The organism is Mesorhizobium sp. C120A (genome assembly GCF_030323105.1).
In the GTDB taxonomy this organism is placed as follows: domain Bacteria; phylum Pseudomonadota; class Alphaproteobacteria; order Rhizobiales; family Rhizobiaceae; genus Mesorhizobium.
The window spans coordinates 5,543,085-5,600,755 of sequence record NZ_CP100476.1; the positions used below are offsets into that span (position 1 = coordinate 5,543,085).

The window sequence follows — 57,671 nt, forward strand, 5'->3', positions numbered from 1 at the left end:
CTATGCCGGCGACGACGTCTTCCTGGCGGTGTCGCGCCCAGTCAACAGTCAGGCCAACCGGCCGCTCAAGCGCGTCGATATCATGGCGCTTTGCACCAATCGCGACCTGGCCATCCTCGACGACACGCCGACCCTGACGCTGGAAGCCGGCGACCCTGTGGAGACGGTCCGGCTGCTCGGCGCATTGCGTTCGCCGCAGCCGGCGATCCCGGCAGCGCTGCCGACCGGCGCCGACGGCGAGTCGCGCGCCGACGACTTGGCCTGGCGGCTGGTGTCACAGCTGGCGCTCAACTTCCTCAGCCTGGCCAAGGAAGGCCGCGGCGTCGATCCGCTGCACGCGCTGCTCGATCTCTATGCCGAGCGCGGCGACCCCGGGCTCGCCCGCAATGTGCGCTCGATCGTGCGCATCGACTCGCGCGCGGTGATCGAAAGGCTGGCGATCGAAGGGCCGATGTGCTTCGGCCGCGGCACGGAAGTGACGCTGCATGTCGACCAGTCGGTGCTGGCGGGACAGAGCACTCTGCTGCTGTCGGGCCTGCTGTCGCGGCTGTTTGCCCGCCATGCCGGCATTAACGGGTTCGTGCGCACGCGCACGCGGTTGCTCCAGAAACAGGAGGATGTGCCATGGCCGATGACGCCCGGCAATCGCTACCTGATCTAGAGCGAGCCGCAACCCTGTCCGAGAGTTTCGACTTTTTCGAACTGCTGCGCCGGCTCGAACGGCAAGGCGGCCTGTTCGGCCATTCCGGCCGGCCGGACCGCGAGCCGGCAAGGCTCGGCCAGAATGTGCGGCTGTCCTTCGCAGTGCAGGACGTGGTGGATTTCCGCGAGCCGACGGACAAGTCGCCGGCACGCGTCACGGTCAACAATCTCGGCCTGCTCGGACCCGAAGGGCCGATGCCACTGCATCTGACGCGCTGGGTGCTCGATCGCCTGTCGCAACGCTGGTATGCCGGCGCCGAGGCGCGGCAGACGAGCGACACGACCTTCGTCGATTTTGTCAATATCCTGCAGCACAGGATGATCGCGCTCTACTATCGGGCCTGGGCGGATGCGCATCCGGCTGTGCAGGTCGAACGCGGTGTCGGCGGCCGCGTCCGTTCCATGCTGGAAGCGATGGCCGGCATCGGGCTGCCGGGCACGCAGGATGCCGAACTCGATACAGTAAAACTTCGCCAGGCCGCCTCGCTCGCTGCCCAAGTCGACGGCCCCGAGCGACTGACGCTGTTCCTGGCCGAAGCCTTCAAAGTGCCGGTGGTGCTGAAGGAGTTCGTCGCGGCCTGGATGACCATCCCCAAGGCGCTGCAGACGCGGCTTGCCGGCAGCTATGCCACGCTCGGCCGCAGCGCCACCATCGGCCCGCGCAGCTTCAGCCGGCAGAGCCGCATCGAGCTGCGCATCGGCGCGCTCAGCTATATCGATTACAAGGCCTTCCTGCCGGGCGGTGAGCGGCTGAAGCTGTTGAAGCAGGCGGTGCGCGACCTGATCGGCGAGACCATCGATGTCGATCTCAGGATCGTGCTTGCGGCAAAGGCAGTGCCGCCGGCGAAGCTCGGCACCGTCCAGCTTGCCCGCACCACCTGGCTGGCGCGCAACCCTGCGCGAGGCGATGCCGAAGACATGCGGCTGCGCACCATCGTCGGCTGGCGCGAAGAGGTGGCGGCATGAGCCTGCTGCTGACGCTCGAACAGGGACCCCGCGCGCAAGTCACGCGGCAGGCGCGGCTGGACGAGGGTGAGCTGGTGATCGGCCGCAGCGCCGACGCCGACTGGCAGATCAACGATCCCGACATGTTCGTCTCGCGCGCCCACTGCAAGATCACCAGCAAGCAGGGCGGCTATTTCGTCACCGATACTTCCAGCAGCGGGCTGTTCATCGACGATGCCAGCAGCCCACTCGGCGCGGGAAATACCGAGCGCCTGCAAAGCGGCATGCGGCTGCGGTTGGGCGACTATGTGGTGTGCGTCGATTTGCAGACGGCGAAGACCGAGGCGCCGGCCTTGAGGCCTTCGATGCCCGCCAGCAAGCCGGTGGCGTCGCGGGCGCCGGTCAGTCTCGGTGGCGACGATTTCTTTTCGTCCACGACCCAAGAAGAGCCGGGACGGCCACGCCCTGCCGACCTGCCCGATCCGTTCGAAAAGCCGGTGCCCGGCGCGTTCGCGCGTGCGGATGAACGCAGCTCGCAGGCGTTCGACGATCCATTCAGCCTCGACCCGGTGGCGACGCCGGCGCCAGAGGCCGTCACCGACAAAAGCGGCGGCAAGCCGCTGTTCGACGACCCCTTCGGCCTCGACTCCGCGCCGCTGTCGAGAGAGCCTAGCAGATCCAATTCCGAGCAGCCGCCGGCCTACGATGACGGGTTTGGTTTTGGCCCGGCCGAGTCCACCAGCCTCGACGTTGGCGCGACGGATGGCGGCGCAATCGATGCGGCCTCGCCTGCTCCCTCCGCGGCGCCGTGGGAGCTGCCGGCTCGCGCGGCCGAGCCATCGCCAAAGCCAACCCCGCAACCACCGCCCCGCCCTCCTGTCCGGCAAGCTGCAGCACGGCCATCGACCGGACAGCCGGACGCGGGCCTTCGCGCTGCTTTCCTGCGCGGCATGGGTATGGACGAGGCCGGCTTTCCCGGCCGCAATCCGGTTGCCGACATGGAGAAATTCGGCCGCGAGTACCGGCTGATGATGGATGGGCTGATGCAGCTTTTGCGCAAGCGCGCCGAAGAGAAGGGCAACGCTCGCGTCGCGCAGACCGTGGTTGGCGCGTCCGAGGTCAACCCGCTCAAATTCCTGCCCTCGGTCGACGATGCTCTGGTGACCATGCTGGCCGAGCGCAGCCCCGGTTTCCTCGGCGCCGAGGCGGCGATCAAGGACGCGGTGCGCGATCTGGCGCAGCATCACGTTCGCGCCTGGCGCGGCGTGCAGGGCGCGCTCAAGCGCATGATCGACCGCTTCGATCCGGCGGCGATCGAGCAGGAACTGAAGTCGAGTTCGGCGATCGGCAATCTGCTGACCGGCGGGCGCGGCGCAAAACTCTGGGAACTGTACCAGAAACGCCACCGTGAAATCGCTCACAGCGCCGAGACGCGCTTTCTGGGCGAGATCGGCGCTGATTTTAGGGACGCATATGAGGAGGACTGAGACATGATCGACAGACGCGAATTCATTCTGGCCATCGGGGCTACGGGACTGCTGACGGCTTGCCAGAGCGGCCCGCCTAAACCCTCCGTCATAACGGTCAATTTGGCCGGTGGGGCCGGCATGAACCCGGGACCGGGCGGCGGCGACAGGCCGGTAACGGTAATGGTCTTACGGCTGAAGAGCACCGGCGCCTTCAATTCGGCCGATTATTTTGCCCTGCAGGGCGGTGCCGGCGCGGCACTTGGCGGCGATCTCATCGGCTCCGACACGGTTTCCGTCGGACCCGGCAAGACCGCATCGAAGACCATCACGGTCGAGCCAGAAGTGGCAGCACTCGGCTTCGTCGCGCTGATCAGGGAACCCGGCGGACGCAACTGGCGCACGACCAAATCGGTTTCGCCGGGATCGAAGTTCACGGTCAATGTGAAGCTCGGCAGCGGCGGGATTTCCGCCTAAAGCGCGTCGCGCTTGAACGGATTCAGGCGACGCGCTTTAGGTCTTTGTTTTTATGCATGTCGTTCTCTCAAAACCGTGACCACTTTTGAGCGACATGCATGGGCGGCAAAAGTCCGCAAGCCGCGCAACATGATGAGCAGGAAGCAGAGAGTGGCGGCATGAGCGATGCAAACAGGGTGCTGTGGTCGGAGGGGCTGTTCCTCCGCACCCAGCATTTCCAGCAACAGGACCGCTTCTTCGAAGCGACGGTGCGCGGCGCCTTGCAGGCGGGGCATCTGCATACGTTCGGCTTTCGAACGCTGACGCTCGATCAGGCACAGCTCGATGCCGGCCAGATCTCGGTGCTCTCGGCACGCGGCATCTTTCCAGACGGGACGCCGTTCGCGATCCCCGAGACGATGGATGCGCCGCGGCCGCTGGCGGTGACACCGGAAATGGGCGCTGGACCGGTGCTGATAGCGCTGCCGCTCGAACCGCCAGGCGGCGTCGGCTTCGACCCCGCTCACGCCGAGCCGTCTGGCGCGCGCTATCGCGGCCGGATCGTGTCGGTGCGCGACGCCGTGCATGGCGGCTCCGATCCCGAGGAAATCGAGATCGCACGGCCGCAGGCGCTGTTGCTGGCGCCGGGCACGGCCGTCGGCGGCTACACCGCGCTGCCGGTGGCCGAACTCAAGGGCGTGCGCGCCGATGGCGGCGTGGCCCTGGACGACACCTTCCTGCCGCCGACCTTGGTCATCGGCGCGGCGTCCTGGTACAGCCGGCTGCTGCAGGAAGTGGTCACCGGCCTCGACCAGATCGCCGAGGCGCATGGCAAGATGGTGCTGGGCGGCCCCGGGCGCAGCGTCGAGGATCTTCTGATCCTCAATTTAGTCAACGCCGCGCGGCCGCGGCTGGCGCACATGCTGGCGCAGGACGTGTTCCATCCGGCCGAGGTCTATATGGAGCTGGCCGGCCTTGCCGGCTCGATGGCGACCTATGGCTCGAGCGCAAGGCGGCTCGGCGAACTGCCTGTTTACGACCATATGGCGCCCGGCCCCGCCTATTCGGCGCTGGCCGATGCGCTGCGTTCGCTGATCCTCAGCCTGCGCTACATCGAGCCAAAATCGCGCGCCCTGCCGGTCATGCGCCATGCCACCAATGTGTGGAAGATCCGCATCGACAACCCGAAACTTCTGGTGGCGAGCCGCATCGTGGTGCGGATCGGCTCTGAACTGTCGGAGGATGCCTTGCGCAAGATTTTCGTCAACCAGGCGACGGTCGGCTCGGCCAGCGAATTCGAAGGGCTGTGGAAGTCACGCCTGCCCGGCATTCCGCTAAAGCCACTGCATTCGCAGCCGCGCGAAATTCCCTATGACGGCGACCGGCTGTGCCTCGAACTCGACCAGAAAAGCGAGCACTGGGCTTCGCTTCTCGAAGCGCCCGGTTTTGTGATCGGCGTTTCGGGCGTGCTGCCCAGCGAACCGCAGGTCGACTGCTACTCGGTCAACAGGTGAGATGATGAGCAGGGACGATCCATTCGGACTGTCCGAGGATCGGGAGCGGACGCGCATTCGGCTGAGCGGAGCGCCGACGCCGCGCGCCATGCCACTGCCGGCGTCGGGCGTCACCGCGAAGCGCTCCGCGCGCGCGCATCCGAACGTGCTCGTCAATGCGTTCTCGCCGCTGCTGGAATTTGCACCCGAACTGGAAAACGCGCAGCCGCCGGAGAACCCGGAAGCCCTTCGCACCAGGCTGCTGGAAGAACTCGTGCGCTGCCGCGACGCCACGATGGCGCAAGGGTCGTCGCTCGAACGAGCCGACCAGGCGGCGTGGCTGGTGGCTGCGTTGCTCGATGATCTGGCGCTGAATACGCCGTGGGGCGGCGCCAGCGCATGGCCGCGCCAGCCGCTGGTGGTGATGCTGCGCGGCGACGTCGATGCCGGCGCGCAGTTCTTCGCCCGTCTCGAAGAGCTTGAGCGCCATCCCAACCGCGACCGCGAAATGCTGGAGTTGCAATATCACTGCATGGCACTCGGCTTCCGCGGCAAATATCGCGTACCTGGCCGCTCCGGCGACCGTTCGCTCAATGCCGTGCGTGTGGCGGCCGCGCGTTTCCTGCGCGACAGCGACGCCGAAGGCGCACCGCTGTCGCCCAACTGGAAGGGCGTGATCGCCTCCGACGAACCGCAGCGCTTCATCGTGCCGATCTGGGTGATGGTTGCGGCAGCGGCGGTGATGGCGACAGCCATCCATATCGGCCTGTCGATGAGCCTGAGCAGCCAGGCGGTCGAGCTTTCGGCGCTGGTTCGCGCCTTGCCGCCGCCGACGCGTACGGATGTCACCCGCGCTTCGCCGAAGGTCGACGCGCCGCCGCCGGTGGCCGTGGATTTCGCGCTGCTGCCGGAATTCCAGGCGGCGGCGCCGGATGAGCTCAAGAGGGCGCTGAGCGGCACGGAGAGCGTGTCGCTGGCGCGGCTGGTCATCCAGGCCTCCAATCCCGAACTCTTCCAGTCGTCGCGCGCGCAGCTGACAGACGGCTTCGATCCGCTCATCGCCTCGGTCGCCAAGGTGATCCTCGAGAACCAGGAGCTGATCGGCGATATCACGGTGGTCGGCCACACCGACGGCGTTCCCTTGCAAAAGACCAACCCACTGTCGACCAACCAGCGGCTGTCGGAAGCCCGCGCCGCGGAAATTGCCGATATTCTGATTCAGAACGGCGTGCCGAAGGAGCGCGTGCGCTCCGAAGGCCGGGCCGCCACCGATCCGGTGGCCGACGACGGCACACGCGAAGGCCGGGCCTTGAACCGCCGCGTCGAAGTGCTGGTCGAAAAGAGGCTGTGACATGTTCATCCTGCGCTTCCTCTGGGCGGTCCTGACTTCGCGTTTCCTGTGGACGCTGATCGGCCTGGCGCTGCTGTCGCTGATCATCTGGGTGTTCGGCCCGATCGTACGGGTCGGCGACTATGTGCCGATGGCGTCGGAGACGGTGCGCATCGTCATCATCGCTCTTTTGGTGATCTTCTGGCTGATCTGGCTGATCGTCGCGCAGCGCCGGGCAATCCGCGCCAACCGCATGTTCGTCGCCGAGATTTCCGCCCCGGTCGAGGAAAAGCGGCTCAGTCCGGGCGAGGAAAACGTCGCCGCGGTCGGCTCCAAGTTCCAGGACGTCATGGTCGAGTTGAAGCGCCGCAAGCTCGGCGGCCGCAAGTTCCTGCGCGAGATGCCGTGGTATGTGATCGTCGGCCCGCCGGCGACCGGCAAGACGACGGCCTTGCGCCAGTCCGGCCTCAACCTTCCGATCGACCTGACCGACGATCTGCAGGGCATCGGCGGTACCCGTAACTGCGACTGGTTCTTCTCCGAAAACGCAGTGATGATCGACACCGCTGGCCGCTATGTCCAGCAGGAAAGCCAGCCCGATGTCGACGCCGTGGAATGGCTGGGCTTCCTCGATCTGTTGAAGAAGCATCGTGGCCGTCGTGCGCTCAACGGCGTCATCGTTGCGCTTGGGATCGACGCGCTGTCCGAGGGCGACGAAGCCGTCAAGGCGCATGGCCGCAAGATCCGCAGGCGCCTGGCCGAGCTCGAAGAGCGGCTGGAAATCCGCCTGCCGGTCTATCTCATGCTGACCAAGGCCGATCTGATCAGAGGCTTCGAGGCCTTCTTCAGCGGCCTGTCGACGGCGGCGCGCGAACAGGTATGGGGGACGACCTTCCCGCTCGATGCACGCGTCGACGCCAAGACGATCGCGGGCGAAATCACGACGCTGTCGAGGGAGCTGGAAAAGCGGTTGGTGCCGCGGCTGGAAGACGAGGACAAGCTGGCCGAACGGGCCGAGATCTTCCGCTTTCCCGCACAGCTGCAAAGCCTGTCCGAGCCGATCCAGGTGCTGGTCGAGGCGATGTTCGGCGAGAGCCGCTACGAGGAGGCGGCCTGGCTGCGCGGCCTCTATCTGACCTCGGCCACCCAGGAAGGCGCGCCGATCGACCGGCTGACCGCGGCGCTCGCCTCCTCCTTCGGCCTGCCGGCACGACGCACGATGCCGGCGCAGCGCTTCGAGAAGCGCAGCTTCTTCCTCAAGAACCTTTTGACCGAGGTGATCTTCAAGGAGGCCGGGCTCGGCACCTTCGACCCGCTGGCGCAGCGCCGCCGCAGCTGGATCTGGCGCGGTGCCGCCGCTGCCAGCGCGGCTGCGGCCATACTCGCCGGTGGCCTGTTCACCTGGTCCTACTACGACAATCGCAACGCCATCGCCGCGCAAGCCGGTCAGTTCGAAGCGCTGCAGGCGCCGCTGACGTCGACCGCCGCGACGCCCGCCTCGGTGCTGCAGCCGGCTATGGACGTTGCCCTGACCGCCATGGACGAAGTCGTCAATGCCAGGACGGCGCCGCCCGCCAAGACACAGGACCTGCTCGGACCATCGGCTTCGGCCGAGATGATGCGGGCGCAGACCGACACCTATGACCACGCTCTGCGCAACGTGCTGGAGCCGCGGATGGTGGCGCTGCTCGAAGCGACCATGTGGCGGCAGATCCGCGATCCGGACTTCATGCTGGGCGCACTCAAGACCTACCGCATGATGACCGGCCTGTCTCAGATGGACTCCGACTTCGTCGAGAATTGGTGGGTGAACGACCTGCCCGAATTCGCGCCGGCCGCGCCCTTCCCGACCGCCGATGCGGAAGAACACCAGTTGGCCGCGATCCGCCGCATGGCGGTCGACGACAGCTACATCGCGCCCGACCAGGCGCTGGTCGCCGAAGCGCTGAAAACGGTCTGCACGATCTCGCTGCCGGCGCGCGCCTACAAGCAATTGCTGGCCGATCCGGCGGTGGCCGGATTGAAGGAATGGATCCCCGCCAATTTCGCCGGGCCGAACGGCGCCAAGGTGTTTTCGCGACGCTCCGACAAGACGCTGCGCGTCGGCATATCAGGCGCCTTCACCTATGACGGCTTCCACGATGCGATCCTCGACCGGGTCGAGGATGTCGCCGCCCAGGCGGCACTCGACCGCGCCGTGTTTGCCGGCGGTTGCTCGGAAAATTCCGAGACCTCGGTGTCGGCGCTGTCGGAAGATATCCTGAAGCTCTACTATGACGATTACATCGCGCAGTGGGACAGTTTTTTGCGCGACATGCGGCTGGCGCCGCTCAGCGACCTCAACATTGCCAGCGAGAATCTGAAAGACCTTTCCAGCGCCGATTCCGCGCTGAAGCGGCTGCTGACGGCGGTGGTCCAGGAGGTCGACCTCACCCGCTCGGACGAGGCGCCGACCGACGACAAGGCGGCGGCGAAGGGCGGCTCGAAACTGCTGGGCAAACTCGGCAAACTGGGCAAGATCGTCAAGACTGGCGCCAAGCTGCTGCCGCGCGCAGGATCGGCCAGCGAAGTCGACCTGACCGGCACGCTGGTGGCCGAACACTTCAAGCCGCTCAAGAGCACGATTGCCGAGGTCGACGGCCAGCCGCCGGCGCTCGATGCCGCGGTCGTTGCGCTGACGGCGCTGTCCAATGTGCTGCAAACGGTGACCGCCAATCCCGACCCGCAGGACGCGATCAAGAAACAGGGCGGGCTGGCCGAACTGACCGGCGCCGTCGCCCGCCAGGCACAGATCCTGCCCGACCCGGTCAACACCTGGCTGAGCGGCATTGCCGGCGACACCAGCGGGTTGACGCAGAAGGCCGTGGCCTCCGAGCTCAACGCCATCTGGCGCGCCGACATCCTGCCCTTCTGCCAGGCCGCGCTCAACGACCGCTATCCGTTCAGCCCGGACAGTGCCGTCGACGTCAACGTGCGCGACTTCGCCCGCCTGTTCGGACCGGCAGGGATGATCGACGGCTTCATCAACGACCATCTGATCGGCTATGTCGACACCTCGGCGCAGCCTTGGAAATGGCGTGCCGATTTCGGCCTCGACCCATCGGCGCTCGCCGCCTTCGAGCAGGCGCGGCGCATCCGCGACGATCTCTTTCCCGGCGGTCAGGGCCCGGTGATGGCCTTCACGCTCGAGCCGACCGACCTGTCGCCCAACGTGACCCGCGTCACGCTCAACCTCGATGGCCAGAACCTGGTCTATTTCAACAATGCGACGCGACCGCAACCGATGACCTGGCCCGGCAAGGACGGCACCGGCGTCATCTCGCTCGCCTTCCAGCCGATCGACGGCTCGCCCGAAATCATGCTCAACGAGACGGGAAGCTGGGCGTGGCTGAGGATGCTGCGCGGCGGCCGCTTCACCGGGACGTCGCTGTCCGATGTCTACAGCCTGCGGCTGGGGACGAAAGGCATGTACGCCGATTTCAAGCTCAAGGCGGCAAGTGTCGAGAACCCCTACAACCTCCAGATGTTCAAGAAATTCTCATGTCCTCCGCAGATATGATCCTGCCCGGCTTCTACGGCAAGATTCCGGCGACCGGAGATTTCGTTGCCGTAAACCTGCCGCGGACCTTCATCGACCGCTGGGACCGCTGGATGTCGATGGAGTTGCGCGAGAGGCCAGACGAGGGGGAATTGGATTCGCGTGTTTGGCGCTTCATCGTCAAGAGCGGCATTTTCGGCGACCGGCCCTGTGCCGGCGCATGGCGCATGAGCGAGGACCGCGTGGGACGCCGCTATCCGTTCGCGATCATCGGGATTGGGGCTACACCGGCACCTGACGATGCATGGTTCGACGGCGTTGCGTCAATCGTTGATGAAGCGGTCGAATTGCAGAGGACGCAGTCCTGGATAGCCGAAGGCTTGGCCAACCTTGCCGCGCCCAGCAACAGCCATGGCGATCCGAACCGGATTGGCTTCTGGCTCGACGACTGGTCGGTGCATGAGTTCGCGTTCTCGGATATTCACGACCTGGCGGCCAACGCCCTGCCGAAAATGCGCGCCCCGCGCCCTGAGACGGAATAGCTCTGATGGGCAGCACAGTCTTTGCTGAAGGCATGGGCTTCTTCCACAAAGGAAGCGGCGGCAAGGGCGTGGCGCCGGGAGATGTGTGCTTGAGCCCGCCTTCCCCGCCGGCAGGCCCGGTTCCGGTTCCATACGTCAACATGCTGTCTTCCAGCGATCTCACCAAAGGCAGTAAGAGCGTCAAGATCGAAGGCAATCCGACCGCGCTCGAAAGCTCGTCGGAGGTTGCGACCAGCACCGGCAACGAGCCGGCCACCCAAGGCCTCGGCGCGGGGGTCATAACGCACAAGATCAAGGGCAAGGGAGTGTTCAAGCTCTGGTCGTTCGTCGTCAAGGTGGAGGGTAAGGGTGTCTGCCGCCATGGCGACACCATGGAGCAGAACACGGCAAGTCCACTCCCGAACACCATCGATACCGCCGCCTTGGTCAACTTCCGCAATGCTCTTCTGGTGAAAGAGAAGAAGAAATGCACGACCGATTATTGCTACGACGATCATTACACCCAGCCAACAGGCCCGCAGAAAGCCAAGGTTCAGAACCGGCCATGCTGGGAATGCAAACGTAACCTTGACAGGTTGAAGAAACGCACGACCGGCAAGAACAAGACCGCGATCAAGCGACTGGAGGCCAAGGTCAACCGGCAAATTTCGGGGAAGGAAGCCCCGCTGATCGCCGATCACCAGCCGACGCAGAAGGCAGCGTGGTACGCGGGTGGATGCAATATAGAGATCGTCCCACAAGGCTTCAAGGATGCGATGAAAGCGCTTTACGTCAGGCCGCATTGCTCCAGCCACAGCAACAGCCAGCCGGGCCGGCAGTCGAAGGTGGACAACAAGGCGATTAGGAAGTTCATGAACGCTCGGGGGATCTAGGCTATGAGTGCAACGGGTTTTGCCGATCTCGACGCTGACTATACGGCGATAATCGATGCGTGGACCGCAGAGCTCCAGGCCGTCATGCCGGCGATCGAGGAATGGTGGGGCGCACTGCAGCAGCGCCTGAACGCCTCCGGTGAGAACATAGCCAATCTGCATTGGCCCGCCGGGCTGGTGGCCCATCCACGGATTCTGGCGATCTACCGCAAGCACTACTTCAAGGTTCATGGCCTGAACCTTGAACGGTACGCCCGACAGACCGATGATGACGACGAGGACGATGAATCGAACTGGGGTGAGGATGGCGACGAAGCGGACGCCAGCGGTCCCGTGCCGCCCAATCTGCTGCTGGTCGAAATGATGTCCGAATACGACACGGAACTATTCAAGTACTTCAAGTACTTCGTCTATGTCCCGATCGGCGAGGATCCATCTCTCGAAATGTGCTGAGGCTAGAAGAAGATGGCAATGCGGATTGATCATAGTGTCGAACTCGGCCTGAACCGGCTTCTCAACGCACCCCAGGACGTTGTCGGTCCCGATCATGGAATTCGCCTTTCGCGCCGCGAGGCCTCTGCTGCCTATAGGTCCCTGTTCAAGGCCTACCTCGCTGACTTGCAGGAGACGTTCGAGGTGGCTTCCGAGATCTGGGAAGCTGGCCTCGACGAACTGGTCGATGGCGGCCTGACCGTCAATCAAGCGATCACGGCCCAGCTGGATGATGCAGCGGCCGGCCCGGCGAATCATCCGGCGGTGGTGTGGCTCGTGCGGGAATACTGGCTGCGATGCGTTGCGGTGGGGGAAACGCTGCCCGCGGCCGACCGCCTCGCGCCTGAGGTGTTCCTGCTGCAATGGGTCGTCGATGAAGGCAACAAGGAATATGTAGAACTGCTGACGGCCATGCCCTATTGGCCGATCGGGCTTGATGAAAACGGCCGGTGGTGCTGAACGATGGCCTTCGATGTCTGGCTGGAAAACAGGACACCCTTCGCCGCCGCGACGCACGTCCAATTGAATGCTGACGGCCAAGAAACTCTGATTGTCATGCTATCGGCAAGTTTCACGGCGACGGATGAAGGAAAGGAATTCCAGCCAGCGGCCGAACAGGTGCCGGTGATCTTTGGCGATGAGCCTTTTGGCGATCCGGCCCTTTCATCGACCCGCTACGAAGCGGACATCGCGCCCGTCAAGCCTGGCGCCGAGGTGATCGTGAATGGCGTCGCGCACGCGCCGGATGGAAGGCCGGTACGCGAGATGCAGGTTGGCCTGCGTGTTGGTAACTCGATCCGCAAGGTATTGCAGGTCGTCGGGGACCGGATCTACGACTCCGGCGGCTACAGCGCACCGGCGCCTTTCCGGACCATGCCGATCGTCTATGAACGCACCTATGGCGGCACTTTGGAAGACTTGCGCACGGACCAGCGCAACCCAGTCGGCGTGGGGTACCATAACGCCCGGTCTGCAGATCCTGCGGTCAGAACCGAGGCGCCCAACGTCATGTATCCGGGCGAAGCGCAAGCCCGACCTGGGGAATCCCTGAGGCCGGCGGGATTCGGGACGATTGGCCGGGGCTGGCAACCGCGCCTGGCTTTCGCCGGAACCTATGACAAGGCTTGGCTCGAATCCCAATGGCCGCTCGCTCCCAAAGACTTCGACACGCGGCATTATATGTGCGCCCCAGCCGATCAGCAGATGGCCGGCATCGGCAACGGCGAGGATATCACGGTGATCGGCATGACGGCTTCGGGCAGATGGGATTTCCGCCTGCCGCGCATCACGGCCCCGCTTCGGCTCATTTATGACGATCGTGTAGAAGAAAACGCGTTCAAGCCTGACACCGTGCTCATCGAGCCTGACTTGAAGCGCGTGACCCTTAAGGCTCGTTTGGCAGTGGTAATCCGGCGCAACGTGCCGGCGCTGCGGGAAATCGCCTTCGGCCACATTTCTCCTGTTTGGATCAATGCGCGCCGCAAGCGAAAACTCTATCTCAATCTTCTCGGCGGCGACGGGGCCCTGCGCGATCGCTCGGCGTGGCAGCCGTGAAGCGGCCGCTCTACATCTCGGTTGGTGGCGCCGTCACGCCTGCTGGATTGAACGCGCGCCAGACCATCTCAGCCATTCGCGCCAACCTGTCAGCATTTCAGGAGGTGCCTCTTTCAGAGCCGTTTCCCACCACACAGATCGTGGCACGCATTCCAGCCAAGGCGGGCCTGCGACGCAATGACGGGGTATGGCTCGCCAGCATGGGCGCCCGCGCTCTCAAGGAGGCGATGCTCGACAACAAGGCAACGCCGGACCAGACCGCTGTTCTGCTCGCGCTGCCGGAGAGTTTCCGCGACCATCCGGCGTATGAAGAGGTCGAGCGGGGGCGCCTTTTGAATGCCATTTTCGAGCGATGCGGCCTGCGCTTCAATGCCGGCTCGCGCGTATTTGACGGCGGTGCCGCAGCCAGCGCCGGACTGCTCGACTATGCCGGCGACATGCTAGAATCCGGGACCGTCGCGCAGGTGCTGCTGGGTGGTGTGGACAGCCTCGTCAACGGGACCGACATTGCGCGCTTGATGCGAGCCAATCGTCTGAAATCCGAAAACAATGCTCAAGGGGCAGTCCCTGGCGAGGGCGCTGTCTTCGTGCGCCTGACGCGAGCGCCGGGGAGCGGGCCGGCCGCAATGATTTGCGGGGCGGGCCTGGCTCAAGAGATCGACAGCGTTCTTTCCGAACGCCAGAGTCAAGGCCGTGCGATGGTGGCTTCGCTGCTTGCTGCCTTCAGCGGGTCCGGACCCAAGGAACCCGATATCGAGTTCCTTGTCAGCAATGGAAACGGGGAACGGTACAGCGGACTCGAACAACTGGTCGGTCGCTCGCGCTTCTACCGCACGCACCGCGAGATATTCCCGACAGCCTACCCTGCGATGACGGTCGGCGACATTGGAGCCGCTAGTGCGGCACTTGTTCTGATGCTGGCGGCCGACAGTTTTATAAGCGGTTACGCGCCGGGCCGCGTCGCAGCCTGCGAGCTTGCATCCGAGGGTGGCAACCGGTCGGCGATCGCGCTTACCGACCTCCGCCAACGCTGAACGGAGGGACAAGCCTTCCCTCGGCGAAAGCGATCACATCCACGCCGGGAACTTGCGTGTCCTGCGCCAGTCTGCCAGCGGCGCCTCGGGCGTGGCGATTGCCGCGCGCAACGCATCCACCCTGAGCCTGCGCATCGAACGGAACAGACGATGGTTGCGCCCGCCGCGCCCTTCGTCCCACCATGCTTCGACGCGATCGGCGGCCGGCAGCGAGCTGTCGTCGAGTTGGGCAAAGCCCTCGCCAAGAACAGCTGGATCGGCAACGAAAAGGTCGGTGTCGCCGAAGTCCACCTCGAACAGATCGCGAAGTGCTGCACCCGCTGCGGATGCCAGTTCCGGCTCGCGCATCTTCTCGATCAGCCACGGCACCACCGCTTGGTCGCCGAGCAGCCCGATCGATGCCGTGGCCGCGATGCGCAAGACAGGCTGTCCGAGACGTGATTGCAGCCAGGCCTTGCCGGCCTTCGGCGGCGTCGTCAGCAGGCGCAACTCGATCGCCGCCTGCGCATGGTCCGTCTCCGTCAGCACGATCTTGTCGATCACCGAGTGCGCGGACCGAGCCTCGCCAAGCAGGCAAGCAGCGAAGGCGGCCGCAAGACGTTCTTTCGTTGTCTCGCCGTCAAGCCCAGCCAGGACTTCCGGAAGCAGGTCGCGCCGCCTGAGCACGCCGGCGAGCCGGACGGCGCGCCAACGCACGTTCGCATTGGAATGGCTGGCCAGATCACGCAGGCGCTGTCCCGGATCGACGCGATGATGCCAGAGCGCAGATAGCCCAAGACAGCGCAGCCGCGCGTCGCGCGTGTCCAGCCACTGCGCCACGAACGGGCGCAGGTTTTCGCCCGGCGTGCGCGCGATCGCGGCAGACAGGCTCGATATGCCGGCGTCACCTAGGCTTGCGCCCGCGTCGATTGCAGAGGTCACCAATTTGGCATCGCTCCAACGCATTGCCAGAGTGCCAAGCACGAAAATCTCGCCCGGTTCGGCGTAGTCGGCGAAGCGCGCTTGAGCAGCTTCCCAACCGGCGTTGCCGGCTGCCATGAGCCCTTCGAGATTGGCTTCGAGACGCTGGTCGATGCGGCCGATATCGGTCTCGTCGAGGATTGGACCGTCGATCTCCAGACGACGTCGAAGCCACAGGAACGCCGCGTCCTCGGCGTGTTGGTCCACGATCGCCGCAATGGTCGCGATGCTGTGCATCGGCAATGCCTCAGTTAAGATGCACGGCCCCGCCGCGGATGCGGTTGGTGCCACTGGCCTGGCTGGTCAACTGGGTGCCACGAATGGTCACGCGTCCATTCTTCTCCAGAATGATCGATGCCAGGCCGCAGCGCAGTTCAATGCGCTCATCGCCGTTGATGACGACACGTTCGCCGTCGCGGACGACTTCGAGGCTCCTGCCGCGGGGCGCAGGATCGACGATGCGCCCGACCACCAGCGGCCGCGCCGGGTCGCCGCCCTCGAAGAGCAAAGCCAGTTCGGATCCGACGGCCGAAACGTCCAGCTCCGTCAGGCTGCGCGCCGCTATCGCGGTCTCGCGCGGATTGCCGACGAAGACAACCAGCGGCGCCCCGCCTTGGAAGCCGATCAGCAGGCCGATCACGACGCCGTCGATACGCTCCAGCACTTCCATGATGATGCCCTCAATTGTTGTTGATCGTGCTGCCCTTGACGATCACCTCGCCGTCGGCCTTGACGGTGATCTTGCCGCTGCCCTTGAGGGTAATATCCTTCCCATCAGCGACAATGGTGCCATCCTTTTTCATCGTGATCGAGGCCGAACCGCATTTGAGCGTGATCGAGTCGGCCGCCTCGATCATCAGATTCTTGCCGACCTTGATCACACTGTCTTCGGCTATCTGGATTCCGCTGCCTTTGCCGACCTTGAGCGCGTGCCCGCCGCCGACATCGGTTGCGTCGTCCGCAGCGATTTTTGCCGACCTGCCCTTGCCGATCTGCGACGACTGTGCCCCGCCGATGGTGAAACTCTGATCGGCGCCAACATTGACGCTTTGCGCCGCCGCGATGTTCCAGCTATCAGCCGCGCCGATATCGTGGCTCTGCGCAGCACCTACGGTGACCGACCGCGTCGCACCGATCGTGTTCGTCTGCGGACCGCCCACAGTTCGGGTCTCGGATGCTCCGACCGAATCGACCCGGGCCGCGCCAACGGTCACTGTCTGGACGATTGCAACCGTCTGGGTGTGGTTGGCACCTATGGTCTCCGTGGAGTTCGAGCCGATGTTGATCGTCTCATCGACCCCCACCGTCAGTGAGCGGTTCTTGCCCACCGTCTCGGTGTCGTTCGACCCGATATTGGTCGTCTGGTCGACGCCGACCTTGACCGTCTTGTTGTTGCCGACGTCCTCGTCGAGGTTGTGGCCGACGGAGTGCTTGGCGTCGTGGTCGATGCGGTCGGACTGGTCGTGCTGGACCAGCTTCTGGCGATCATTCTTGATCAGAAGGTGGTGGTCCTTCTGCGCCTGGAAGTTGACCAGCTCCGAGCCGGCCTTGTCCTCGAACATCAGCTCGTTGTAGCCGCCACCGCCCTTCGACGAGTTGGACTTCCAGCCCGACTGCGTGGCGTTGCCGGGCAGTCCGTAGGGCGGCATCTGCGAGGCGTTGTAGACCCTGCCGGTGATGATCGGCAGGTCGGGATTGCCTTCGATGAAATCGACGATGACTTCCTGCCCGATGCGCGGGATCTGGATGAAGCCCCAGCCGCTGCCGGCCCAGGTCTGCGACACCCGCACGAAGCAGGAGCTCTTCTGGTCCTTCTTGCCGAGGCGGTCCCAGTGGAACTGCACCTTCACCCTGGCATATTTGTCGGTGAAGATCTCCTCGCCGGACGGACCGACCACGGTCGCCGTCTGCGGGCCGCGCATGATCGGCCTTGGTGTGATGCGCGGCGGCCGATAAGCAACTGAGGTCGGCGCCACACCGAGCACCACCTTGAAATTCTCGCCATCGGTGTCGACGCCGGCGCGATAGCCCGGATCGAACAGCCGGTACTCGGCGCTGAGCACCAGATAGTCCTTGTTCTGGTCGTCGCGCGGAAAGCCGTCGAGCTTGAAGGTGCAGCCGGAAAACAGGCCGCGCACCGTGCCGACGGCGGCAATGCGCAGGTGTGGCGCCTGGATTTCTTCGCGCCTGATCGCCGCCAGGCTGTCGCCGCGCCCGACTTCCAGATGCGCGCCGGGGTGGCGATAGTTCTCGCCCGCGGCCTGCTTGTGGCCGAAGGGCTGCGCCGACTTCGCCATCAAATCGGCGGCGGGTTTTTCGAAGTCATAATCGGTGTGGGCATAGGCGCCGGGGCGCACCGCGCTGCCTGGAATCCAGTCGGTGATGTATTCGACGTCGCGGCGCGAGCCCTGCCCTTCGAACTGATATAGCACCGTCTCATAGCCCGGCGCCGGCTTCAGCTTGCTCATGGCGTCGGCCAGGATCAGTGTGTGCTCACCCTCGGCATGCTCGAAGAAGTACATTATGCCTTCATGCTCGAGCAGCCGCTGCACGAAATCGAGGTCGCTCTCGTCGTACTGCACGCAATATTCGCGCGGCGGATAGGAGCCTTGCAAGCGCTTCTCGAACTTGGCGATGCCGCCATATTTGGAGAAGATCTCCTCCACGATCTCGACGGCAGTCTTGTCCTGGAAAATGCGGCAGTCGGTGGTATTGCCGAGGAACCACAGCCACGGCCTGACGACCGCCTCGTAGTGAGCCAGCCGATCTTCGATGCGGGTAAGGCGAAACTCGGCGATGAGGCCGCTGAACCAGCGCTTGGGGTCGGCCTCGCCTTCGATCGAAACGGCGCCGCCCAGCATCTTCAGCGGGTCGATATCGGCATTGGTCGAAACAAATCCAACGGTGTAGGCAAGGCAGCGGCTGATCTCGTCGCGGCCGACGAGATGCGTAAAGGTCAACAGCTCGGCGCCGACCGGCGTCTGCACAAGCGCGGCGCGTTGTTCACTCGGCATGGGTCGTGCCCCTCCTGAGCGCTAGTGTGGCAGGTTCGAAGCCCTTCTTGTGTTAACGACCTCACGTTCAGGGATATTTCGCAACTTGCCACCCAAGCCATGTTGAGCCTACCACATGTTCTATGGCAGACCAAAGAGGACAAGCGGCAGGCCGTTGCTGTTTGCGCCGCTTTCGCCAGTGTGAAACGCCGCTCTCCCGCTGTGCCCGCAAGCTGCTAGACTGTGGCACATCGGATCAATGGAAACGGCAGCGGTCGACGGTCCATAGCGCATGTTCATCAGTCTGCAGATCAGCAATGTCGATGTCCTGCCTGCCGGGCTGCCGCCCGGCTACGCATCGCGCGACCGCGGCTTCGAGATCGGGCGGGAGAACTGCGCCTGGACCTTGCCCGATCCGGACAAGTTCATCTCCGGCCGACATTGCGAAATCCGCTACGAAGGCGGCGCCTTTTTTCTCCACGACGTCTCGCGCAACGGCACATTCGTCAACGGGTCGAGCCAGCGCCTGACCGGCCCGCATCGGTTGGCGCAAGGGGACCGGCTCCGGATCGGCCGCTATATCGTCTCGGTGTCGATCGATGACGGGAACCCAGCCTTCGGCGGCCATGGTTCGACGCAACGGCAGATGCCCGTTGCCGGATCCTTTCCAGACCATGTCGCATCGCCACGGTCACCGACCGCGCCACCCGCTTCGGTCTCCAGCCGGCCGCAGCAAGCCGACGAGATCCTGCGCGCGATTGCCGCCGGCGCCGGCATTCCGCCAGAGGTGCTTTTGCTGCGCCAACCGCAGGAGGTAGCCGGCGAGATCGGCGCGGTGCTGCGCATCGTCGTTGACGAGCTGGTGTTGCTGTTGAAGGCGCGCGCCGCCGCGAAAGTCCTGGCCAAGACCAGCGACCGCACCATGATCAATTCCGCCGACAACAATCCGCTGAAGTTCGTGCCCGGGACCGACGAAATCCTCGACATCATGTTCGCGCGGCGTAGATCCGGCTATCTCGATGCCCGGCACAGCATCGAAGACGCTTTCCACGACCTCAAGACGCATGAATTCGCAACCTTCGCCGCCATGCAGGCGGCGCTGTCGCGGTTGCTTGACGATCTGTCGCCCGAGGCGATTGCGAAAAAACTGCCGCCATCCTCCTTTGCCTCGAAGAAGACGCGCGCCTGGGACGCACTGGTCGCGACCTGGCGGGCCAAGGAGGAAGCGCACGAGAACGGCATGCTGGACATATTCCTCACCTATTTCAGCGAAGCCTATGCCAAGGCCGCCAAGCAGAAGACCGGCAAGGGCTAAGCCCGCGCACTTCTGAAGACACCGTGAAGGCCGACCCGGGCACCGGCCGGCGACCAAAATTGCGCCGGGTTTCCATCGCAACCTTCTGAGACTACGATCACATACGACGATTGAGCACGCGGGTACGGTTGGTCGACCTCGGGGGTCTGCGGCACATGTCATGTCACGGCGAGATAGCGTCCTGCGGTCCGCGTTTGCGCGGACATGGCGCTGTGCGTCGCGGCGCGCGGGCGTAGAGGCAGGGATCGGCGATGAGCTCGAAGGATGATCCTTTCGATCCGACCGGCAAAACCGTCATCCGCCCCAGCCGCCCCAATCCCGGCCGCAAGCAAAAGACGGTTCTCGCCCGCGATGCGCCGGCCCCCGGCAGTACGGTGATCGCCCCTGCCAGCGTCCCCGAACCCACGGTTTTCGATCCCAACGCCGGCCGCCAGCCGCCGTCCGACGTCACGGGGACGGTGATCTATCAGGGAACGCCCTTCGCCAACGCGCCGGCCGATCCGCCCGTTCACGGCTCAGCCGGGACGGCGGGGAAAACGCCATGGGATGCGCTGCTCGGCGCCAGCGATGCCGTCGATTATGGCGCGGCCAACCCGATCGTCGCTGCCGCGGCGCCCTTGCTGATGCTGCTTGGGCATCTGCGGCTGATGGCTGTCGAAAGACCGGCCGAGAAGCTGGCGCAGCATGTCGCCGGCCTGATCGAGGATTTCGACCGCAAGATCGCCAGGACCGATACCTCGGAAGAGGATGCGCGAATCGCCAGCTATGTGCTTTGCGAAACCGCCGACGATATCGTCGCCAATCTGCCCGGTTCCAGCCGGGATGCTTGGGCGCAGCAGGCCATGCTGCAGCGCTTCTTCCAGGTCAAACCCACCGGCGCCGGTTTTTTCCAGGCGCTGAACACGGTGCTGGCGACGCCGGAACCACATCGCAATCTCATCGAGCTGATGCATGTCTGCCTGTCGCTTGGCTTCGAAGGCCAGTATCGCGGCCAGCCGCGCGAGAGCCTCGAACGGGTCCGCCGCGACGTCTACGAGACATCAGCCTATTTCCGCGTCCTCGGTGACGACGACATCTCGCCGCGCTGGCAAGGCTTGTCGGTCACATCGGCGCAAGGCTCCAGGCGGGTTCCGCTCTGGGCCATAGCCGCTGCAACCGCAGCAGGCCTGACCGCAGCCTTTTTCACGCTGCGGGTCCTCATCACCAATGATGGCGAGGCTATTGCCGGCGAGTTGCTGGCGCTCAATCCGGCGACGCCGGTCACCATCGAGCGCACCGGCTTCGTCCCGCTGACCGAGGAGGTGAAGGTCGTCGCAGCGCCAACGACGATTGCGCAGGTCGATCGCATCCGCACTGCCTTGGCCAAGGAGATCGAAGCCGGCGGCGTCAGCGTCGGCACCAAGGGTGATTTCATCATCGTGGAAATCAGCAACGCCCTGCTGTTCCAGTCGGGACGAGCCGAGGTCAAACCGGAGTTCGAGCCGGTGGCCGCCAGCATCGCGGCGGCTCTCGATGCGGAGCGCGGGCCGATCCGGATCGTCGGCCACACCGACAACGTCAAACCGAAGAAGACCAGCGCCTTCAAATCGAATTTCGACCTCTCCGTCGCACGTGCCCAGTCGGTGGAAAAGATGATCGCAGCGCATTTCAGCGATCCGTCGCGGACAAAGGTCGAGGGCAAGGGCGAGGACGAGCCCATCGCCGACAATGCAACGCCGGAGGGCCGCGCCAAAAACCGCCGTGTCGATGTAATGATCCCGCGGGAGGAGATGCTGTGACCGGCTGGCTGCTGCGCATCTTCAGCGCGCTCGCGCTCGCCGGCTTTGCAGCCGCGGTCTGGTACGCCGGCCCGTTAATCCGCTTTGCCGGCGCCCGGCCGTTGGATCCCATCTGGCTGCGGGCAGCGATCATCGGCATCGTCGTCGGAACGGTGGCGATCATCTATGCAATCCGGTTCTGGCGCAGGCGCAAGGCGCAGAAGGCGCTGGAGGCCGCCATGGCCAGCGCCGAGGATGACGGCAGCGATGCAAAGGTGCTGGAAGCTCGCATGAACGAAGCGGTCGCGACGCTCAGGCAATCGAGCGGCAAGCGCAACTTCCTCTACGACGTGCCCTGGTACATCGTCATCGGCCCGCCGGGCGCCGGCAAGACAACCGCGCTGGTCAATTCCGGCCTGAACTTTCCGCTTGCCGGGTCGGGCCAGGCGCAGCCGGTGGCGGGTGTCGGCGGTACGCGCAATTGCGACTGGTGGTTCACCGACGAGGCGGTGCTGATCGACACGGCCGGGCGCTACACGACGCAGGATTCCCATGCACGGACCGACAGCAAAAGCTGGCTGGCGTTCCTGTCGCTGCTCAAGCGGCACCGGAGGCGTCAGCCGATCAATGGCGTCATCCTGGCGATCAGCCTTGCCGATCTGATGGCGGACGGAGAGCAGGCGGCCCGTGTCGCCGAGATCCGCAGCCGCCTGCAGGAAATCCACGAGGTCCTGAAGGTCCGCTTTCCCGTCTACGTGCTGTTCACCAAGGCCGACCTGGTCTCCGGATTCATGGAATATTTCGGCGGTTTCGACGAAGCACGCCGGCGCAAGGTGTGGGGCGCGACCTTCCAGACCGCCGAGCGCGGCCTGAACATGGTCGCAGAAGCGCCAGCCGAATTCGACGCGCTGGTGAAGCGCCTGACCGAAGAGATGAGCGAGCGGCTGCAGGCGGAGACCGATCCGGTCGCGCGCATCGCCATTTTCGGCTTCGCCGCGCAGCTCGGTGCGCTGAAAGGCCGGATCGTGAATTTCCTCGAGGGCGTTTTCGAGCCGACGCGCAAGCAGCTGAACGCCCCCCTGCGCGGCCTGTATTTTTCTTCCGGCACGCAGGAAGGCACGCCGATCGACCAGTTGCTGGGCAGCATAGGCCGCAGTTTCGGCAGGAATGCCCAGGCGCATCTTTCCGGCACCGGCAAAAGCTTCTTCCTGCACGATCTGTTGAGCCGCGTCATTTTCGCCGAGTCCGGCTGGGTGTCCTATGACAGGGCGGCCGACAGGCGCGTTGCGATCGCCCGCTACGCCGGCCTGACAGCGATCACGGCCATAGCGATCGCCGCGCTTGGCGTTCTCGGCCTGAGCTTTACGACCAACAAATCGCTGGTCGCCGCGACCGGCCAGGCGGCAGGCCAATACCGCGCGACAGCCGCGCCGCTGCTGGCCAGCACGACGGTGTTGGATGCCGACCTCGAAACCGTCATCGGCGCGCTCGATGCGCTGCGCGGCCTGCCGGCCGGCTACGATACGAGAGACCAGCCCACCCCGGCCACGGCGACGTTCGGCCTCAGCCAGCGTGAGCGTATCCTTTCGGCTTCCGAGACTGCCTACCGGCAAGGGCTGGAGCGGATGTTCCGCTCGCGCCTGCTGTTCCAGCTCGAACGCACGATCGAGGCCAGGATGGCCGATCCGATGGCGCTGTACGAGCCGTTGAAGATTTACCTGATGCTGGGCGGCAAGGCGCCGAAAGTGGATGACGAGCTGGTCGTCACCTGGCTGAAGCGGGACTGGGAACAGAACCGCTATCCCGGCGCCCACAATCGCGACGGCCGGGCGCAACTGGAGAAGCATTTGCGCGCCATGCTGGCGCTCGACGATGACCAGGATCCCTCGTTCGAACTCAACCGCGCGCTGGTCGAATCCGCCCAGCGCTCGCTCGGCCGCATGAGCCTTGCCGATCGCGCCACCGCGCTCATCCAGTCGGCCACCTATGCGGCGGCGCTGGACGATTTTTCGGTGTCATCGCAAGCCGGCGCGGAGGCGCCGATGCTGTTCGAGCGCAATGACGGAAACGATCTCGCCGGCCTTCGCGTCCCCGGTCTCTACACCCATGCCGGCTTCGACTTCTATCTGGCGCAACTTGCCAGGAGCGCGCAGGCGCTGGTCGACGATCAATGGGTGATCGGCTCGAGCGGCGAGCAAGGCGGTTTCGACCAGGAATTGCTCAAGCTCGGCCCGGAGCTGCTCGATCGCTATGGCAAGGGCTTTGCGGCGGCGTGGAACGAGGTGCTCGACAGGTTGAAGTTCAAGGCAATGGCCGCCGACAAACCGCAATATCTGGCGCTGTCCGCAGCGGGATCACCGAGTTCGCCGCTGATGCAGCTGTTCGAGGCGATCGCGCGCGAAACAGCTTTGACGCAAGAGCGCAATCCGGCTGCGCCGTCTCAAGACAGCGGCCAGGAAATCGCGGCACGCGCCAAGGGCCTCGCCCGCATCGGCATCGAGCTTGCAGCGCGCAAATCGCAGAGCAGGGCCGGGGCCGCCTTTGTCAGTACGCAGAACCAGGATCCCGGCGCCAACATCGAAGCCCAGTTCCGGTCTTTCCAGGCTTTGGTGGCCGGGGCGCCGGGGCAGCGGCCGCTCGACGCTCTCACCCAGAATTTCCGCGAAATCTATCAGAGCGTGCGGCTGGCCGCCGATGTCCCCGCCCAGACGGACCAGGCCAACGCCAATCTGCAGCTGCAGATCTCGACGTTGCGCGCCAATGCTTCGCGGCTGCCGAAGGCGCTGGCCAGGATGGTGAGCGCGGCGGCGGACGATTTCGAGGGCACCGTCGCCGAAACATCGACCACACGTCTCAACGAGATGCTGGAGGAGACCGTCGGCCGTCCGTGCGAAGAGGTGATTGCCGGGCGCTTTCCATTCGCCCCCGCCGGCACCGACGATGTCGCCATGGCGGATTTTGCCAGATTGTTTTCTCCGGGCGGGGTTCTCGACCGGTTTTTCGCGCAGAACCTGGCGTCGCTGGTCGACATGAGCGGCCAGGACTGGGACTGGAAACAGGACACCAGGTTCGGCCGCAATCTGGCGAAATCGACGCTGAAGAACTTTCAGCTCGCGGCACAAATCCGCGCGGCTTTCTTTCCGCTCGGCGGGCCGGTGCCGTCGATCAACATCACCTTCACGCCGCTGTCGCTGCATGGCGATGCCGACATGGCGCTGCTCAATATCGACGGCCAGGTGCTGCAGGCCACCCAAGCCGGCAACACGCCGGGCCTGATTCCGTGGCCGGGCAAGACCGGTTCGGCCAGTCTCAGCCTGACGCCGGAGCTGCCCGGCCGCGAGTCCGCAATCAAGTTCGACGGTCCCTGGGCGTTGAAACGATTGCTGGACAAGGGGCAGGTCACCGCCAATGGCGACAGTCTCGAAGCGCATTTCCTCATCGGCGGGCGCGATGTCGCCTACACGATCAAGACCGGGGAGGACGGTAATCCGTTCACGCTGCCGGCGCTCTCCGCGTTCAGCTGTCCGAAGGCTTTCTGATGGGGAATTGCATGGCAGGACCAGCGATTGCAGGACGCAGAGACAGCGGCGGCACCACACGGTCCGTCATCAGCGGCTTAGATTTCGATACTCTAATGAATGGGGCTGTGGCAGACTGGCCAGGCACGTCAGCCAAGGCGTTGCGGAGCGTAGGCAAGTGAACGATGCCGCCTTTGAGAGCTACGGCGTGAGCCACAAGGGCTGCGTGCGCGACCACAATGAGGACAGCTTTCTGGTCGAGCCGCGGATCGGCCTCTGGGTGGTGGCCGACGGCATGGGCGGGCACGAGGCCGGAGAAGTCGCTTCGGCAAGCATTGTCGAGCATCTGGCGACGATCGGCATCGCCAGTTCGGCGCCGGATCTGCGCGCCCGCTTTGAGGATCGGCTGAACCGGGCGCATGCCGAGATCCGCCGGATTTCGCGCTCACGCGGCGTGACCATCGGCTCCACCGTTGCCGCACTGCTGGCCATGGACGGCAGGTTCGCCTGCCTGTGGTCGGGCGACAGCCGCGTCTATCTCGTGCGCAACGCCGCGATCTCGCAGATTTCGCGCGACCACACCGAGGTCCAGGAACTGCTCGACAGCGGCGCGATCAGCGCGGCCGAAGCGGAGAACTGGCCGCGCCGCAACGTCATCACCCGCGCCATCGGCGTCAACGACGAAATCGCCATCGACTTCCAGCAGGGAGAGACCCTTGCCGGCGACATTTTCATCCTCAGCACGGACGGCCTGACGGCGCATGTCAGTGACGCGGAGATTGCGGCTGCAGTGCTCTCGGCAGCGCCGCAGGCTGCCTGCGAAAAGCTGCTTTCCATGGTGCTTGAGCGCGGCGGCACGGACAACGTCACCATCGTTCTGGTCAAGATCAGAGACAAAGGCAATGGCCTGTCCCGAGCAGAAGGCCGCGACCGATGAGCTCCGACGACAAGACCCGGCTATTGCCCAACATGGCGGATACCAGCGTCGGCACGCAGCTCAGCGGCATCTACGAGCTCGACGAACGCATCGCGTCGGGCGGCATGGGCGAAGTCTATCGCGGCCACAACATCCAGACCGGCGATCATGTCGCGATCAAGATCGTGCTGCCGGAATTCGCCCGCGATCAGACGATCCTGTCGCTGTTTCGCAAGGAAGCCTCGATCCTCAACCATCTGTCGCATGACGCGGTCGTGCGCTACCACGTCTTCACCATAGATCCCGGCATCGGGCGGCCCTATCTGGCGATGGAATTCGTCGACGGCCAGTCGCTGTACGACGTCATGCGCGGCGGGGCGATGGCGACTCCGGATGTGCGCAAACTGTGCCACCGGCTAGCCTCGGGCCTGAGCGCCGTGCACCAGGCCGGCGCCATCCACCGCGATCTGTCGCCCGACAACATCATCCTGCCGGGCGGCCGGGTCGAGCGGGCAAAGATCATCGATTTCGGCATTGCGCGATCGGCCGCGGTCGGTGGCGAGACGCTGATCGGCGGCAAGTTTGCCGGAAAATACAATTACGTCTCCCCCGAGCAACTCGGGCTCTATGGCGGCGAGGTCAGCGAACAGTCCGACATCTACAGCCTGGGGCTGGTGCTGGCGGCGGCGCTGCGCGGCAAGCCGATCGATATGGGCGGCTCGCAATACGAGATCGTCGAAAAACGGCGGACCGTCCCTGATCTCTCCGGCATCGATGCCGATTTCAGGGACATTGTCGAAGCGATGCTGCAGCCTGACCCGGATGATCGACCGGCCAGCATGGCCGAAATCGCCCGGTTGACGCGCGACGACAGCGACGCGACCTTGCCGCCGGCCTCGCTCGCGCCCCGGCCCGGTCTGCCGCGAACCGGGCAGACCGCAGGGCCTGTCTCGAAGGTCGGGGACTCGCCGGCCCAAGGCTTCGGTTCGGCCCCGCCAAGCGGCACGGCGGAGCCGTCTTTCGTGCCGCACGTGCGCCCGGCGCACCTGTCGCACCCGAAACCGGCTGCTGAAACTCCCAAGCGAGCAAGCACACCACCGAAGCGTGCTACTACAGGCAGAAATCTGACGATCGCGGTGCTGTCGGCGGTGGCCGTGGTATCGCTTGGAGGGCTCTATGCATCGGGTATCGTGGGATTCGGAGACCGGCCTCGCGTCACCGACACCGGCAAGCCGCTCCAACCCGAACTGACAAAGCCGATCGTCGCTGACAAGCCCGTTTCGGACACTGCGCCGGTCGAGAAGACGGTGCCAAAGCCGCAACCAGCGGAGACTCCGGCTGAAGATCAGGCCAAAGCGCCGGTCGAGCCGCAGCCGACGCCGCCAGTCGCGTCGAGCGCCACGGCCCCGCTGCCGGCCGCACCAACCGACAAGACCGTCGCGCTGCAACCGCCATCCGGCCCGTCACAGTCCGATGCCGCGAAGAACCCCGAGCCTGTCAGTCCGCCGGTAGAGCCCAAGGCGACAGCGCCAGCCACGCAAACACCTGAACCGACGGCCGAGGCCCCCAAACCCACAGCACCGACGCCGGAACCCACCGCTCAAGCGCCCGAGCCCAAGGCGCAGGCGCCTGAACCGACCGCGCAGGCGCCCAAGCCGGACACGCAGGCGCCTGAACCGACCGCGGAGCCTAAGCCGAGCCAGCCCGATATCGCCAGCGGTGAGCAGGCCGACAAGCCGGCAGAGCCCGACATTGCCATGAACGTGCCCAAGCCGGAGGTGCCGCCACCGGCCGATGCGGCCGCGGAGCGGGTCACCTGGGTACGCGCCTTCAATGGTGGTGATTGTTTTTTTGCGACGGTGACGTCGGTCGCCGACAAGGGTGTCGCGATCGAGGGCTTCGGCACGTCGGTGCCACCCTTCGAACAGTTGCTTGGGGAATTCCAGGCGAAGTTCCATGTCGAGCCGGATATCAGCGTCCGCCTTATCCAGCCCCCGCAATGCGGGATCACCGGCTTCCTGCGTTTCATGGGCGCGAGCACGGCCGACAGGCCGCAGCTTGTCCTCGACCAGACATCGGTGCCGGACGGCTCGCCGATCGACGGCACGCTGATGACGCATGGCGGGCTGGTGTCGAGCGTGTTCCTGATCGACCACAGGGGCATCGCGTTCAACCTCGACGATCATGTTGTCGTACAAGCCGACAAGGCGACCTTCTCGATCCCGATCGGGCTCGGCGCCGCCGACAAGGCGGCAGGCAAGGCGTTGCCGCAGATCATCATGGTGATCACCGGGCCGCAGGACATAAAGGCGGCGGACTTCACAACGCCGACGCCGGCCTCGGTGCTGTTGCCCAGGATCCTCGACGAGATCGGCGCCAGGAGTTCGGCATTTTCGGCGACCGCCAAATACTTCCGCCTCGGCGGCTAGCACCGACGCCGATGCAACGCCGTCGCCGAGATCCCGTCCTGCTTGCCCGGAACGTGCGCGTGAAGCTCGCCGCGAGCGCGGTCGCGACGCTGTTGCTGGCGCTTCTTTCCACCGGGCATGCGCGCGCCGAATTCACCGTCTGCAACCAGACGCTCGACGTCGTCAATCTTGCCGTCGGTCAGAAGGTCGACGATGCCGACCAGACCGATGGCTGGTGGACCATCGGCGCCAATCAATGCGTCAACGTCATTCGCGAGGAGCTGACCAACCGCTACATCTACATCTACGCGACGGATGTCTTCGGCCACGCCATTCTGGCAGGCTCCACCGACATGTGCATCGAGCGGCGGCGGTTCTCGATCCGCGGCATCGATGAATGCTGGCAGCGCGGCCATATCGCGGCGAAGTTTCTCGAAGTCGACACGCAGGAACAGGTGCGCTGGACCTTCTTCCTGACCGGAAGCGCACCGTGACGCACAGCATCGACACCAGCTTCAAGGCAAAGAAGCAGGCGCGCGCCGCGCTACGCAGGCGCAGGATCTGGCTCGGGCTGGCGGCTGGCCTGGCGACAATCGTCCTCGCCGCGATTGCCACCGGCTTCTATCTTACCGCCGACTACTGGTCGTTCCGCGACGAGGACGAGGAACTGCATGCCGTCGAAGGCTCGGACGACGTGCCGGCCGACGCATCGGTCTACGTGCCGGCCATCATCGACCTTGCCGGCGACCCGATGTGGATCACACTGGCGCCGGAGGCGGGCGCCGCCAAGAGCCGCGGGATGCCGCGCCCGACGGAGCTCGACCAGGCCGGCATCTCCCCTCAGATCATGGTTCTCTCCGACGTGATGCTGAGCGCCAGCGAAAAATTCATGACGACGATCCCCTCGACGCAGGAGGATTTCGCCTTCTTCCAGGCGCAGCGGAAGACCGCGGTCGCGCCACCCGCCGAACCCAACGATCCGCAGAATGACCTGCAGAACGATCTTCAACCATCGCCCGGCGCGGACGGGGCTCCGGCGGCCTCCGGCCCAGCTCCTGACCCGCAGGCTGCTCCGGGTGCATCGGCGGCGGCCGATGACCCCGAGGCCGGCTGGGGCGAGACCATCGATGAGGGCGAAGCAGCACTCCCCGCCTTTCAGAAGACAGCGGTCGAAAACAACACCAGCGTTGCCAACGTCAGCTCGGAATATCAGCGCTTCGAGGCGACCGAGGACATTTTCGTGAAAATCCTCAACGACCGCAGCCTGGACAGCGTGGCGCTCGATGCGCATTTTTCCGCCGACGACGCAAAGCTTGCCGGCGAGGCGCTGAAGGCGCTGTTCGACAAGGACGGCCTGCAGCCTGGTTATGTCGTGGCGATGCGCGGCTTTAGGCCGACGCGCGAGACCACGACGATGTCGCTGATGCAGGTCTCGATCTACGCCAGGAACGTCTTTGTCGGCACGCTGACACGCAACGCGGCCGGTGCCTTCGTGTCGGGCGTCGACCCGTGGGTGCGCGAGGACCTGTTCAATTATTCGGGCGCCGAGACCGAAGGCACGCAGAAACGGCAATACCGCCTGCTCGACGCGATCTATTCGACGGCGGCCCGCAACAATGTGCCGAGCGGCATCATTGGCGAAGCCATCATGTATCTGTCGCGGGGACAGGATCTGGATGCTTTCGCCAGCGAGGACCAGCGTCTTGTGCTGATCTATTCGCAGACGCCGCGCGGCAAGAACGAGACCGACGGACGGGTGCTCTATGTCGGTATCCAAGGCACGCAAAAGAGCTTGGATTGTTTCGTTTTCCAGCAGAGCGACGGCCAGTTTTCCTGCGTCTCGGGCGATGACCAGGTGCGCTCGCTGACGGTGGCCAACGGCATGGTGACGCCGGTCAACGGTGTCATGACGTCGACCTTCGGGCCGCGCAAGCATCCGATCCTGGGCGTTGTTCGCATCCACAAGGGCGTCGACTGGGCAGCACCCGTGGGGACGCCGATCGCCGCAGCCTTCGACGGCGAGATCATCTTCCAGGGCGACGGCGGCGGCTACGGCAATGTGGTCAAGATCGCCCATGGCGGCGGCCGCGAGACGCGCTACGCGCATATGTCGAAATTCGCCATTGCCAGCGGTGTCGGCACCAAGGTGAAGGCCGGCGACATCATCGGCTATATCGGCACCACCGGCCTGTCGACCGGGCCACATTTGCATTTCGAACTCTACCAGAGCGGTCAGGCGATCGATCCGCTCGGAACAGTGACCGCTGCAATCGCCGTCACTTCCAGCGATCCCGCCGTCGAAACGCTGACCGACCGTATCGTCCACGTCGAATCGGGCGGTAGCGCGCGGGCCAAGAACCCGCTGTCTTCGGCGACAGGCGCCGGCCAGTTCATATCCAAGACCTGGATCCGGATGATGAACACCTATCGTCCCGAACTCGCGCGATCGCTGTCGACCGCAGACCTGCTCGCTTTGCGCTACGACGCCACCATCTCGCGTGAGATGGTGCGCAATCTGGCGCGCGAGGGCGAAGCCTATCTCAAGGCGCGCGGCCATCAGATTACCGCCGGCCGGCTCTATCTCTGCCATTTCCTCGGCATGGAAGGCGCACATCAGGTGCTGGCGTCGCCGGGATCGGCGCAGTTGAGCGCCGTGCTCGGCTCGTCCGTTATCCAGGCCAACCCGTTTCTTGCCGGCAAGACCGCCAGCTACGTCGTCGACTGGGCGGAACGGAAGATGGGCCGCAAATTGCCGACGCCCGCCACCACCGATGCGGGCCAGCAGACGACGACGGAAGTCCGCCAGACATCGCCGGAGTTCGAAAAATACAAGCAGGCGATAACGGCACTGGTCGGCTCGATCCAAAATACTCTTGAGCCGGGCTAGAGCTGGCAGTTCGCCCCGGCTTTCGCCAAGCCGATTGGTTCTGAGGCCGGCGAATGGTATGTTTGCGGATATTTGGGAAGGTTTTGGGTCCTTGTGAACCAAAACTGTGGCTGGGATCACATACGCCCAACAGCCATTTTGGCAGAAGCGATACAGTCGCTGGTGAAATTTAGCATGCGCAGCCATCAATAACGCGCCCCATTGGGGCGGAGGGCCGATCCCATGAAAGCGTTTGCCGTCCTTTTGAGCGGATTTTTTCTGTTAATGCTGACCGCGCTTGGCACCGTCCAGGCGGCGGCGCCGGATGCCGGTGGCGTCAAACGCGTCGCGCTGGTCATCGGCAACAGCAAATACGTCCATGCCGTCGAATTGCCCAATCCGGCCAATGACGCGCATCTCATCGCATCGACGCTGCGCAATGCCGGCTTCGAGGTGATCGAGGGCGTCGACCAGGACAATGCCGGCATGCACAGCCTGATCAGCAAATTCACCGAGCAGTCCTACGATGCCGACCTCGCCGTCATTTTCTATGCCGGCCACGGCATGCAGGTCGACGGCAAGAACTTTTTGATCCCGGTCGACGCCGAACTGACGTCACCTGCCTATCTCAAGACCCGCACCGTCCAGATCGACGACTTCATGGCCGCATTGCCACCCGACCCGGCGGTCGGCGTCATCATCCTCGATGCCTGCCGCGACAATCCGCTGGCACGCACACTGGCGGCCGCGATGCCGAAGACCCGCTCCACCGCGCTGGGCACCGGCCTGGCGCCGATCGACCCTAAATCAGAGGGCGTCGGCACCGGCGGCATCCTGATTGCTTATGCCACCGACCCGGGCGCCATCGCCTTTGACGGCAACGGCGTCGACAGCCCCTACTCGACCGCGCTCGCCAGGCACCTGACCGAACCCGGCATCGAGATCCAGAGCGCGCTGACGCGGGTGCGCGGCGAAGTGGCCGAGACCACGCAAGGCCGCCAGCGGCCATGGCACAACGCATCGCTGGGCCGCGAGGTTTTCCTTGGCAAACCGGCCGCCGAAGCCGTGCCGGTGGCAAAACCGGCCGCCGACGACGCGAACGCCGCGACAGCGCCCGCCCCTGCCCCCGTCACCAGCGAACCGCCTTCGTGGGAAGTCGAGCAGCGGCTTTGGGACGAGGCCTCGAAGCGCAACACCGCGCCATTCTACGAAGCCTATCTCGAACAGTTCCCGAATGGCCGCTTCGCCACGGTGGCGCGGCTCAACATCGATGCGCTGAACGATCCGAAAGCCCAGGAACGGCAGGTGGCAGCGCTCGATGCCGACGAAGCGAACTCGGGTTCTGCCGTGCGCACCTCGGTCGGCATTTCGGACGACATGAAGAAGGTGCTGGGCACCGAGGCGACGGAGAACGCGATCGGTCTCGATCGCCAGGGCCGCATCGACCTGCAATTGCGCGTCGAGGCGCTGGGCAACGAGCTTGGCCGCGTTGACGGCAATATCGGCGCCAAGACCCGGCAAGCGATCGGCGACTGGCAAGAGGGGAACGGGCTGCCTCCGACCACCTTCCTGACGCGCGAGCAACTGGCATTCCTGGTTATCCAGACGGATCCGATGATGGAGGCCGTGCGTGCCAAGCATGAGGCCGACCAGGCCGGCGTGGACAAGCCGAAAAAACAGATGGTGCAGAAGGCCCGCACGCTGAAGCCGGTGGCGGAAAAGCCACGCAAGAAGCAGTACGCCCAGAAGCCGCGCCGACAGCAGCAGTTCGTGCAGAAAAGGCGCAACCGGGAGGTCGTGCGCGAGGATGAGCCGCCGCCGCGGGACAACAATGATTTCCTGACCAAGGCGCTGATCTTCGGCACCGGCGTAGCGGTCGGCGGCGTGCTCAAGAACTGATCGATCACATCGAACGACAAAAACGCCGCGTGTCCGTTGGACGCGCGGCGTTGATGGCCGGAAAACGCAGCCGGCGACGCTACTGCGCCTTGATCCGCATCTCGACCCGGCGATTGACGGGATCGTAGGGGTCGGGGTTGCGTGGATTGGCCTCGCCGAGACCGACCGCCTTGATGCGGGTGGCTTCGATGCCGTTGGATTCGAGGAAGGCCGTCACCGACTGCGCCCTGCGCTGCGACAGCCCCTCATTGTAGGTCGCCGAGCCGGATGCGTCGGTATAGCCTTCGACGACGAAGGACAGCTTGCTCAGCCGATCGTCCTTCAGCGCCTTGGCGAATTCGTCGAGTTCGCTGCGCGCCTTGGCGTCGAGCTCGGACGAATCCAGGCTGAAATTGATCAGCATATCGAGGCCGGTCTTCTCCGGAGGCTTTTCTTTCTGGCCGGTCTTGCTCTTGCACTCGTCCTCGGTGCCGACACAAATCCCGCGTGCCGCGCCGTGATCGATCGTGCCGGCAAAGAACTTCACAATGTCTTCCGATTTCTGAAGTGGGTCGGCATAGACGTGAGTCGAGAAAAGCACGGTCGCCAATGCCAAGACTGAAATGTGCCGCTGCATAACGGTTACTCCCGTTTCGAGCATCCGATTTTCACTCAGGCCCGATCCATGGATCCGGGCCAACTCTTCCTGTTCGACAATGATCTGTCGAGATCACGGTCGGCTGTGGAATATACCAAACCGTGAGGCGTTTGTCTGTGAACAACGTCATGGACATGTGGTGGTCGACAGACTTGACCCGCGCCTCGCAGGCGGGTTGAGTGAGGGCTGGGGGAGGATAACAGCAGCGATGGTCAACGGGCTTCGATTCCAGACCGCACGCGATCTCTTCGCCGCGAACACGGCTGTCGCTCGGGACATGACGGCCGTTCCGACCGACCAACCCTCGCTCGAGTTCTGCCGCCGGCTGATGGCCGGGCGCATCCCCGAGGAAGCGATTACCTTTTGCGCCTATCTCCTGCCTGACCGGGCCGCAATCTGGTGGGGCCATGAGTGCCTGGGGCATCTGACCGAGCTGCTCGAAGAGCAGGACCTCGCAACGCTGACACTGATCCAGGAGTGGGTCGGCGACCCCAACAATGCAACCCGCCGGGAGGCTGTCGCCGGGGCGGCGATGACGCAGCAGCACACGCCTGCCGGCTGGATCGCGCTAGCGGCGCAACGGCACATCAATGGCCTGACGCCGCAGACCAACGGGTCGAGGCTGCGGCCGCTGCCGGCTGCGCATGCCGTCAATGCCGGCATACTGGCCGGACTGGCGCGGGTTGCGGTGGCGGACCGTTTCTCCGTGCTCACCGCCTTTGTCGAGATGGGCATCCATCTGGCCGAAACCGAGGCGCTGCGCCGAGCCTGATTGCTCTGGATCGTGATGAGATTTCATTGAAATCTGATCCAACCCATTGTTGGCGGTCTCATTTGCAGCCGTTTTGCGCCCATTTGCCGAGTGCCACCTTGAAGCGCGTGCCCAGCGGGTGTTGCAGGCGCAACACCGAGGCATCATTGGTGACGTAGGTCTTGGCCTGGTCGCACAGCCGCTCCTCGGTCCATTGATGACAGTTGCTGCACTGGTTGTCCCAGACGGACTTTTCCAGGCCCTCGACCGGACTGAAGTGCGGCTTGCCCTGGATGAGTTGGGCGATGCTCTTGCCGTCGATCGCCGGGTCGCCGAAATTGACCGGAACATCGAAAAGGATTGGCGCGTCCGAGCCCAGCTTCGGAATTTCCTCACGCAGCTGTTCCAGCGCCTGCTCGCCGGCGTCCGTACCCGGCGGATTGGCGGCCGCGCCGGTGCGCGCCTGCGTATCGCCTTCGGGCGCAGCCGGGCCGGAATCGCCGACGATCAGCGGCGCCTTGAGATCGACCTTGTGAAGCACGACATCGGTGGTCAGCGAAACGTTGATCCAGGGCCGCTGGCGTCCGGCTGTGGCCTTGAACACATCCGACGTAACCCGGTTCATCGCTTCGGTGATCGAGACGTTGACCTCGCCGATATGGGCAAGCAGCGCCGCCGAAAATGGCGAGTGCTCGCCCGGTCCGTCATAGGCGAGCTGGTTGGGACTGGCAGCGAAGGCGACCAGCGTGCCGGCGCCGCCATTCTCGATCGGTATTTCGGCAAGGCCGCTGCTTGCCGTGCTGTCGCCGCCAGTCTCCTTGGCAAGCACATCGGCGAGCGGGTTGTCGCGGCAGGCGTCGAGGAACACCAGCCTGATGCTGGTCTCGCGCGACATCTGCCGCAGGATGAAGTCCACCTGCACGGCTTCGAAGTCGAGCGAGGTCTCGTCCTCCAGCGCCGCATCGACAGGCAGCAGGTAATTCCTGCCCGAGACCTGCAGGCCATGACCGGCATAGAAGAACAGCGCGATATCGGCGCCACGCACCTGCCGCGCGAATTGCGCGATCTTTTCCTGCGTCTGCGCCTTGGTGAGATCGAGGCCGGAGACGATTTCGAAGCCCAGCCCCTTCAGGCGATCGGACATTGCCTGCGCATCGTTCACCGGATTGGGCAGCACCGGCGCGTTCCGGTAATGGGAATTGCCGAGCACCAGGGCGATGCGGCGTTCGGCACTGGCCGCGGTCATGGTAATGGTCATGGTCAACGCAAGCGCCAGCACGGCGAGGCCGATGCCGCGCATGAAGTTGCCGCAACTTGCAATCATGTCCAAACGCACCGGATTCCTTTTCGGTTGACGGGCCTTCTCAGTTAAGGACCGGCTCAGTTGGAGAGCGGCGTGGCGGAGAACTCGATCCGCCGGTTCAGCGCCTTGTTCTTCGGCGTATCGTTCGGCGCCACCGGCTTTTCCTCGCCATAGCCGGAAGCCGTGATCTGCGCCGATGGAATGCCCGCAGCGATGATCGCGTCGGCGACCGCCTTGGCGCGCCGTTCCGACAGGTTCTTGTTGGCCGTCGGCGAGCCGTCGGAATCGGTGTGGCCCGAAACCTCGACCTTCAGTTTCGGACATTTGCCGACGACGCCGACCACCTCGGCCAGCAGTGGGCGGCTCTTTTCATCGAGCCGAGCGCTGGCTGGGCGAAAATAGACGGCGCCGGTGCGCGACAGCACCTCGAACCTGTTCAGGCATTCATCGTCGCTGAAGGACGTCTTGCCTGCATCTGTGGCGACCGGCCCGGCATCGGCTGGGGCTGCGGCGGCGACGGCAGGCGCCGCCGCCGGCTTGGCCCCATCAGCGGTGAAGACGAAGTCGAACGACACCGAAGCCGTCGGGACGATGCTGCTGACATTGGCCGCCTGCTGGAGTTTTTCGATGTTGGGCAACAGGCCGAAATCCTCGACATGCACGGCGACCGGCGCCTCCGAGGCGATCGACACCATGCTGTCGGTGATCATGGTGACCACTACATTGGCCTCAAGGTCCTTGTCGACGCCGTGCAGGCTTAGGCGAAACGGGATATGCGCGCTCATGCGCCGTTTGGTGGCGAGATCGGCAAAAGCGGCGGGATCGACTTTCGCCGTCACTTCCGCCGTCGGGAATTTAAAGGTTTCGAAGAACAGGAAGCGCATGCGGACATTGCGAAGGTCGATGCCGGTGTCGACCGAGTTGAGGTCGAACGTGACCTTGGCGGCGCCATCCGATGTCAGCGTGCCCGAGAGGTTCCTGATCTTGTTGGTTTCGACAATGGTGTTCTTCTTCACCGATTGATAGGTGAGTGTCGAATTCGCCGGATCGAGCGTCCAGTTCAGCTGCGCGTTGGCCGCCTGCGGCGCAAGCAGCAACAGGCCGAACACCACGACCACCAGAGCCGGCGGACGCCAGCGCTGCGACGGCTTTCCATGCCTTACTAATCCGACGACCCCGAACATGCATGCCCCCCGTGACAACACATTTCAGTTGCGATGACGGCGGTCGAACGTCGTCACCTCAGCCACCATAGTGCGTTAGCCGCGGCTTAGCGAGTAGCGGAGGCGTGATATCGCCGTTGCTTGCTTGGACAGGCCCCGGTTACCGGCTGGCCCACAGCACCCCACGCTCGAAGATGGTGCGCATTTGCGGCACGGAAAACTCATCCGCGGTGTGGCCGAGCGCGCTGAAGAAGACGCGGCCCTTGCCATAGCGGCGCTTCCAGACCACGGGCATGACGACGCCGTCGATGAAGTCGAGATGCTCACCGCTGAACGTCGTCGTCGCCAGCACCTCGTTGCTCGGGTCGACATGCATGTAATACTGCTCGGAATGGTAGGCAAAACCCTCGATACCCCTGACGATCGGATCGTCGCTGATGATGTCGACACGGTAGTCGATGATGTCGCCGGGGTGCGCGACCCATTGGCCGCCGGTCATGAACTGATAGTTCGGCTCGTTGCGAAAACTGTCGCCCATGGTGCCGTGGAAGCCGGCAAGGCCGGTCCCGCCGCTGACGGCGGCGGTGAGGTTTTGCAGCTCCGGTTTATCGATCGTCGACATGGTGATCACCGGCACGATCAGATCGATGGCCGGGAGCTGCGGATCGGCAAGCGCCGATGTGCCCTCTTCTGTCCGCACCTCGAAGCCATGCCCGGTCAATATCTCGCTGACGACAGCGGCGCTGCGAGCCGGCGTGTGGCCTTCCCATCCGCCCCAGAAAATCAGTGCCGTCTTGCTCATGCTCGTCTCTCCTTTGGTCGGCAATATTGATAGGCAAGCGGAACGCTTTTGTCTTCCTTCCATGATGGGCATTCTGGGACGGGCATTTCTGGTCGGAAATCACGAACCGGCGATGAATTCCGTGGATGAGGACCGATTGGCCGCGCTGGCGTCTTGTTTCAATACCGGGCTGCACTCAAATCAGCTGTCTTCGCGTTTGCGCAGACATCGGTCCGATGCGCCCGCAACCAGCCGGAGCCTTCCGGGGAGACCGCTTTATGAGTTTCGACCAGACGACTGTCGCCGCCTATCTGGAAGTCATCACCATCAACCTTGTGCTCTCTGGCGACAATGTCGTGGTGATCGGCATGGCGGCCGCAGGCCTCGCCAAGGCGTTGCGGCAGAAGGCGATCATCGCCGGCATTGCCGCGGCGGCGGTGATCCGCATCGTCTTTGCCGTGATCGCGGTGCAGCTGCTGGAAATTCCTGGGATCATGCTGGTCGGCGGCATGCTTTTGTTCTGGGTGTGCTGGAACATGTTCCAGGAGTTGCGCTCGGCCGGCGACGGCGAGGACGTCGACAATGAAGCCGCAGCACTTGCGACGGCGCGGCCGGCCAAGGCGCTGCGCACCGCGATCCTGCAGATCGTCGTCGCCGATGTCTCGATGTCGCTGGACAATGTGCTGGCCGTGGCGGGCGCCGCCGCCCACGACATGAATGCGCTGGTGTTCGGTCTCATCCTGTCGGTGGTTCTGATGGCGGTCGCCTCGACGCTGGTGGCGGCGCTGCTTGCCAGGTATCGCTGGATCGGCTGGCTCGGTCTGGCAATCATCGTCTATGTCGCGGGAAATATGACTCTGGACGGCGTCGAGCAGATGAGAACGGTCGGCTTCCACGCGCTGCTCTCGCCAGTTGCAAGCTAGATCCTCCTGGCGATCAAATGATATCGAAAATCCGCCCTGGGTTGAGAATGTTGTGCGGATCGAACGCCACCTTCAGCCGGCGCATGGCTGATAGTTCGGCGTCGCTGCGCACGAGGTTCAGCCATTTCTTCTTGTCGAGGCCGATGCCGTGCTCGGCCGAGACGGCGCCACCGCATGCCGCCACGCCGCGATAGATAATCTCATAGGCGGCCGCCGGTTCCGTGGTGTCGACCTGATAGTGCAGATTGCCGTCGCCGAGATGGCCGAAGACGTAGATCTCGGCGCGGCTGTCGACGGCGTGGATCGCGGCTTCGGCGTTGCGCAGGAAATCCGCCATGGTCGCCAACGGGATGCTGATGTCGACGCCGATCATGCCCTCGATCGCAAACAGGAAGCGGTTGGCCTCTTCGCGCACATCCCATAGCGCACGGAATTCGCGCGGCGACTGCGAGACGACCACGTCGGCGACGATGCCGTCTTCGACCGCCTGCATCAGCACCGAAGCGAAACGCTCGCCGTCCAGCTCGGCCTGGTTGCCCTGGATCTCGGCCAGCACGTAAACCGGCGCGCCGGCCGGCAGCGGCGCCGGCGCCGCCATGCCGGCAATCATGGAGCCGTAGAGCGGCGAGAAATTCACCTCATAGGCTGACAGCAAGGGACCGAGCCGCTGCTTGAGCAGGTCGAGCAGCGCAATGGCCGCCCCCAGCGAGCCAAGCGCGCAGAATGCGGCAACCTCGGTGGCGGGCTTGGGATGCAGCCGCAGGCAGGCGCGAGTAACCACGCCCAGCGTGCCTTCGCTGCCAATGAAAAGCTGGTTGAGATCGTATCCCGAATTGTCCTTGGCCAGGCCACGCAACGAAGTCAGGATCGAGCCGTCGGCAAGCACGGCCTCCAGCCCCAGAACCTGGGCGCGGTACATGCCGTAGCGCAGCACGCGAATGCCGCCGGCATTCGTGGCGATGTTGCCGCCGACCGTCGCCGTGCCGCGCGCGCCGATGTCGACGCCGAACATCAGGCCGGCTGCATCGGCCGCTTCCTGCACCATTTGCAGCGGCGCGCCGGCCTGTGCGATGATGGTTGCCGCGGCGCGGTCGGGCGCTTCGACCGCGGTCATGCGCTCCAGCGACAGCACCGCTTCGCCCGGCTGCACGCGCGCGCCGCCGGCCAGCCCGGTGCGGCCGCCATGGACGACCAGCTTCTGGCCGATACCACTGCATAGGCGCAGGATTTCGGCGACGTCGGCGGCGTTGCGCGGACGCAAGACCAGTTCGGGCTGGCCGCCGCCCTTGCCGGAGAGGTCGTCGCCATAGCGCGGATCGATAGCATCGCAGATCACAATCGCGGCGGCATCGAGCCGACGATATAGCTGGGAAAGAAGCCGATCGATCTGTTGTGTCATGGTGCCTGGACTTTTCAGCGCTCTTTGTGACCGAGACTTTGATGCGCGACAATTTTCGCGTCAATTGAACAAATTTACGCACGGTATAATCTGTCATTGCGCGTTGAACCCACTGACGTTTCCTGTAAATTTCGTCTGCCGTTGCGTGGCGGACGCGCCGGCTGCAGGACCGTGGGCAGCGTCAAGGGATGACCGAGGTTCTGGCGCGTGCCAGACGAGGATTGAATGCCAATGACGCACAAGACGATGGAGGATTTCGCCCGCTCCTGCGGCGTCTCCAGGCCGACGCTGTCGAAATATTTCGACGATCCGACCAGCGTCAAGCCGGCAACGCGCAAGCGCATCGAAGAGGCGTTGCGGTCGTCCGACTACCAGCCCAATCTGTTTGCCCGCAACCTCAACCGCAAGCGCACCCGCGCCATCGGCATTGTCGTACCGACGGTCACCGATCCCTTCTATTCCGAAATGGTCAGCCGCATCGAGCTCAGGCTGCGCGACGAGGGCTACTGGCCGATCGTCATCTCCTCGCATGGCTCAACCGAGCTCGAAATGGAGGCGACACGTACCATCCTGTCGCTGAAAGTTTCGGGCGCGCTGATCGCGCCGCTCGGCTTGCGCTCGGACCGGCGCACGCTGGAGAAGCTGACTCAGACAATGCCGGTCGTCTATTTCGATACCTATCTCGAAGGCGGCACGCCCTTTGTCGGCAACAACAATGCCCAGAGCGTCTCGACCATCGTCGACTATCTCTGCCGCTCCGGCGACGCCCCGATCTATTTCGACATCCCGCATGTCAATCACAATTCGCCGGAGCGCCTGAACAGTTACGTCGCCGCGATGCGTCAGCTTGGCCAGGAGCCGGTGGTTATCGGCAACACCCGAGACTACACATGGGATTTCGAGCGCATCGGCTACGAGCAGATGGAACAGATGCTCGGGGCCAGCGGCCTGCCGGGCAAGACCAGAGGTCTGCCCGGCAAGACCGGGGGTCTGCCCGGCAAGACCGGGGGTCTACCCGGCAAGACCATACTGTGTGCGAATGACCGCCTGGCCTTCGGCGTGATGGCGGCAGCCTTCGCGAAAGGGCTGAAGATCGGCCGCAAGGCCGATTGCGACCTGCGTATCGCCGCCCATGACGACCATCCGCTGAGCCGCTACACCTGCCCCGCACTGACCACCATCGCGCAGGATTTTGCCGCCATGGCGGGGCGCAGCGTCGAGACACTGCTCGCTCTGCTCAACGAGGATAGGGCAAACGTCGCGCCGAAGGTCAGCCTCGACGCCGCCCTGGTGATGCGTCAGTCCGCTTGAGCCTTTCCAAAGGCAGGATCGAAGCTTCGCCAAGCGGCAATGGCGGCGGCAACCGCCTGTCTCGCTGCCGGGCCGTGACGGCCCATCGAGACGAAGCCGTGGATCTGACCGGGCCAGTGTTCCAGCACGACCGGCACGCCGGCCTGCTGCAGACGCCTGGCATAGGCCTCGCCTTCGTCGGCGAGGATGTCGCGACCGGCGATGGCGATGAAGGTGGGCGGCGCACCGGCGAGGCTTTCCGCCTTCAGCGGTGAGGTACGCCAGTCGCCGATGTCGGCGGCATTGCGGATATAATGGTCGCGGAACCAGGCCATGGTCGAGGCGGTCAGGCCAAAGCCTATGGCGAAGCGGCGATAGCTGTCCGTCGTCTGCCCGGCATCGGTGTTGGGATAAAACAGCAGCTGCGCTGCCGGCGGATTTTTGTCCCCCCGCGTGAGCAGGCCGAGCACCGTGGCGAGATTGCCGCCGGCGCTGTCGCCGGCAACCGCGATGCGGGCAGCGTCGATGCCGAGTTCGTCCGCGGCGCTTTGCATGAAGGCAAGTGCCGCTCGGCAATCCTCTATCGCCGCCGGGAATTTGTGTTCCGGCGCCAGCCGGTAGTCGACGGAAACGACGACAGCGCCTGCCTCGTTGGCGAACCAGCGGCAGATCTCGTCATGCGAGTCGAGATTGCCGATCACCCAGCCGCCGCCATGGAGATAGAGCAGCGCCGGAGCGCCTGCCGAAGGCGCGCCCTGCCCGCGATAGATCCTGAGCCTCAGCGGATCGCCGAATCCGGAGATGATGCGCTCGCTGAGTGCTGCGACCGGTTCACGCTCGCCTTGCAGGTTTGGGAAGCCTTCATTATAGGCACGGCGCGCCTGTTCTGGCGTTCCCGTTTCGAACGGCGGCGCGCCGGCCTGGCTGCCGAGCTCGAGCACATGCCGGGCCTCCGGATCGAGAGTCGACGGGGACGGTGGCGATGTCACGGCGAATCTCCCGTCAGGCAAGCAGGGTTGCCGCTTCGTCTTCGCCAAGCAGCGGCGGCTGGTCGACCGTGCCGTTGACGGCAACCGAGCCGCGGCTTTCGCCGGAAGCCAGGATCGCCTCCATGATCTCCAGCACCTGCAGCGCCAGCTCACCGGAGGCGCGCGGCTTTCTGCCCGTGGCCAGCGCGCGCGCCAGATCGGCGACGCCGAGCATGCGGTAATTGGCGCGGTCGGGCGCCACATAGGGCCAGTTGCGGGCGCCATACAATTCGCTCTCGCTGGCGAAATCGGCCCAGTCGGCGCCACGTTCCGACAGCGAGACCGTGCCGCCGAACGTGTCGGGATCGGGTAGCCTGAGCGAGCCTTCGGTGCCGTGCAGTTCAATGGGATGGTTGGAGTGTTTGAAAACATCCCATGAGGCGCCGAAGGTGACGGTGGCGCCCGAGCGGAATTCGAGCAGCGATATTATGTTGGTCGGCGTGCCGACCTTGAACGTCGTGTTCTTGAACGGCCCGTCGGCCGTGATCAGCCTCTCCTCCTGGCCGCGCGTCGCCATCGCCATGACGCGCTCGACCGGCCCGAGCAGATTGACCAGCACGGTCAGGTAATAGGGACCCATGTCGAACACCGGACCGCCGCCGGGCTGATAATAGAATTGCGGATTGGGATGCCAGTGCTCCATGCCCCGTCCCATCATGAAAGCGGTGCCGGTCACCGGCTTGCCGATGGCGCCGTCATCCATCAGCCGGCGCGCGCGGCGGCCGGCTGCACCCAGGAATGTGTCCGGCGCCGAGCCGATCAGCAGGCCGCGCTTCGCGGCCTCGGCGACAAGCCGGCGGCCGTCGGCGGCGGAGGTTGCCAACGGCTTTTCGGTGAAGACGTGCTTGCCCGCCGAAAGCGCCGAGAACGAAATATCGAAATGCGCCGCGGGGATTGTCAGGTTCAGCACGAGGTCGATATTGGGGTCGGCCAGCAGCGCGTCAACGCCGAGGGCGCGGATGCCGTATTCCCTGGCGCGCAGCTCGGCCATGTCAGCGGAAATGTCGGCGCAGGCGCGTAGCTCGACACCACCAAAGAGCGCTGCATTGCGCAGATAGGTCATCGAGATGTTGCCGCAGCCGATGACACCGATGCCGAGCTTTGTCTCTGATTTTCCGTGCATTTCCAGCTTTCCTCCGAAGCCAAGGGCATGCTGCGCAACCGTTGCAGTTCCCACGACCCCCCGCAATCCGCTATACAGGACTTTAAATGTTGACGCGCGTAAAATTTTTATAGAGCTTATGAGAATTCTGGCGTGCACTGGGAGGCCGCCAGCGTGAGGAGGAGAACATGACCGGCATGAAAAACGGCCGACGGCCGCTGCGAAGCCCGTGGCTCATGCGCGCTTTCCGTCGCGCATCAGAGACCGGGATGGGTTCAGGCATAGATCACCTTGGCCCCGATCCTATCAAGCTCGCTGCGTATTGGACCGGGCAGGCCATCGTCGGTGATCACCACATCGACGGCCGACAGCGAAAATGCCTTGGACGTCCCGCTGACGCCCCATTTGCTCGAATCGGCGAGCAGGACAACGCGCCGGGCCATGCGAACGAGGTTTCGCTTCGTTCGCGCCATGTCTTCGTTCACGTCGACCACATCCAGTGACGAGTCTATCGCATGCGCTCCAACAAAGACCTGATGCGCTACCAGGCCGCCGAGAGCCGTATCGGCATCGGTGATCAGCGTGCTCACCGTGTCGGGATAGACCCGGCCGCCGATCATATGAACGTCGAGCCCGGGACGATGCATAAGATGCTGCACGATATTCATGGCCGTGGCCGCGACCACGACATTGCTGAGCGGCGGTAACTGCATGGCAAGCTGCATCAAGGTCGAGCCACCGTCGAAGATGATCGACTGGTTGTCCTCGAAAAGGTCGAGCGCCGCCCGGGCGATGCGCTTCTTTGCGTCGAGGTTCGTTTGCATCCGCCGCGCGAACGCGGCCGTCGTCGAATCGGTGGTCCGGGTCACCGCTCCTCCACGGGTCTTGGTCAGCAGTCCCTTGCGGTCCAGTATTTCGAGGTCGGAGCGCACCGTGACCTCCGACACGCCAAACCCGTCCGACAGGTCCTTGATGCGAACCTGTCCGCTGCGTTGCACCTCGCCCAGGATCGATTGGCGTCTCTGCTCCGACAACATTGCCCTGCCCTTGCCTGCCTGCGCCGAGCAATCGCGCCGGCCTCGGCTCACCTTACCGGAAATATGCAGATTCGAAAGCTTTCGAAAGATTGTTTTTCTTTTTTCTTTCGGAAACACTGGATCGAGCATTTTTAAATCAACCGATCAGGGAATTTTGGACTCATGAGCCTAGGAACCAAGGTGCGCCTCGCGCGCCTCTTCTCGCATCCATCGGGGAACCTTTTTGGCGGCGCGGTCGACCACTTCGTCGGCTATGGCGACGTGCGCAAAGGCGGCCTTGCCGACCTGCCGGGTGCGCTCGCACGCGTCATGGCGGGCAAACCCGACTACGTCAGCATCCAGCCTGGCACCGCGCGCCATCTGTGGCCGCAATATGCGGGCAAAGCTTCCCTGGTGATTCAGGCGGGCTGCTTCACTGCGGACGATCGCATCAGCGAGTTGATCGCAACGCCCGAGGACGCGGTGCGCGCGGGGGCCGATGCGTTGGCCGTGGCCATTCCGGTGCGCGGCGCGACGGAGGGCAAATACATACGCTGGCTGACCGATTCGGTGAATGCGGCGGCCCGCTACGGCATGCCTGTGGTGGCGCATATCTACCCTCGCGATTTCACCGACGGGGCAAAGATCGTCTTCACGCCCGACGAGATCGCCTATGCGGCGCGCATCGGTTACGAGTCCGGCGTCGACGTGATCAAAATCGGCTACACCGGCGATTTCGAGTCGTTCCGGGAGACCGTCCGGACCTGCCCGGTGCCGGTTGTCATCGCGGGCGGTCCAAAGACCGATACGCTGCTCGGCGCGCTTCAGCAGACGGCGGACGCCATCCGTGCCGGCGCGCGCGGCGCCGTGGTCGGCCGCAATCTCTGGGGGCACGGCGATCCGGAGAAGGCAGCGCTTGCCTTTCGCGGCGTCATCCATGACGGCCTTTCGGCGCAAGACGCCCTGGCGAAGGCGGGCGCCTGAACGATGCCCACCATCCCCTCAATCCTCGGCTTCGGCGCTATTGCGATCGACGACATCGTCTACGTCGATCAGCCATTGTCGGCGGGCAAGGGTAAGGTTCTGCAAAGTACCCGCGCCTTCGGGGGAAATGTCGCGACGGCGCTGGCCGCCGTCGCGCGGCTCGGCGGAACCGCCGGGTTCGTCGGATGGCTGGCCAGTGCCGCGGACAACGCGGTGCAGCTCGATCTCGTGGCGAGCGGTATTGAAACCGCATTCGCGCCGCGCCATCCCGACGCGCGCCCGGTGCACTCGCGGATCACCGTCGGCTCGGACGGGGAAAGGTTCATCGCGTATGACGACGATGCGATGCTGGGCACCGCTCCGGACTTTCCGGACGATATCCTCAGCCGCGCAACCGTCCTGATCGTAGATAGCTATGCGACCGGGTCTCTGGATGTCGTGGCTCGGGCTCGCGATCTCGGCCTTGCGATCCTCGGCGATATCGAATGGAGCAGCGGCCCCGCCACGGAGCGGCTGATCGCGCTCTGCGACCATCTCATTCTTCCACTTAGCTTTGCACGGACTGCCACGGGGCGCCGATCGCCTGCCGAGATGCTCGATGCCTTGTGGTTGCCGTCGCGGTCCGCGGTGGTTCTGACCGATGGCGGCAGGGGTGTGTACTATCGCGGCCGTGAAGAGACAGGTCTCTGGCACCTGCCCCCGCACCGGGTTGCGGTCGTCGACTCCACAGGCGCGGGTGACTGCTTTCATGGCGCCTATGCCCATGCGTTGACGCGCGGAGCCGACACCGCGGGCCGGATCGCATTCGCGGCCGCGGCGGCGGCCGTTTCGATAACGGGGCGTGGCGGGCGCGAGGCGCTTCCGACCGAGGAGCAGGTCACGCAACTCCTGGCATCGGCGAACGCGCCGTCAGCAGTCGACCTGAAATGCGCATGTGGATGCTGGAGCATGACCTGAAACGATCCGACGAAACATTTCGCAGGCGAACACAAGCCCAGGAGAATCATAAAAATCAGGGCTTATACTTGTGGAGGGAGGAATATGGCAGAAGTCATTCTTGAGAAGATCTGCAAAACCTACGGGAACAGTTTTCGCGCAATCGACCAGTTGAACCTGTCGGTCAAGGACGGCGAGTTCTTGATCCTCGTCGGGCCTTCCGGCTGCGGCAAATCCACGGCGTTGCGAATGATCGCGGGGTTGGAAGACATCACCAGCGGCAGCCTTCGGATCGGCGGGGTCGACGTCGTCGACATGCCGCCCAAGGACCGCGACATCGCGATGGTGTTCCAGAGCTACGCGCTCTACCCGCATATGACGGTATCCGAAAACATCGCCTTTTCGATGCGGCTGGCAGGCAAGCCGAAGGCCGAGCGCAAGAAGCGCGTGGACGAGATCGCCAAAACTCTTCAGCTGACGTCTTTGCTGGACAGCAAACCCGCGAACCTGTCAGGCGGGCAGCGTCAACGGGTTGCCATGGGCCGCGCCATGGTGCGCGAGCCGGCCGCCTTTCTCATGGACGAGCCGCTTTCCAATCTGGATGCGAAACTGCGTGTGCAAATGCGCGCCGAAATCACCAGCCTGCAAAAGCAGCTCGGCGTCACGACCATTTACGTGACCCACGATCAGATCGAAGCGATGACGATGGGCGACAGAGTCGCGGTGTTGAAAGGCGGTGTGCTGCAGCAGGTCGACACACCCAAGAGGCTCTATGAATCGCCGGTTAACGCCTTCGTTGCCGGCTTCATCGGCTCTCCTTCGATGAACCTTTTCGAGGCGACCCTGAAGGGCGGCGAGCTCGCTTTTCGCGACTTCGCCGTCCGGCTGCAGGATGCAGCCTTCGTGCGCAGGCCGGCCTTGAGGTCGTATGCGGGGCGCAAGGTCGTGTTCGGGATCAGACCGGAGGATCTTTATGACAGCAGCCTTGAATCCGGTCGCAAGTATCAGACGATACCGGCCAGGGTGACCTCGATCGAGGAACTCGGCTCCGAACAGATCGTCCACATGAACATCGACGCGGTCCGGGTGGACTCCGGCGATCCGGATGCGGTGGACGATTTCGGCCTGGCGTCGAACGCGGTGGCGAGGTTCGAGCCGATCAGCGCCGTCCGCTCCGGCTCGGAAATCCGGTTGGCCGTGGATGATGCCAAGTTCCATTTCTTCGATCCCGAAACGCATCTGGCGATCTGAAGATCTGCGGAAGACCGCGGGCGGGAGCGAGGTGCCTGCGGAAGATACAAGAAGGCTTCTGAATGAACAGACGATCGTCCGCATTGTGCGGCCGACCTTGAAGAAGGAGGAGAAAATGATGTTTCGGATACGACCCGCGATGCTGAAAATAGCCGCGGCCGCATGGTTGCTTGGTGCAACCGGCGCCATGGCGGACACGACGCTGGAATTCACCCAATGGTGGGAGCCCGAATTGCCGGCGGGATCGCTCAGGGCAATCATGAACGACTTCGAGGCTGCAAACCCCGGCATCAAGGTGACGCTGGTCAGCGGTCCCTATGCGACCACGCGAGACCAGATCTCGGTCGGCGCCGCAACCGGAACGCTCAGCGACGTCGTCGGTCTCGACGGCGCCTGGGTGAACAATCTGAACGCGCAGGGTGCGCTGGCCGACATGAACCCGATGATGGATGCGAGCGGGTTCGACAAGACCCAGGTCGCGGATATCATCAAGGTGGACGGCAAGGCGGTGATGTTTCCCGTGGCTTCGTTCGTCTATCCGGTCTTCGTCAATCTGGACCTCGCCGCCCAGGCAGGCGTCACCAAGCTGCCGTCGACCCGCGCGGAGTTTCTCGAAGCCGCCAAGAAGATGACCCATGCCGACAAGAACCAGTATGGCTGGGTGCTGCCCCTGTCGCTGCAAACGCCGTCCGGTGTCCAGAACGACCTGATGTCGTGGGTCTGGGCCTCGGGTCAATCGATGATGGCTGAAGGCAAGCCGGCTCTCGAGGGCAAGCCGGTCGTCGATATGCTCACTTTCGTCAAATCGCTGAACGACGCCGGCGTCATCTCGCCCGGCATTGCCACCAAGACCGAGCAGGAGAAGGTCGAGGAATTCGTCAACGATCGGGTCGGAATGATGATCGACTCGCTCGCCCATGTGAATCTCATCCGCAAACGCAATCCCAAGCTGAACTTCGACCTCATCCCGGTCCCGGTCGTGGCGGACTACAGCGGCAAGCGCGGCCTTCCCTATGCCTCCTGGGGCATCGGCATCTCTGCCGCCTCGAAACATCAGGATGAAGCCTGGAAGCTCGTCCAATATCTGATGAGCGAGAAGGTGAATGCCAAGCTCGTGTCGCTTGCAAACGCCTTCCCGGGCAACGTCAACGCCAAGCCCGATTTCGTGACCTCGGACAAGGCTTTCGCCAAGGCTTTCGAAATCTTCAAGACCGGCTATCTCGCCAACGAGTTCACGGGCCTGCCGGTGGCTGAAGACCTGATGACCCAGTTCGACGTGGAGGCTCAGAAGATGCTTGCCGGCGAGCAGTCTCCGGAACAAGCCGCAACCAACGCTCAAAAGGGCTGGACGGCGAAATTCTGAGCGGCCCATTGCCCGTTTGCTATCTTCCACCGGGTGGCCCGGCCTCGGCCAGGCCACCCGTCAACAACGGATCGGCAATTTGAGATGGACCTGTTTTTGAAGCGCACCTTCCTCCTGAAGGCACATCCCAGAGGTCGCACATGACCGGGCAGAAGCGCTCCCACCATCGACTGAAACGAGCGGTCGCACCCTATCTCTATCTGTCACCATCGCTCCTCATAATCGGCCTTCTGATGCTGCTGCCGATGGTGACGGTGATTGGCTATTCGTTCCAGAACAGCGCGGTGCTGCGTCGCGACCCGTCCTTTGCCGGACTGAAACACTACCAGGCGATCTTTGCCGATCCGGTGTTCTGGGCCTCGCTGTGGCACACGCTCTACTTCACCTGCATGAGTGTCGTCTTCCATATGACCATCGGCATGCTCTTCGCACTCATGCTGAACAGCGACCGCATCAATCCGACGCTGCGCAACATCCTGCGCGTGCTGTACATACTGCCCTGGCTGTTCACCGCGGTGATTATCGCGGTGATCTGGCGCCTTCTGCTTGAGCCGAATGGTGTCGTGAACAGTGTTCTAATGCAGATGGGCATCATCGGTTCCAAGGTCGAGTGGTTTTCCTCGCCCGCGACCGCGCTGCACGCCGTCACCTTCGCCAATATCTGGGCGGGCTACCCGCTTTTCATGGTCAGCCTGCTCGCAGGCTTGCAGGGCATTCCCAAGGATTTCTACGAGGCCGCCGATATCGACGGCGCGAAGGCCTACCAGAAGCTGATCTTCATCACCATACCGCAGCTGATGCCGATCATCATCAGCATCTCGCTGCTCGACTTCATCTGGACCATGCAGGTCTTTCCATTGATCTGGATAACGACGGGTGGCGGTCCGATCTACTCGACCGAGGTCCTCAGCACCTACACGTACAAGCTGGCGTTTTCGAGCTACAACCTGTCGCAGGCCTCGGCGAGCGCCGTGGTCATCCTGCTGATCTCTCTCGGCCTGACGCTGTTCTACATCCGCTATCAAAAGGCTCGGTAGTCACATGAGGAAAATGCACACGCCGAAAGACAGGCTGATCACCGCCGCGCTCCATGTCGCGCTTGCCGCAGGGCTCTTTTTCGCGGCCTTCCCGATCTACTGGATGCTGAGCAGCTCGTTCAAGTCGAACACCGAAATCTTCGCCCTGCCACCAACCGTCCTGCCGAAGGCCTTCACGCTGGAAGCGTATGCGGCCATCCTGGGCGACCCGGTAAAGCTGCGCTTCTTCTTCAACAGCTACTTCGTGGCCGGAGCGGTGACCGTGCTGACGGTGCTGATCGCCTTGCTGGCGGCCTATGGGTTCAGCCGTTTCAATTTCCGCGGCAAGGGCAGCCTCAACACTCTCATCATCAGCACGCAGACGATCCCGCCGATCACGCTTTTGATCCCCTTCTTCGGGCTTGTCGTCTCGTATGGCATCTTCGACACCTATGTCGCGCTGATCCTGACCTATCTGGTGTTTACGCTGCCCTATGCGATCCTGCTGATGACGGGATATCTGAACACCTTGCCCCACGACCTCGATGAAGCGGTGGCTGTCGACGGCGGCACCAGTTGGACCGCACTGTGGCGGGTGATCGTGCCGATTTCACTGCCTGGTATCGTGGCGACGTCGGTCTACACCTTCCTGTTGTGCTGGAACGAATTTCTCTTTGCGCTGACACTGACGAAGTCGACGTCCATGCGCACCGTCCCGATCGGCATCCAGTTGTTGATGGGGCAACACGCCTTCGAATGGAACCAGATGATGGCGATGAGCGTGCTCGGCTCGCTGCCGCTCCTGGTCATCTACCTGGTTGCCCAGAGGTTCTTCCTCGCCGGCATGACCGCAGGGTCGGTCAAGTAGGATGTCCCTCCAACGGAGGTGGAATCAAGGAATGAAAGGATGACCGTGAAAGACCTGGAAGTCGGTTGCCAGACCTTTACCTGGGAAATGCTCGGCGACCGTTTCGCCGGCGGCCCGGACGATCTGCTCAAGGCGATCGCCGATGGCGGCTATGCCGGGATCGAGATCACCGACACGATGATCGGCCGCTATGCCGCCAAGCCAGCGGAGTTCGCCGCCGCGCTGAAGTCATCCGGGCTGACGCTCGTCTCCTTCGCCTTCGGCTCCAAGAGCGGTTTCACGCTCAGGGATGAGATCGGCGCCGACCTGGAGACCGCCAAACGCTGGATCGACTTCGCCGCCGCCTTTCCCGGCGCGCTGGTGTCGATGGGCTCGGCCACGATCGTTTCCGACGGGCCGCGCGACGACAAGTTTGCCATCGCCGCCGAGGTCTACAACAAAGCCGGCGAGCTCGGGCGCGAGGCCGGCGTCCAGGTCGCGGTGCATCCAAGCTCGCATCACAACACGCTGCTGTTCGACCGCGCCAACTACGACCGCATCTTCGGGCTGCTCGACGCCTCGCTGGTGGGCTGGGTGCCCGACACCGGCCACATCTTGCGCGGTGGCCAGGACATGGCGGATACGCTCACCACTTATCGCGACCGCATCCGCTATGTGCATCTGAAGGATGTCGACGCGAATGGAACCTGGGCGATGCTCGGCAAGGGCGTCTGTGACACGGCGAAGGTGATCGAGATCGCTGGTGCTGCACCCAATTTCAACGGCTGGCTGGTGCTGGAGGAAGAGTCCGAAACGGCCGCCGCCGACCCTGCCGGCGCCGTCAAAACCAACCGCCAGACAATGCGCGGCTACGGAGCCTAAGACGATGACGACGAACAAGCCCCTGTCCGGCCCCGCCGCGATCGCTGCCCTGCCGCGCAACCGGCTGATCGGCGAGTTCTCGCTGTGGTCGGCCGACCTCGCCAATATGGAGCACGATTTGAAGCGCATCGAGACCCATGCCGATGTCCATCATATCGACGTCGCCGACGCCCGCTTCACCCCTGGCTTCCTGTTCTTCCCGGACCTGGTGGCGCGCATCGCCAAGCTCACCGCGAAGCCGATCCATGTCCATTTGATGGTCGAAGCCGAGATCGTCGAAGAACAGACGCGCCAGTTCATCGAGGCCGGCGCCGACCTGATCAGCGTGCACGCCGAAAACGGCGAGACCGGCCTGCGCGCCGTGAAACTGGCGCATGAACTCGGGGCCGAGGCCGGCGTGGTACTGCGGCTGGAAACACCGGTCGCGGCCGTCACGCCCTTCCTGGCGGAAGTGGCGTTCGTGACGCTGCTCGGCACCTCCATCGGCGTCAAGGGCCAGAGCCTGTCGGAGCAGGCGTGTCCGCGCCTGATCGAGGCGCGCGCGCTGATGCGCAAAGCCGGCCGCGAGGCCGACATCGTGCTTGCCGCCGATGGCGGCATCCGCCACGAGACCGTGCCGCTGCTGCGCGCCGCAGGTGCGGAGACCGTGGTGCTGGGCTCGCTGGCCTTCGGCGATCCCGACCTTGCCCGGCGCATGGCCTGGCTGCACGGGCTGGAGGTCGCCGCCTGATGACCAAGCTTGCGCTCGCCTTCGATCTCGGTGGCACGGCGCTGCGCGGTGCGCTGGTCGAGAGCGATGGCCGTATCGTCGCTCATGCTTCGGCGCCGACGCTTGCCGGTGCGGGATCGGAGGCGGTGATCGGCCAGATCGTCGCTCTGGCAGGCACGCTGCTTAGGGAACACCCGCAGGCAAACGTCGCCGGCATCGGCGTCGGTGCGCCGGGGCCACTCGACCCCAAGGCGGGGATCGTCATTGCGCCGCCAACGCTGGCCGGCTGGCACGACGTGCCGCTGATCGACATTCTGGGGCGGCATTTCGGGCTGCCGGTGCGGCTGGAAAACGACGCCAATGCGGCGGCGCTCGGCGAATGGCGTTTTGGCGCCGGACGTGGCAGCGGATCGCTGGTGTTCGTGACTGTGTCCACCGGCATTGGCGGCGGCGTCGTCGCCGATGGCCACATCTATCACGGCAGGCGCGGACTGGCGGCCGAGATCGGCCACATGACCATCACCGGTGAAGGCGACCGCTGCTTTTGCGGCGCCATCGGCTGCTTCGAGGCCGTTGCCTCCGGAACCGCGCTCGGCCGCCGCGCCACGCGACTGACCGCGCCGGGCGACGGCTCGCTCTTACGACGGCTGTCAAATGACGGCGACGTCTCGGCCAGGCATGTCGTAGAGGCTGCCAAGGCCGGCGACGCCAACGCTCTCGACCTGATCGAGGCGGAAGCACAATGGCTGGGCATCGGCTTCACCAACCTGCTTCATCTCTATTCGCCCGATCTGATTGTCATGGGAGGCGGCCTTTCCAACGGGTTCGACCTTCTGGCACCGTCAATCAGAGCGGTCATCCAGCAGCGGGCGATGCCGGCCTATCGCGACGTGCCGATCGTGCAGGCTGAACTCGGCGACCGGGCCGGGCTGATCGGCGCCGCCAGCCTGATCCTGTGGGAAGGCGAACCGGGTGCGCCGCTGGCGATGGCGCAGGACGACAAGGACAGAGGCGCGACAGCCGATGCCACGGAGGCACGCCATGGCTGAACTCGAGCTGCGCGGCGCGCGCGAAGATGGTGAATGGTCCAGTTTGAATGCAGCGCCAAGGTCCCCGAAGAGGACCCCTACCCTTCGCGATTCCAGCTGGCGTATTTTCGGATCGTTTGCCGCTTGTCTTCCGACAAGCCAACAAGGAGATTCTCCTCGAGATAGCCTTGCCGGATGAGATTGGCGAAGACCTGTATTAGCTGTGAATAGCGATAGTCGAACATCTGGTCGATCTTCCGTCGCTGCTGCCGCAGAAAGTCTTCGACATCCCATATTTCGGAAGGCGTTGCCGCAACGTGGGCCCTGCTCTTGAGTTCAGCCAACGTCTTGTCGAGCGCCACCTTCAGCGCTGCGTCATAGGCAGTGCGGGCGACTTTCTTTTCGGACGGAGACCATTTTTCGACGGTCATCGGCTATCTCTATCGAGTTCGCGGTGGCCGGCATCCGGTAGAACCCGCGACAGGCGCAGGACAGCCCCGCCTTTGGGGCCGTTCTACTTCCCGCAATGGTGATCGTTGACCTTGTTCAGCGCATTCGCGTCCGGCCCGACCCTGTCGTAGGAGCAGGGGCCGGCAGCCGTGGTGACCAGCCTCTTATCATAGTAGCGCGGGCCGCCGAACAGGGCATAGAAGAGGTCGCGATGGGCGGGAACGTAGCGTTGCTCCGGTTCCGGCTGGCGATGGCGGTGCTTCTTCTCCTTGGCGAGCGCTGCGGTAGACAGGCTGCAGCCAAGCGCGAGAACAAGGGCGGAGGTCGCGAGGATCTTGATGGTCATCGGCAATACCCTTCTGACGGTTCGGAATCGCAGCATATCCAAAAGCGTGGGCTGAACAAAGGTTCCCTGATTACCATAGCCAGCGCCGAAATCAGCCTGTAACGGCACTGCGCGCCCGCCGCCTTTCCTCCGCAACCAGCAAGTCGACGAAGGCGCGCACCTTGGCCGGCCTGAAGCGCGCCGGCGGGAAGACGGCGTGGATGCCCCCGGACGGCAAGGTCCAATCCGCGAACACCCGCACCAGCCGGCCGCGCGCAATGTCGTCGGCGACACTGTAATCCGGAAATATGCCGAGGCCGATGCCGGCCAGCACGCAGGACAGCACGCCTGGTGTCTTGTCGCAGCTGACGACGGGGTTGAGTTCGGCCAGCACCGTTTCCGTGCCCCTCGAGAACAGCCATTGGCCGACCCCGCGCAACTGGGCGTTGCCGACCCAGGGCAGCGACTTCGCCTGCCTGGGGCTGGCTTCCCCAGGCAGCCTGGCGGCCAGTTCCGGGCTGGCGACGACGAATTGCTGCAGGCTGCCCAGCCGCCGCGCCAGATTGCTGGAACCGGCAAGCCAGCCGACGCGGATGCCAAGATCGATCTGCTCGTCGACCAGGTTGCTGACCGCATCGTCGAAGATCGTCTCGACCCGCATTTTCGGGTATTTTCTGATGTAGGCGGCGATGGTCGGCGCCACGACCTTCTCGCCATAATCGAGCGGCGCCGTCAGCCGCAGCGTCCCCGTCGGCTGCGCCGCTCGCTGCGAAATGTCGCCATAGGCTGCCTCCGCCTCGCGCAGGATGATCGCGGTCCGGTCATAGAACAGACGACCCTCTTCGGTCGCCGTCACGCGCCGGGTCGTGCGCCGCAACAGCGTAGCGCCAAGCTCTTCTTCGAGCTTGCCGACCTGATGGCTGACCACAGCCTTGGCAACACCGAGACGGTCGGCAGCGGCCGTGAACGAGCCGGTCTCCACCACGGTGGCGAAGTAGACGAGCCGATTGAGATTGAGGAGTTCGGTCATAGGCCGCCCATTGTCTGATTTTATCAGACAGTTTGTATGATTGATCGCTATTTTTCGCAAGCGGTCCAGCTGTCATCTATCGGGCAACAGAATGAGGCCGCCATGACCAATGCAACCCTAACCTATCTTTTCGACCCGCTCTGCGGTTGGTGCTATGGCGCCACGCCGATGCTGGATCGACTGGCCGCCGGGACCGCGCTCGAACTGCTGCCGGTGGGGCTTTTCTCCGGTGCCGGCGCGCGGCCGCTGGATACAGGTTTTGCCGCCCACGCCTGGGACAATGACCAGCGCATCGCGCGGCTGAGCGGACAGCGCTTCAGCCAGGCCTATCTCGACAATGTGCTCAATGTCAGCGGCACCTTGCTCGATTCTTCCGCTGCCACCATGGGCATCAACGCCGCCGGGCTGGACGACTGGCGCCAGGAACTTGCGGCACTGAAGGCGATCCAGCATGCGCGCTATGTCGACGGCCGCGATATTGTGACGGTTGACGGCGTCGCCGCGGTACTGACCGACGCCGGCATGAGCGACGCGGCAAAGCTCTTGAAAGCGCCGACGCAGCCGTTTCTGGCGAAGCATCACGACCTGGTCAGCCGCGGGCGGATGTTGTTCCAACGGCTGCATGCCAATGGCGTTCCCGCGCTGGCGGTGATCGGCCAAACGGCGCCGCGCCTGATCGGCGCCAACGCGCTGTTCGGCAGCTACGACAATCTCGTCGCTCACATCGAGGCGGCGTAATCCCAGAAATTCTCCCCAGATGAAATTCTCCCCAGACGAAAGGAAAATCCCCATGAAAATCGCACTTATCGGCGCGTCCGGCCAGGTCGGCTCCCGCCTGCTTAAGGAACTCTCCGATCGCGGGCACAGCATCACCGCCATTGCCCGGCATCCAGACAAGATCGCGGCACTTCCGGGCGTGACTGCCAAGAAGGGCGACGTCTTCGACAAGGATGGCCTAGCCGCCCTGATCAAGGGTCATGACGCGGTGATCTCCTCGGTTCATTTCCTCGACAGCGATCCCGATACGCTCATCGCAGCCGTGCGTGCTTCCGGCGTCAAACGCTACCTCGTCGTCGGCGGCGCCGGCAGCCTTGAGGTTGCGCCCGGCAAGCGCCTGGTCGACACGCCGACCTTCCCTGATATCTACAAGGCCGAGGCGCAGAAGGGCGCCGACTTCCTCGACACGCTGCGGACGGTCGACGATCTCGACTGGACCTTGCTGTCGCCTTCGGCGCTGTTCGTCGCCGGCGAGCGGACCGGCAAATACCGCATCGGCAAGGACACGCTGCTGACGTCCGACAAGGGCAGCAGCATTTCCTTCGAGGACTACGCCATCGTCATGGCTGACGAGATCGAAAAGCCGGCGCATATCAAGCAGCGCTTTACGGTCGGCTACTGAGCGCACTTCATTGACAGGCGGGCACTCGACGGAGCGGCCCGCGTCGGTTCCTATCGACGATAGTGCCATCGGAGCCTCCGATGGCACTATCGCTTTCTTCCGTTTCCACTCCTGCCGCCGGTCTGCGACTCTCGCCGGAGCGGTTCAGGACAGGAACGGAAACATGGCAGACATCGCAAAATCGAAAATCGCTATCATTGGCGGCAGCTCCGGAATGGGGCTGGCGTTGGCAAGGCGGTGCCTGGACTCAGGCGCCGAAGTCATCATCGTCAGCCGCAGTGAAGCCAGGCTCAAGCGTGCCGGCGAGGCGCTGCAGAACCCTTCCGCTTTGAGCGCCGTCGCGGCCGATATCGCCAGGGAGGATCAGGTCGCTGACCTGTTCAAGCGAATTGGCCGGCTCGACCATATTGTCAGCACCGCCGCCGACATCGAAGGCGCCTATGAGCTATTGCCTTCAGTCGACCTGAAGGCGGCGCAGCGGGTCGTCGAAAGCAAATTCTACGGGCCGCTGCTGCTCGCCAAGCATGGCGCGCCGCAGCTTTCGGCCAACGGCTCCATCACCTTCACCTCAGGCATTGCCGCCTACCGGCCGGCGGCGCGCGGCTCGGTCGTTGCCGCTGTCAACGCTGCGCTGGAAGGGTTGGTGCGGGCGCTGGCGGTCGAGCTGGCGCCGGTCCGTGTCAACGCCGTCTCGCCGGGCTGGGTCGACACGCCGATCTGGAGTTTTGTGGCCGGCGACAAGAAGGACGAGACGCTCGATGCAATGGCCAGGCGCCTGCCGGTCGGCCGCGTCGGACAGCCGGACGACATTGCCGATGCCATCGCCTTTCTGATGGGCAACGGTTTTACGACAGGGACGGTTCTGCATGTCGAGGGCGGTCATCGGCTGATCTGAGCGCAGCGAAATTCCTGGCCGCGGCCGCCAGCAGCAGTTTCAGCGCCGGCGGCTGGACCCGCCGGCGGCGCCAGACCATGACCAGCGACGCCGTGCGGGCCGACCCC

At 64.1% G+C, this 57,671-nt stretch carries 51 protein-coding genes (2 of these 51 cut by a window edge); 36 read left to right on the forward strand and 15 right to left on the reverse strand.

Translation table 11 applies throughout. The annotated features are described in order from the left end of the window. The 13 genes from tssF to NL532_RS27265 all read left to right on the forward strand — a co-directional run. A protein-coding gene (gene tssF / locus NL532_RS27205; protein WP_023682613.1) for a type VI secretion system baseplate subunit TssF crosses the window boundary here: on the forward strand, positions 1-661 show its 3' portion. 1,214 nt of this gene lie to the left of the window's left edge; 661 of the gene's 1,875 nt are visible here — the last part of the coding sequence; the start codon falls outside the window, past its left edge; the stop codon is at positions 659-661. Beyond that, positions 625-1,668 carry a type VI secretion system baseplate subunit TssG gene (gene tssG / locus NL532_RS27210; RefSeq protein WP_023828000.1) on the forward strand — a complete coding sequence of 348 codons (1,044 nt, stop codon included), beginning with the start codon at positions 625-627 and terminating at the stop codon, positions 1,666-1,668. The genes tssF and tssG overlap by 37 nt, the downstream gene beginning before the upstream one ends. Beyond that, a complete protein-coding gene (gene tagH, locus NL532_RS27215; protein WP_023682614.1) occupies positions 1,665-3,134 on the forward strand; it encodes a type VI secretion system-associated FHA domain protein TagH in 1,470 nt (489 codons plus the stop codon). The genes tssG and tagH (NL532_RS27215) overlap by 4 nt, the downstream gene beginning before the upstream one ends. Positions 3,135-3,137: 3 nt before the next feature. Then, positions 3,138-3,590, forward strand: coding sequence for a type VI secretion system lipoprotein TssJ (gene tssJ / locus NL532_RS27220; RefSeq protein WP_023682615.1), 453 nt, complete (start codon positions 3,138-3,140; stop codon positions 3,588-3,590). Positions 3,591-3,748: 158 nt separating this feature from the next. Beyond that, entirely contained in the window at positions 3,749-5,083 is a 1,335-nt protein-coding gene (gene tssK / locus NL532_RS27225; RefSeq protein WP_023709959.1) for a type VI secretion system baseplate subunit TssK, read from the forward strand. 4 nt (positions 5,084-5,087) lie between these two features. Next, positions 5,088-6,413, forward strand: a complete 1,326-nt coding sequence (gene icmH / locus NL532_RS27230) for a type IVB secretion system protein IcmH/DotU (protein ID WP_023714857.1) — start codon at positions 5,088-5,090, stop codon at positions 6,411-6,413. A 1-nt stretch (position 6,414) separates the two neighbouring features. Beyond that, a complete protein-coding gene (tssM, locus tag NL532_RS27235; protein ID WP_023827999.1) occupies positions 6,415-9,951 on the forward strand; it encodes a type VI secretion system membrane subunit TssM in 3,537 nt (1,178 codons plus the stop codon). Beyond that, on the forward strand, positions 9,948-10,472 hold the full coding sequence (tagF, locus tag NL532_RS27240) for a type VI secretion system-associated protein TagF (protein ID WP_050588081.1): 525 nt from the start codon (positions 9,948-9,950) through the stop codon (positions 10,470-10,472). Before tssM (NL532_RS27235) ends, tagF begins: the two co-directional genes overlap by 4 nt. A gap of 5 nt (positions 10,473-10,477) precedes the next feature. After that, the gene (locus NL532_RS27245) at positions 10,478-11,344 is read left to right on the forward strand and encodes a DUF4150 domain-containing protein (RefSeq protein WP_023682619.1); all 867 of its coding nucleotides are present in this window, start codon (positions 10,478-10,480) and stop codon (positions 11,342-11,344) included. Positions 11,345-11,347: 3 nt separating this feature from the next. Continuing rightward, positions 11,348-11,797, forward strand: coding sequence for a hypothetical protein (locus NL532_RS27250; protein ID WP_023827998.1), 450 nt, complete (start codon positions 11,348-11,350; stop codon positions 11,795-11,797). Positions 11,798-11,815: 18 nt separating this feature from the next. Further along, positions 11,816-12,295, forward strand: a complete 480-nt coding sequence (locus NL532_RS27255; protein WP_023682621.1) for a hypothetical protein — start codon at positions 11,816-11,818, stop codon at positions 12,293-12,295. Positions 12,296-12,298: 3 nt separating this feature from the next. Beyond that, positions 12,299-13,390, forward strand: a complete 1,092-nt coding sequence (locus tag NL532_RS27260; RefSeq protein ID WP_023682622.1) for a DUF2169 family type VI secretion system accessory protein — start codon at positions 12,299-12,301, stop codon at positions 13,388-13,390. After that, entirely contained in the window at positions 13,378-14,424 is a 1,047-nt protein-coding gene (locus tag NL532_RS27265) for a hypothetical protein (RefSeq protein ID WP_023682623.1), read from the forward strand. The genes NL532_RS27260 and NL532_RS27265 overlap by 13 nt, the downstream gene beginning before the upstream one ends. A gap of 33 nt (positions 14,425-14,457) precedes the next feature. On the opposite strand, the gene NL532_RS27270 is transcribed toward NL532_RS27265, so the two are convergent. From NL532_RS27270 to NL532_RS27280, 3 genes are read right to left on the reverse strand one after another with little or no spacing between them, the layout of a single operon-like run. Next, on the reverse strand, positions 14,458-15,621 hold the full coding sequence (locus NL532_RS27270) for a hypothetical protein (protein WP_023827997.1): 1,164 nt from the start codon (positions 15,619-15,621) through the stop codon (positions 14,458-14,460). Between the two features lie 10 nt (positions 15,622-15,631). Further along, positions 15,632-16,057, reverse strand: coding sequence for a DUF6484 domain-containing protein (locus NL532_RS27275; RefSeq protein WP_023682625.1), 426 nt, complete (start codon positions 16,055-16,057; stop codon positions 15,632-15,634). A 7-nt stretch (positions 16,058-16,064) separates the two neighbouring features. After that, positions 16,065-18,398: a type VI secretion system Vgr family protein gene (locus NL532_RS27280; protein ID WP_023827996.1), complete on the reverse strand. Its 2,334-nt coding sequence runs from the start codon at positions 18,396-18,398 to the stop codon at positions 16,065-16,067. Between the two features lie 271 nt (positions 18,399-18,669). On the opposite strand from NL532_RS27280, the gene tagH (NL532_RS27285) reads away from it, so the two are divergent. The 8 genes from tagH (NL532_RS27285) to NL532_RS27320 all read left to right on the forward strand — a co-directional run bounded on the left by tagH (NL532_RS27285) (position 18,670) and on the right by NL532_RS27320 (position 33,056). Then, a complete protein-coding gene (gene tagH / locus NL532_RS27285; protein ID WP_023827995.1) occupies positions 18,670-19,692 on the forward strand; it encodes a type VI secretion system-associated FHA domain protein TagH in 1,023 nt (340 codons plus the stop codon). Between the two features lie 251 nt (positions 19,693-19,943). Beyond that, a complete protein-coding gene (gene tssL / locus NL532_RS27290; RefSeq protein ID WP_023754018.1) occupies positions 19,944-21,470 on the forward strand; it encodes a type VI secretion system protein TssL, long form in 1,527 nt (508 codons plus the stop codon). Further along, a complete protein-coding gene (gene tssM, locus NL532_RS27295) occupies positions 21,467-24,988 on the forward strand; it encodes a type VI secretion system membrane subunit TssM (protein ID WP_023754017.1) in 3,522 nt (1,173 codons plus the stop codon). Before tssL ends, tssM (NL532_RS27295) begins: the two co-directional genes overlap by 4 nt. A gap of 157 nt (positions 24,989-25,145) precedes the next feature. Beyond that, positions 25,146-25,904 (forward strand): PP2C family protein-serine/threonine phosphatase, encoded by a 759-nt coding sequence (locus NL532_RS27300; RefSeq protein WP_023692196.1) that lies wholly within the window; start codon positions 25,146-25,148, stop codon positions 25,902-25,904. Next, positions 25,901-28,312 (forward strand): serine/threonine-protein kinase, encoded by a 2,412-nt coding sequence (locus tag NL532_RS27305; RefSeq protein ID WP_023714862.1) that lies wholly within the window; start codon positions 25,901-25,903, stop codon positions 28,310-28,312. Before NL532_RS27300 ends, NL532_RS27305 begins: the two co-directional genes overlap by 4 nt. A gap of 11 nt (positions 28,313-28,323) precedes the next feature. Then, a complete protein-coding gene (locus NL532_RS27310; RefSeq protein WP_050485828.1) occupies positions 28,324-28,785 on the forward strand; it encodes a DUF1036 domain-containing protein in 462 nt (153 codons plus the stop codon). Then, positions 28,782-31,178, forward strand: a complete 2,397-nt coding sequence (locus NL532_RS27315; RefSeq protein ID WP_023827994.1) for a M23 family metallopeptidase — start codon at positions 28,782-28,784, stop codon at positions 31,176-31,178. Before NL532_RS27310 ends, NL532_RS27315 begins: the two co-directional genes overlap by 4 nt. Before the next feature lie 264 nt (positions 31,179-31,442). Beyond that, entirely contained in the window at positions 31,443-33,056 is a 1,614-nt protein-coding gene (locus NL532_RS27320) for a caspase family protein (RefSeq protein WP_023695271.1), read from the forward strand. 79 nt (positions 33,057-33,135) lie between these two features. Here NL532_RS27320 and NL532_RS27325 read toward each other — a convergent pair whose 3' ends face one another. Then, a complete protein-coding gene (locus NL532_RS27325; RefSeq protein WP_023682635.1) occupies positions 33,136-33,672 on the reverse strand; it encodes an OmpA family protein in 537 nt (178 codons plus the stop codon). 229 nt (positions 33,673-33,901) lie between these two features. Here NL532_RS27325 and NL532_RS27330 point away from each other — a divergent pair, with 229 nt between their 5' ends. After that, positions 33,902-34,465, forward strand: coding sequence for a DUF6931 family protein (locus tag NL532_RS27330; protein WP_023687008.1), 564 nt, complete (start codon positions 33,902-33,904; stop codon positions 34,463-34,465). A 58-nt stretch (positions 34,466-34,523) separates the two neighbouring features. Here the strand turns inward: NL532_RS27330 and NL532_RS27335 are convergent, their stop codons facing one another. The 3 genes from NL532_RS27335 to NL532_RS27345 form a co-directional block, all read right to left on the reverse strand. Next, a complete protein-coding gene (locus tag NL532_RS27335; protein ID WP_023695269.1) occupies positions 34,524-35,768 on the reverse strand; it encodes a caspase family protein in 1,245 nt (414 codons plus the stop codon). Positions 35,769-35,824: 56 nt separating this feature from the next. After that, a complete protein-coding gene (locus tag NL532_RS27340; protein WP_023827993.1) occupies positions 35,825-36,931 on the reverse strand; it encodes an OmpA family protein in 1,107 nt (368 codons plus the stop codon). Between the two features lie 139 nt (positions 36,932-37,070). After that, positions 37,071-37,712, reverse strand: coding sequence for a ThuA domain-containing protein (locus NL532_RS27345; protein ID WP_023827992.1), 642 nt, complete (start codon positions 37,710-37,712; stop codon positions 37,071-37,073). Positions 37,713-37,969: 257 nt separating this feature from the next. Here NL532_RS27345 and NL532_RS27350 point away from each other — a divergent pair, with 257 nt between their 5' ends. After that, on the forward strand, positions 37,970-38,614 hold the full coding sequence (locus tag NL532_RS27350) for a YjbE family putative metal transport protein (RefSeq protein ID WP_023687004.1): 645 nt from the start codon (positions 37,970-37,972) through the stop codon (positions 38,612-38,614). Positions 38,615-38,627: 13 nt separating this feature from the next. Here NL532_RS27350 and NL532_RS27355 read toward each other — a convergent pair whose 3' ends face one another. Beyond that, the gene (locus NL532_RS27355; protein ID WP_023827991.1) at positions 38,628-40,013 is read right to left on the reverse strand and encodes an FAD-binding oxidoreductase; all 1,386 of its coding nucleotides are present in this window, start codon (positions 40,011-40,013) and stop codon (positions 38,628-38,630) included. Between the two features lie 225 nt (positions 40,014-40,238). On the opposite strand from NL532_RS27355, the gene NL532_RS27360 reads away from it, so the two are divergent. After that, positions 40,239-41,324 (forward strand): LacI family DNA-binding transcriptional regulator, encoded by a 1,086-nt coding sequence (locus NL532_RS27360; RefSeq protein WP_031196230.1) that lies wholly within the window; start codon positions 40,239-40,241, stop codon positions 41,322-41,324. Here the strand turns inward: NL532_RS27360 and NL532_RS27365 are convergent. The 3 genes from NL532_RS27365 to NL532_RS27375 all read right to left on the reverse strand — a co-directional run bounded on the left by NL532_RS27365 (position 41,312) and on the right by NL532_RS27375 (position 44,470). Further along, on the reverse strand, positions 41,312-42,292 hold the full coding sequence (locus NL532_RS27365) for an alpha/beta hydrolase (protein WP_023827990.1): 981 nt from the start codon (positions 42,290-42,292) through the stop codon (positions 41,312-41,314). The genes NL532_RS27360 and NL532_RS27365 overlap by 13 nt on opposite strands. Before the next feature lie 13 nt (positions 42,293-42,305). Beyond that, positions 42,306-43,454 carry a Gfo/Idh/MocA family protein gene (locus tag NL532_RS27370; protein WP_023827989.1) on the reverse strand — a complete coding sequence of 383 codons (1,149 nt, stop codon included), beginning with the start codon at positions 43,452-43,454 and terminating at the stop codon, positions 42,306-42,308. 254 nt (positions 43,455-43,708) lie between these two features. Continuing rightward, a complete protein-coding gene (locus NL532_RS27375; RefSeq protein ID WP_023686999.1) occupies positions 43,709-44,470 on the reverse strand; it encodes a DeoR/GlpR family DNA-binding transcription regulator in 762 nt (253 codons plus the stop codon). Between the two features lie 162 nt (positions 44,471-44,632). On the opposite strand from NL532_RS27375, the gene NL532_RS27380 reads away from it, so the two are divergent. The 9 genes from NL532_RS27380 to NL532_RS27420 all read left to right on the forward strand — a co-directional run bounded on the left by NL532_RS27380 (position 44,633) and on the right by NL532_RS27420 (position 53,486). After that, positions 44,633-45,433, forward strand: a complete 801-nt coding sequence (locus tag NL532_RS27380; RefSeq protein WP_023692211.1) for a beta/alpha barrel domain-containing protein — start codon at positions 44,633-44,635, stop codon at positions 45,431-45,433. 3 nt (positions 45,434-45,436) lie between these two features. After that, a complete protein-coding gene (locus tag NL532_RS27385) occupies positions 45,437-46,390 on the forward strand; it encodes a PfkB family carbohydrate kinase (protein ID WP_023827988.1) in 954 nt (317 codons plus the stop codon). A gap of 84 nt (positions 46,391-46,474) precedes the next feature. Further along, positions 46,475-47,620 carry an ABC transporter ATP-binding protein gene (locus NL532_RS27390; protein WP_023686996.1) on the forward strand — a complete coding sequence of 382 codons (1,146 nt, stop codon included), beginning with the start codon at positions 46,475-46,477 and terminating at the stop codon, positions 47,618-47,620. A 115-nt stretch (positions 47,621-47,735) separates the two neighbouring features. Then, positions 47,736-48,983 (forward strand): ABC transporter substrate-binding protein, encoded by a 1,248-nt coding sequence (locus NL532_RS27395; RefSeq protein ID WP_023740601.1) that lies wholly within the window; start codon positions 47,736-47,738, stop codon positions 48,981-48,983. Positions 48,984-49,123: 140 nt separating this feature from the next. Beyond that, positions 49,124-50,020, forward strand: a complete 897-nt coding sequence (locus NL532_RS27400; protein ID WP_023682645.1) for a carbohydrate ABC transporter permease — start codon at positions 49,124-49,126, stop codon at positions 50,018-50,020. 4 nt (positions 50,021-50,024) lie between these two features. Continuing rightward, positions 50,025-50,867 carry a carbohydrate ABC transporter permease gene (locus NL532_RS27405; protein ID WP_023740600.1) on the forward strand — a complete coding sequence of 281 codons (843 nt, stop codon included), beginning with the start codon at positions 50,025-50,027 and terminating at the stop codon, positions 50,865-50,867. Between the two features lie 39 nt (positions 50,868-50,906). Then, positions 50,907-51,728 carry a sugar phosphate isomerase/epimerase family protein gene (locus tag NL532_RS27410; RefSeq protein WP_023740599.1) on the forward strand — a complete coding sequence of 274 codons (822 nt, stop codon included), beginning with the start codon at positions 50,907-50,909 and terminating at the stop codon, positions 51,726-51,728. Between the two features lie 4 nt (positions 51,729-51,732). Further along, positions 51,733-52,458 (forward strand): ribulose-phosphate 3-epimerase, encoded by a 726-nt coding sequence (locus NL532_RS27415; RefSeq protein WP_031202456.1) that lies wholly within the window; start codon positions 51,733-51,735, stop codon positions 52,456-52,458. Continuing rightward, positions 52,458-53,486, forward strand: a complete 1,029-nt coding sequence (locus NL532_RS27420; protein WP_023735659.1) for an ROK family protein — start codon at positions 52,458-52,460, stop codon at positions 53,484-53,486. The genes NL532_RS27415 and NL532_RS27420 overlap by 1 nt, the downstream gene beginning before the upstream one ends. 77 nt (positions 53,487-53,563) lie before the next feature. Here NL532_RS27420 and frp read toward each other — a convergent pair whose 3' ends face one another. From frp to NL532_RS27435, 3 genes are all read right to left on the reverse strand, one after another. Next, complete coding sequence (gene frp, locus NL532_RS27425) at positions 53,564-53,896, reverse strand: fluorescence recovery protein (protein WP_023699790.1); 333 nt, start codon at positions 53,894-53,896, stop codon at positions 53,564-53,566. Between the two features lie 83 nt (positions 53,897-53,979). Next, positions 53,980-54,261, reverse strand: a complete 282-nt coding sequence (locus NL532_RS27430) for a hypothetical protein (protein WP_023827987.1) — start codon at positions 54,259-54,261, stop codon at positions 53,980-53,982. 91 nt (positions 54,262-54,352) lie between these two features. Then, a complete protein-coding gene (locus NL532_RS27435; protein WP_023827986.1) occupies positions 54,353-55,270 on the reverse strand; it encodes a LysR substrate-binding domain-containing protein in 918 nt (305 codons plus the stop codon). Positions 55,271-55,372: 102 nt separating this feature from the next. On the opposite strand from NL532_RS27435, the gene NL532_RS27440 reads away from it, so the two are divergent. From NL532_RS27440 to NL532_RS27450, 3 genes are all read left to right on the forward strand, one after another. Beyond that, positions 55,373-56,008 (forward strand): DsbA family protein, encoded by a 636-nt coding sequence (locus tag NL532_RS27440; protein WP_023827985.1) that lies wholly within the window; start codon positions 55,373-55,375, stop codon positions 56,006-56,008. Positions 56,009-56,060: 52 nt separating this feature from the next. Then, complete coding sequence (locus tag NL532_RS27445; RefSeq protein WP_023667893.1) at positions 56,061-56,669, forward strand: NAD(P)-dependent oxidoreductase; 609 nt, start codon at positions 56,061-56,063, stop codon at positions 56,667-56,669. A gap of 163 nt (positions 56,670-56,832) precedes the next feature. Beyond that, positions 56,833-57,564, forward strand: coding sequence for an SDR family oxidoreductase (locus tag NL532_RS27450; RefSeq protein WP_023753996.1), 732 nt, complete (start codon positions 56,833-56,835; stop codon positions 57,562-57,564). Here NL532_RS27450 and NL532_RS27455 read toward each other — a convergent pair. Beyond that, positions 57,515-57,671 carry the 3' portion of a LysR family transcriptional regulator gene (locus NL532_RS27455; protein ID WP_023827984.1) on the reverse strand. Its footprint extends 776 nt past the window's final position, so the window shows 157 of its 933 coding nt (coding positions 777-933); the start codon falls outside the window, past its right edge — the gene reads right to left on this strand; the stop codon is at positions 57,515-57,517. The two genes, NL532_RS27450 and NL532_RS27455, sit on opposite strands and share 50 nt — an antisense overlap.

Excerpts from the sequence above, each read along its gene's own strand:
- NL532_RS27395 (WP_023740601.1), top strand. The coding sequence starts at position 47,736 with ATGATGTTTCGGATACGACCCGCGATGCTGAAAATAGCCGCGGCCGCA.
- NL532_RS27260 (WP_023682622.1), top strand. The coding sequence starts at position 12,299 with ATGGCCTTCGATGTCTGGCTGGAAAACAGGACACCCTTCGCCGCCGCG.
- NL532_RS27385 (WP_023827988.1), top strand. The coding sequence starts at position 45,437 with ATGCCCACCATCCCCTCAATCCTCGGCTTCGGCGCTATTGCGATCGAC.
- NL532_RS27445 (WP_023667893.1), top strand. The coding sequence starts at position 56,061 with ATGAAAATCGCACTTATCGGCGCGTCCGGCCAGGTCGGCTCCCGCCTG.
- tagF (WP_050588081.1), top strand. The coding sequence starts at position 9,948 with ATGATCCTGCCCGGCTTCTACGGCAAGATTCCGGCGACCGGAGATTTC.
- NL532_RS27245 (WP_023682619.1), top strand. The coding sequence starts at position 10,478 with ATGGGCAGCACAGTCTTTGCTGAAGGCATGGGCTTCTTCCACAAAGGA.
- NL532_RS27325 (WP_023682635.1), bottom strand. The coding sequence starts at position 33,672 with ATGCAGCGGCACATTTCAGTCTTGGCATTGGCGACCGTGCTTTTCTCG.
- NL532_RS27355 (WP_023827991.1), bottom strand. The coding sequence starts at position 40,013 with ATGACACAACAGATCGATCGGCTTCTTTCCCAGCTATATCGTCGGCTC.
- NL532_RS27415 (WP_031202456.1), top strand. The coding sequence starts at position 51,733 with ATGACGACGAACAAGCCCCTGTCCGGCCCCGCCGCGATCGCTGCCCTG.
- NL532_RS27255 (WP_023682621.1), top strand. The coding sequence starts at position 11,816 with ATGCGGATTGATCATAGTGTCGAACTCGGCCTGAACCGGCTTCTCAAC.
- tssJ (WP_023682615.1), top strand. The coding sequence starts at position 3,138 with ATGATCGACAGACGCGAATTCATTCTGGCCATCGGGGCTACGGGACTG.
- NL532_RS27360 (WP_031196230.1), top strand. The coding sequence starts at position 40,239 with ATGCCAATGACGCACAAGACGATGGAGGATTTCGCCCGCTCCTGCGGC.
- tssK (WP_023709959.1), top strand. The coding sequence starts at position 3,749 with ATGAGCGATGCAAACAGGGTGCTGTGGTCGGAGGGGCTGTTCCTCCGC.
- NL532_RS27280 (WP_023827996.1), bottom strand. The coding sequence starts at position 18,398 with ATGCCGAGTGAACAACGCGCCGCGCTTGTGCAGACGCCGGTCGGCGCC.
- NL532_RS27340 (WP_023827993.1), bottom strand. The coding sequence starts at position 36,931 with ATGTTCGGGGTCGTCGGATTAGTAAGGCATGGAAAGCCGTCGCAGCGC.
- tssG (WP_023828000.1), top strand. The coding sequence starts at position 625 with ATGGCCGATGACGCCCGGCAATCGCTACCTGATCTAGAGCGAGCCGCA.
- tssL (WP_023754018.1), top strand. The coding sequence starts at position 19,944 with ATGAGCTCGAAGGATGATCCTTTCGATCCGACCGGCAAAACCGTCATC.
- tagH (WP_023682614.1), top strand. The coding sequence starts at position 1,665 with ATGAGCCTGCTGCTGACGCTCGAACAGGGACCCCGCGCGCAAGTCACG.
- NL532_RS27370 (WP_023827989.1), bottom strand. The coding sequence starts at position 43,454 with ATGCACGGAAAATCAGAGACAAAGCTCGGCATCGGTGTCATCGGCTGC.
- NL532_RS27320 (WP_023695271.1), top strand. The coding sequence starts at position 31,443 with ATGCTGACCGCGCTTGGCACCGTCCAGGCGGCGGCGCCGGATGCCGGT.
- NL532_RS27270 (WP_023827997.1), bottom strand. The coding sequence starts at position 15,621 with ATGCACAGCATCGCGACCATTGCGGCGATCGTGGACCAACACGCCGAG.
- NL532_RS27435 (WP_023827986.1), bottom strand. The coding sequence starts at position 55,270 with ATGACCGAACTCCTCAATCTCAATCGGCTCGTCTACTTCGCCACCGTG.
- NL532_RS27440 (WP_023827985.1), top strand. The coding sequence starts at position 55,373 with ATGACCAATGCAACCCTAACCTATCTTTTCGACCCGCTCTGCGGTTGG.
- tssM (WP_023827999.1), top strand. The coding sequence starts at position 6,415 with ATGTTCATCCTGCGCTTCCTCTGGGCGGTCCTGACTTCGCGTTTCCTG.
- NL532_RS27375 (WP_023686999.1), bottom strand. The coding sequence starts at position 44,470 with ATGTTGTCGGAGCAGAGACGCCAATCGATCCTGGGCGAGGTGCAACGC.
- NL532_RS27350 (WP_023687004.1), top strand. The coding sequence starts at position 37,970 with ATGAGTTTCGACCAGACGACTGTCGCCGCCTATCTGGAAGTCATCACC.
- NL532_RS27305 (WP_023714862.1), top strand. The coding sequence starts at position 25,901 with ATGAGCTCCGACGACAAGACCCGGCTATTGCCCAACATGGCGGATACC.
- NL532_RS27380 (WP_023692211.1), top strand. The coding sequence starts at position 44,633 with ATGAGCCTAGGAACCAAGGTGCGCCTCGCGCGCCTCTTCTCGCATCCA.
- NL532_RS27450 (WP_023753996.1), top strand. The coding sequence starts at position 56,833 with ATGGCAGACATCGCAAAATCGAAAATCGCTATCATTGGCGGCAGCTCC.
- icmH (WP_023714857.1), top strand. The coding sequence starts at position 5,088 with ATGAGCAGGGACGATCCATTCGGACTGTCCGAGGATCGGGAGCGGACG.
- NL532_RS27430 (WP_023827987.1), bottom strand. The coding sequence starts at position 54,261 with ATGACCATCAAGATCCTCGCGACCTCCGCCCTTGTTCTCGCGCTTGGC.
- NL532_RS27400 (WP_023682645.1), top strand. The coding sequence starts at position 49,124 with ATGACCGGGCAGAAGCGCTCCCACCATCGACTGAAACGAGCGGTCGCA.
- NL532_RS27310 (WP_050485828.1), top strand. The coding sequence starts at position 28,324 with ATGCAACGCCGTCGCCGAGATCCCGTCCTGCTTGCCCGGAACGTGCGC.
- NL532_RS27250 (WP_023827998.1), top strand. The coding sequence starts at position 11,348 with ATGAGTGCAACGGGTTTTGCCGATCTCGACGCTGACTATACGGCGATA.
- NL532_RS27335 (WP_023695269.1), bottom strand. The coding sequence starts at position 35,768 with ATGATTGCAAGTTGCGGCAACTTCATGCGCGGCATCGGCCTCGCCGTG.
- NL532_RS27390 (WP_023686996.1), top strand. The coding sequence starts at position 46,475 with ATGGCAGAAGTCATTCTTGAGAAGATCTGCAAAACCTACGGGAACAGT.
- NL532_RS27420 (WP_023735659.1), top strand. The coding sequence starts at position 52,458 with ATGACCAAGCTTGCGCTCGCCTTCGATCTCGGTGGCACGGCGCTGCGC.
- frp (WP_023699790.1), bottom strand. The coding sequence starts at position 53,896 with ATGACCGTCGAAAAATGGTCTCCGTCCGAAAAGAAAGTCGCCCGCACT.
- tagH (WP_023827995.1), top strand. The coding sequence starts at position 18,670 with ATGTTCATCAGTCTGCAGATCAGCAATGTCGATGTCCTGCCTGCCGGG.
- NL532_RS27410 (WP_023740599.1), top strand. The coding sequence starts at position 50,907 with ATGACCGTGAAAGACCTGGAAGTCGGTTGCCAGACCTTTACCTGGGAA.
- NL532_RS27345 (WP_023827992.1), bottom strand. The coding sequence starts at position 37,712 with ATGAGCAAGACGGCACTGATTTTCTGGGGCGGATGGGAAGGCCACACG.
- NL532_RS27405 (WP_023740600.1), top strand. The coding sequence starts at position 50,025 with ATGAGGAAAATGCACACGCCGAAAGACAGGCTGATCACCGCCGCGCTC.
- NL532_RS27330 (WP_023687008.1), top strand. The coding sequence starts at position 33,902 with ATGGTCAACGGGCTTCGATTCCAGACCGCACGCGATCTCTTCGCCGCG.